This window comes from Rhodococcus sp. 06-156-4 (assembly GCF_002259345.1).
Classification (GTDB): Bacteria; Actinomycetota; Actinomycetes; order Mycobacteriales; family Mycobacteriaceae; genus Rhodococcoides; species Rhodococcoides fascians_E.
The window spans coordinates 57,672-115,342 of the sequence record NZ_NPGB01000012.1; the positions used below are offsets into that span (position 1 = coordinate 57,672).

The 57,671-nt window shown below is 64.2% G+C and carries 52 protein-coding genes and 1 tRNA gene (2 of these 53 cut by a window edge); 26 read left to right on the top strand and 27 right to left on the bottom strand.

The window, feature by feature from the left end:
- From CH290_RS07240 to CH290_RS07260, 5 genes are all read right to left on the bottom strand, one after another.
- A protein-coding gene (locus CH290_RS07240; RefSeq protein WP_033188889.1) for a methyltransferase domain-containing protein crosses the window boundary here: on the bottom strand, window positions 1-437 show its 5' portion. 238 nt of this gene lie to the left of the window's left edge; only the first 437 of its 675 coding nucleotides appear in the window; the start codon lies at window positions 435-437; its stop codon lies off the left edge, out of view.
- Window positions 434-913, bottom strand: a complete 480-nt coding sequence (locus tag CH290_RS07245; protein WP_033188890.1) for a hypothetical protein — start codon at window positions 911-913, stop codon at window positions 434-436. The genes CH290_RS07240 and CH290_RS07245 overlap by 4 nt, the downstream gene beginning before the upstream one ends.
- Complete coding sequence (locus tag CH290_RS07250) at window positions 910-2,205, bottom strand: molybdopterin-dependent oxidoreductase (RefSeq protein WP_094620625.1); 1,296 nt, start codon at window positions 2,203-2,205, stop codon at window positions 910-912. The genes CH290_RS07245 and CH290_RS07250 overlap by 4 nt, the downstream gene beginning before the upstream one ends.
- On the bottom strand, window positions 2,205-2,891 hold the full coding sequence (locus tag CH290_RS07255; RefSeq protein WP_033188891.1) for a hypothetical protein: 687 nt from the start codon (window positions 2,889-2,891) through the stop codon (window positions 2,205-2,207). Before CH290_RS07255 ends, CH290_RS07250 begins: the two co-directional genes overlap by 1 nt.
- Before the next feature lie 356 nt (window positions 2,892-3,247).
- On the bottom strand, window positions 3,248-4,813 hold the full coding sequence (locus CH290_RS07260; protein ID WP_033188892.1) for a GMC family oxidoreductase: 1,566 nt from the start codon (window positions 4,811-4,813) through the stop codon (window positions 3,248-3,250).
- A gap of 132 nt (window positions 4,814-4,945) precedes the next feature.
- Here CH290_RS07260 and CH290_RS07265 point away from each other — a divergent pair, with 132 nt between their 5' ends.
- The gene (locus tag CH290_RS07265; protein ID WP_019665609.1) at window positions 4,946-5,158 is read left to right on the top strand and encodes a hypervirulence associated TUDOR domain-containing protein; all 213 of its coding nucleotides are present in this window, start codon (window positions 4,946-4,948) and stop codon (window positions 5,156-5,158) included.
- 11 nt (window positions 5,159-5,169) lie between these two features.
- Window positions 5,170-5,967: an aminoglycoside 3-N-acetyltransferase gene (gene aac(3) / locus CH290_RS07270; protein ID WP_033188893.1), complete on the top strand. Its 798-nt coding sequence runs from the start codon at window positions 5,170-5,172 to the stop codon at window positions 5,965-5,967.
- A 24-nt stretch (window positions 5,968-5,991) separates the two neighbouring features.
- On the opposite strand, the gene CH290_RS07275 is transcribed toward aac(3), so the two are convergent.
- The 3 genes from CH290_RS07275 to CH290_RS07285 form a co-directional block, all read right to left on the bottom strand.
- Entirely contained in the window at window positions 5,992-6,969 is a 978-nt protein-coding gene (locus tag CH290_RS07275) for an esterase/lipase family protein (protein ID WP_033188894.1), read from the bottom strand.
- Window positions 6,970-7,067: 98 nt separating this feature from the next.
- Entirely contained in the window at window positions 7,068-7,988 is a 921-nt protein-coding gene (locus CH290_RS07280; protein ID WP_230594010.1) for a glycoside hydrolase family 16 protein, read from the bottom strand.
- Window positions 7,989-8,192: 204 nt separating this feature from the next.
- A tRNA-Gly gene (locus CH290_RS07285) sits at window positions 8,193-8,263 on the bottom strand.
- A gap of 102 nt (window positions 8,264-8,365) precedes the next feature.
- Between CH290_RS07285 and dcd the strand changes: the two genes are divergently transcribed.
- The 10 genes from dcd to CH290_RS07335 all read left to right on the top strand — a co-directional run bounded on the left by dcd (window position 8,366) and on the right by CH290_RS07335 (window position 18,832).
- Window positions 8,366-8,944 (top strand): dCTP deaminase, encoded by a 579-nt coding sequence (gene dcd, locus CH290_RS07290; protein ID WP_019665613.1) that lies wholly within the window; start codon window positions 8,366-8,368, stop codon window positions 8,942-8,944.
- A 104-nt stretch (window positions 8,945-9,048) separates the two neighbouring features.
- The gene (locus CH290_RS07295) at window positions 9,049-10,488 is read left to right on the top strand and encodes an Hsp70 family protein (protein WP_033188895.1); all 1,440 of its coding nucleotides are present in this window, start codon (window positions 9,049-9,051) and stop codon (window positions 10,486-10,488) included.
- A gap of 73 nt (window positions 10,489-10,561) precedes the next feature.
- Window positions 10,562-12,010, top strand: a complete 1,449-nt coding sequence (locus tag CH290_RS07300) for a CYTH and CHAD domain-containing protein (protein WP_020110512.1) — start codon at window positions 10,562-10,564, stop codon at window positions 12,008-12,010.
- Window positions 12,011-12,121: 111 nt separating this feature from the next.
- Window positions 12,122-13,072 (top strand): hypothetical protein, encoded by a 951-nt coding sequence (locus CH290_RS07305; RefSeq protein ID WP_020110513.1) that lies wholly within the window; start codon window positions 12,122-12,124, stop codon window positions 13,070-13,072.
- 307 nt (window positions 13,073-13,379) lie between these two features.
- Window positions 13,380-13,622, top strand: coding sequence for an ANTAR domain-containing protein (locus CH290_RS07310; protein ID WP_020110514.1), 243 nt, complete (start codon window positions 13,380-13,382; stop codon window positions 13,620-13,622).
- A 147-nt stretch (window positions 13,623-13,769) separates the two neighbouring features.
- Complete coding sequence (locus CH290_RS07315; RefSeq protein ID WP_033188896.1) at window positions 13,770-14,798, top strand: Hsp70 family protein; 1,029 nt, start codon at window positions 13,770-13,772, stop codon at window positions 14,796-14,798.
- 105 nt (window positions 14,799-14,903) lie between these two features.
- Complete coding sequence (locus CH290_RS07320) at window positions 14,904-15,980, top strand: fused (3R)-hydroxyacyl-ACP dehydratase subunits HadA/HadB (RefSeq protein WP_020110516.1); 1,077 nt, start codon at window positions 14,904-14,906, stop codon at window positions 15,978-15,980.
- A gap of 104 nt (window positions 15,981-16,084) precedes the next feature.
- Window positions 16,085-16,696 (top strand): TetR/AcrR family transcriptional regulator, encoded by a 612-nt coding sequence (locus CH290_RS07325; RefSeq protein WP_020110517.1) that lies wholly within the window; start codon window positions 16,085-16,087, stop codon window positions 16,694-16,696.
- A 104-nt stretch (window positions 16,697-16,800) separates the two neighbouring features.
- Window positions 16,801-18,006, top strand: a complete 1,206-nt coding sequence (locus CH290_RS07330) for an MFS transporter (protein WP_033188897.1) — start codon at window positions 16,801-16,803, stop codon at window positions 18,004-18,006.
- Window positions 18,007-18,079: 73 nt separating this feature from the next.
- Window positions 18,080-18,832, top strand: coding sequence for a TspO-related membrane protein (locus CH290_RS07335; RefSeq protein ID WP_033188898.1), 753 nt, complete (start codon window positions 18,080-18,082; stop codon window positions 18,830-18,832).
- Here CH290_RS07335 and CH290_RS07340 read toward each other — a convergent pair.
- The 10 genes from CH290_RS07340 to CH290_RS07385 all read right to left on the bottom strand — a co-directional run bounded on the left by CH290_RS07340 (window position 18,792) and on the right by CH290_RS07385 (window position 30,677).
- Window positions 18,792-19,820: a beta-galactosidase gene (locus CH290_RS07340; protein WP_033188899.1), complete on the bottom strand. Its 1,029-nt coding sequence runs from the start codon at window positions 19,818-19,820 to the stop codon at window positions 18,792-18,794. The genes CH290_RS07335 and CH290_RS07340 overlap by 41 nt on opposite strands.
- A complete protein-coding gene (locus CH290_RS07345) occupies window positions 19,817-20,947 on the bottom strand; it encodes a glycosyltransferase (RefSeq protein ID WP_020110521.1) in 1,131 nt (376 codons plus the stop codon). The genes CH290_RS07340 and CH290_RS07345 overlap by 4 nt, the downstream gene beginning before the upstream one ends.
- Window positions 20,944-22,089, bottom strand: a complete 1,146-nt coding sequence (locus tag CH290_RS07350) for an MATE family efflux transporter (protein ID WP_020110522.1) — start codon at window positions 22,087-22,089, stop codon at window positions 20,944-20,946. Before CH290_RS07350 ends, CH290_RS07345 begins: the two co-directional genes overlap by 4 nt.
- Complete coding sequence (locus CH290_RS07355) at window positions 22,086-23,183, bottom strand: glycosyltransferase (protein WP_033188900.1); 1,098 nt, start codon at window positions 23,181-23,183, stop codon at window positions 22,086-22,088. Before CH290_RS07355 ends, CH290_RS07350 begins: the two co-directional genes overlap by 4 nt.
- A 77-nt stretch (window positions 23,184-23,260) precedes the next feature.
- On the bottom strand, window positions 23,261-23,884 hold the full coding sequence (locus tag CH290_RS07360; protein ID WP_020110524.1) for an acyltransferase: 624 nt from the start codon (window positions 23,882-23,884) through the stop codon (window positions 23,261-23,263).
- Window positions 23,881-24,915, bottom strand: a complete 1,035-nt coding sequence (locus CH290_RS07365) for a GDP-mannose 4,6-dehydratase (RefSeq protein WP_033188901.1) — start codon at window positions 24,913-24,915, stop codon at window positions 23,881-23,883. Before CH290_RS07365 ends, CH290_RS07360 begins: the two co-directional genes overlap by 4 nt.
- Window positions 24,912-25,907 carry a GDP-mannose 4,6-dehydratase gene (locus tag CH290_RS07370; protein ID WP_019665629.1) on the bottom strand — a complete coding sequence of 332 codons (996 nt, stop codon included), beginning with the start codon at window positions 25,905-25,907 and terminating at the stop codon, window positions 24,912-24,914. The genes CH290_RS07365 and CH290_RS07370 overlap by 4 nt, the downstream gene beginning before the upstream one ends.
- Window positions 25,904-27,046 carry a glycosyltransferase gene (locus CH290_RS07375; RefSeq protein ID WP_033188902.1) on the bottom strand — a complete coding sequence of 381 codons (1,143 nt, stop codon included), beginning with the start codon at window positions 27,044-27,046 and terminating at the stop codon, window positions 25,904-25,906. The genes CH290_RS07370 and CH290_RS07375 overlap by 4 nt, the downstream gene beginning before the upstream one ends.
- A 582-nt stretch (window positions 27,047-27,628) precedes the next feature.
- Window positions 27,629-29,146 (bottom strand): cellulase family glycosylhydrolase, encoded by a 1,518-nt coding sequence (locus tag CH290_RS07380; protein ID WP_033188903.1) that lies wholly within the window; start codon window positions 29,144-29,146, stop codon window positions 27,629-27,631.
- A gap of 127 nt (window positions 29,147-29,273) precedes the next feature.
- A complete protein-coding gene (locus tag CH290_RS07385) occupies window positions 29,274-30,677 on the bottom strand; it encodes an O-antigen ligase family protein (RefSeq protein WP_020110528.1) in 1,404 nt (467 codons plus the stop codon).
- Between the two features lie 110 nt (window positions 30,678-30,787).
- On the opposite strand from CH290_RS07385, the gene CH290_RS07390 reads away from it, so the two are divergent.
- The 9 genes from CH290_RS07390 to CH290_RS07430 all read left to right on the top strand — a co-directional run bounded on the left by CH290_RS07390 (window position 30,788) and on the right by CH290_RS07430 (window position 40,790).
- Window positions 30,788-32,182 carry a tyrosine-protein kinase domain-containing protein gene (locus CH290_RS07390; RefSeq protein WP_033188904.1) on the top strand — a complete coding sequence of 465 codons (1,395 nt, stop codon included), beginning with the start codon at window positions 30,788-30,790 and terminating at the stop codon, window positions 32,180-32,182.
- A 2-nt stretch (window positions 32,183-32,184) separates the two neighbouring features.
- Window positions 32,185-33,462, top strand: a complete 1,278-nt coding sequence (locus CH290_RS07395; RefSeq protein ID WP_230620930.1) for a lipase family protein — start codon at window positions 32,185-32,187, stop codon at window positions 33,460-33,462.
- Entirely contained in the window at window positions 33,459-34,157 is a 699-nt protein-coding gene (locus CH290_RS07400) for a YveK family protein (protein WP_020110531.1), read from the top strand. Before CH290_RS07395 ends, CH290_RS07400 begins: the two co-directional genes overlap by 4 nt.
- Window positions 34,154-35,365, top strand: a complete 1,212-nt coding sequence (locus CH290_RS07405; protein WP_033188906.1) for a lipase family protein — start codon at window positions 34,154-34,156, stop codon at window positions 35,363-35,365. Before CH290_RS07400 ends, CH290_RS07405 begins: the two co-directional genes overlap by 4 nt.
- 14 nt (window positions 35,366-35,379) lie before the next feature.
- A complete protein-coding gene (locus CH290_RS07410) occupies window positions 35,380-36,645 on the top strand; it encodes an acyltransferase family protein (protein ID WP_020110533.1) in 1,266 nt (421 codons plus the stop codon).
- Window positions 36,645-38,204: a cellulase family glycosylhydrolase gene (locus CH290_RS07415; protein WP_033188907.1), complete on the top strand. Its 1,560-nt coding sequence runs from the start codon at window positions 36,645-36,647 to the stop codon at window positions 38,202-38,204. Before CH290_RS07410 ends, CH290_RS07415 begins: the two co-directional genes overlap by 1 nt.
- A complete protein-coding gene (locus CH290_RS07420; RefSeq protein WP_230620931.1) occupies window positions 38,201-39,424 on the top strand; it encodes a lipase family protein in 1,224 nt (407 codons plus the stop codon). The genes CH290_RS07415 and CH290_RS07420 overlap by 4 nt, the downstream gene beginning before the upstream one ends.
- Window positions 39,425-39,434: 10 nt before the next feature.
- Window positions 39,435-40,253 (top strand): sialate O-acetylesterase, encoded by an 819-nt coding sequence (locus tag CH290_RS07425; protein ID WP_033188909.1) that lies wholly within the window; start codon window positions 39,435-39,437, stop codon window positions 40,251-40,253.
- 63 nt (window positions 40,254-40,316) lie between these two features.
- Window positions 40,317-40,790, top strand: coding sequence for a GNAT family N-acetyltransferase (locus CH290_RS07430; protein WP_033188910.1), 474 nt, complete (start codon window positions 40,317-40,319; stop codon window positions 40,788-40,790).
- Here the strand turns inward: CH290_RS07430 and CH290_RS31105 are convergent.
- The 6 genes from CH290_RS31105 to CH290_RS07460 form a co-directional block, all read right to left on the bottom strand.
- Window positions 40,724-41,197, bottom strand: a complete 474-nt coding sequence (locus CH290_RS31105; RefSeq protein WP_371828579.1) for an FAD-dependent oxidoreductase — start codon at window positions 41,195-41,197, stop codon at window positions 40,724-40,726. The two genes, CH290_RS07430 and CH290_RS31105, sit on opposite strands and share 67 nt — an antisense overlap.
- Window positions 41,091-42,230, bottom strand: coding sequence for an FAD-dependent oxidoreductase (locus tag CH290_RS07440; RefSeq protein ID WP_033188911.1), 1,140 nt, complete (start codon window positions 42,228-42,230; stop codon window positions 41,091-41,093). Before CH290_RS07440 ends, CH290_RS31105 begins: the two co-directional genes overlap by 107 nt.
- A complete protein-coding gene (locus CH290_RS07445; RefSeq protein ID WP_033188912.1) occupies window positions 42,227-42,868 on the bottom strand; it encodes a TetR/AcrR family transcriptional regulator in 642 nt (213 codons plus the stop codon). The genes CH290_RS07440 and CH290_RS07445 overlap by 4 nt, the downstream gene beginning before the upstream one ends.
- 644 nt (window positions 42,869-43,512) lie before the next feature.
- Complete coding sequence (locus tag CH290_RS07450) at window positions 43,513-45,051, bottom strand: ABC transporter substrate-binding protein (RefSeq protein ID WP_033188913.1); 1,539 nt, start codon at window positions 45,049-45,051, stop codon at window positions 43,513-43,515.
- 31 nt (window positions 45,052-45,082) lie between these two features.
- Window positions 45,083-47,362, bottom strand: coding sequence for an arylsulfatase (locus CH290_RS07455; RefSeq protein WP_094620719.1), 2,280 nt, complete (start codon window positions 47,360-47,362; stop codon window positions 45,083-45,085).
- Window positions 47,362-48,297, bottom strand: a complete 936-nt coding sequence (locus CH290_RS07460) for a TauD/TfdA dioxygenase family protein (protein WP_027498595.1) — start codon at window positions 48,295-48,297, stop codon at window positions 47,362-47,364. The genes CH290_RS07455 and CH290_RS07460 overlap by 1 nt, the downstream gene beginning before the upstream one ends.
- Window positions 48,298-48,507: 210 nt before the next feature.
- Here CH290_RS07460 and CH290_RS07465 point away from each other — a divergent pair, with 210 nt between their 5' ends.
- Genes CH290_RS07465 through CH290_RS07480 form a run of 4 tightly spaced genes read left to right on the top strand, consistent with a single transcriptional unit; the run spans window position 48,508 to window position 53,448 of the window.
- Complete coding sequence (locus tag CH290_RS07465; protein WP_019665653.1) at window positions 48,508-50,073, top strand: ABC transporter substrate-binding protein; 1,566 nt, start codon at window positions 48,508-48,510, stop codon at window positions 50,071-50,073.
- Window positions 50,070-51,029, top strand: coding sequence for an ABC transporter permease (locus CH290_RS07470; RefSeq protein ID WP_019665654.1), 960 nt, complete (start codon window positions 50,070-50,072; stop codon window positions 51,027-51,029). Before CH290_RS07465 ends, CH290_RS07470 begins: the two co-directional genes overlap by 4 nt.
- Window positions 51,026-51,865, top strand: a complete 840-nt coding sequence (locus CH290_RS07475) for an ABC transporter permease (RefSeq protein WP_033188915.1) — start codon at window positions 51,026-51,028, stop codon at window positions 51,863-51,865. The genes CH290_RS07470 and CH290_RS07475 overlap by 4 nt, the downstream gene beginning before the upstream one ends.
- A complete protein-coding gene (locus tag CH290_RS07480; protein ID WP_033188916.1) occupies window positions 51,862-53,448 on the top strand; it encodes a dipeptide ABC transporter ATP-binding protein in 1,587 nt (528 codons plus the stop codon). Before CH290_RS07475 ends, CH290_RS07480 begins: the two co-directional genes overlap by 4 nt.
- A gap of 30 nt (window positions 53,449-53,478) precedes the next feature.
- Here the strand turns inward: CH290_RS07480 and CH290_RS07485 are convergent, their stop codons facing one another.
- Complete coding sequence (locus CH290_RS07485) at window positions 53,479-54,534, bottom strand: ABC transporter substrate-binding protein (RefSeq protein WP_020110542.1); 1,056 nt, start codon at window positions 54,532-54,534, stop codon at window positions 53,479-53,481.
- A 211-nt stretch (window positions 54,535-54,745) separates the two neighbouring features.
- Here CH290_RS07485 and CH290_RS07490 point away from each other — a divergent pair, with 211 nt between their 5' ends.
- Window positions 54,746-54,934 carry a three-helix bundle dimerization domain-containing protein gene (locus tag CH290_RS07490; protein WP_033188998.1) on the top strand — a complete coding sequence of 63 codons (189 nt, stop codon included), beginning with the start codon at window positions 54,746-54,748 and terminating at the stop codon, window positions 54,932-54,934.
- Window positions 54,935-54,938: 4 nt separating this feature from the next.
- Here the strand turns inward: CH290_RS07490 and CH290_RS07495 are convergent, their stop codons facing one another.
- Together CH290_RS07495 and CH290_RS07500 are read right to left on the bottom strand one after the other, a co-directional pair.
- Window positions 54,939-55,742: a DNA-formamidopyrimidine glycosylase family protein gene (locus tag CH290_RS07495; RefSeq protein WP_020110544.1), complete on the bottom strand. Its 804-nt coding sequence runs from the start codon at window positions 55,740-55,742 to the stop codon at window positions 54,939-54,941.
- A 9-nt stretch (window positions 55,743-55,751) separates the two neighbouring features.
- Window positions 55,752-57,671: the 3' portion of a putative bifunctional diguanylate cyclase/phosphodiesterase gene (locus CH290_RS07500; protein ID WP_020110545.1), read on the bottom strand. Its footprint extends 273 nt past the window's final position; 1,920 of the gene's 2,193 nt are visible here — the last part of the coding sequence; its start codon lies beyond the right edge, outside the window; the stop codon is at window positions 55,752-55,754.

Here is a 57,671-nt window from a genome sequence, read left to right on the forward strand (position 1 = left end):
TCGGGTCGGATCAGTTCGGCGGCGCGGCGCAGCAGGCGCACCGGGTCTCCGCCGATGCCGATGTTTCCGTCGGCGAGAAGTACGGACGCCCATCGGCCCGCGTCGGGGAGTGCGTCGAACAGGTCACGTAGAACGGCGCGCCCACCACGTCCCACGGTGAGGTCGACGGCTTTCCGTGATGTGTCGACCCCGAGGGACGAGACGCCGCGACGTACGAGGCTTTCGGTGAGGCGGCCTGGGCCGCAGCCGAGATCGAGCGTCGGTCCGACGCAGTGCCGCAGCATCTCGTGATCGGCGGCGAGGTCTTCCTGGCTCGCCGAGGCGCCGCCCATCCATCGTGCGGTCGGCAGCGCCGCACGTGAACCGTCGGAGTACCCCATCCAACAGGGGAGACCCGATGCGGCGCGGCCGAACATCTCGTCCGCGGTGAGTGTCATGATTCTCTCCTGTTTCGTGCACGATGCGATGTTGCGATTCGAACGGTGTAGAGGACCGCGCTGGCGCCGAACAGGGCGGCGGTCAGCAACAACCAGCGGACGAGGTACGGCTCCTGGGTGAGGCCCGTCGCGGTTCGGTAGGTGTCGGAGCCTTGCTCGATGATTCCGGGGAAGAACAGCGCGAAGGTGAGGGCTGCGCCGAGCGCGGGTATCCGGATGTGGTTCAGCACAGGGACACTCGGGCGTAGTAGACGCGAAGAAGCGCGCAGTGCCCGGTCGACGATCGAGTACAGGGGCACCAGCACGAGGTCGTGGAGCACGACGGCGCCCGCGAACCACACCGCGATGGATTGCCACCACACATCGCGGTTCCAGAAGGTTGCGATGCCGGCCACGTGGACGACATAACCGATGAGGGCGAACACGAAACCCATGAGCAGCAGGTGCAGCGGACCCGCGCCGTAGAGACGTCTCATGATGCGGACCTGAATTCGATGCTCGCCACCCATTTGGTGTTGTGCACGCCCGGCATGGCGGGGACGATGATGCGTGCCGGATAACCGTGATCCAGGGAGAGGTCGGCACCGTTCACCTTCAGCGCCAGGAGCGAGTCGGGGTGAAGCGACTGGTTGGATTGCAAGGTGGCCTGACGGAACGGCCCGTTGGTCTCGACCGAGGTGACCAGAGTCGAGGCGATGTTCTCCGCGCCCGCAGCGGCGGCGAGGTCGCGGAGGCGGACCCCGGTCCAGGTCTGCACTGTCGACCACCCTTCCACGCAGGCGATCGGTAGTTCGGCGGTGTGTTGCTCCATGTTCAGGAGTTGCTCTCGGCTCAACGTCAGCGGCGTGCTGCCGCCGGAGATGGCGAGGCGCCAGTCGGAGCCGGTGTTCTCGGCGCCGATTCCTGCAGCGGCGGCCGTGCGATTGATCTGGAAGTCGTTCGGTCCATCACCGTAGGATCGGCCGCGCGGTAGGAGAATTGCGGCAGTGCGGAGGACGCCGCCGGTGGTTTGACCTACCGTGAGCACGGCGATGAACAGTGCGCCTCCGCCGACGAGTGCAAGTGCCCCGCGGCGGCTGATCGTCGGTTCGTCGGGGTCCTCGGCGATCAGTTCGGACTCGCCGGTCTCCTGTTGTGTCTGTTTGTCTTGGAGCACCTGCATCAGGGATCGGGAGCGCAGCGCCGTCACCATCGTCGGGATCTTGATGACGGCGTGGCTGACGAATCCGGCGATGAACACCCATGCGCCCCAGTAATGCGCAGTATAGAAGCTGAAGCCGAAGATGTAGTCGTACTGGATGTTGAGGACGCCCGTGGCCGTCTCGAAGATGATGCCGCCGACGAGTGCGATCAGCGAAAGTCGTTCCAAGGCAGAGGCTACCGAGCGAACCGGAGGTACGGTGAACAGTTTCGGGATGACAGACCACAGTTTGGCGAGGACGACGGGTACGAGAATCAGACCGAGGCCGACGTGCAGTCCCTGCGTGAGTTGGTACAGCCAGGCCGGGTCGGTGGGCCAATCGAAGTGGGGGAGACGAAGAAAGCCGACGTCGGCCGGCATCGCTTGACCGAACTGCGGGCCGTACGCCATGTAGGACAGCAGTCCCGTGATCATGACGATGGGCAGGCCGAGCAGCAGTACGGCGCCGAAGACGGACGTCAGCCACGGCCCCCGCAGGGGGCTACGGAACGTGGGAGGGGTGGGGCGACGACGCCGAACGCGCGAGGCCACCTGGAGCGGTGATCTCGCGCGTTCGGGTTCGGTCATTACGCCGTGGCGATGGTGATGGTGGCAACGCCCACGAGCAGGCCGGGGGTGACAGCATCGGTCTGGAAGGTGTCGTTGAGCAGGCCGGCAGCGGTCTCCGAGATCTTGACCTGCGTGCCCTGCAGGATCGCGGTGTTGTCGGGGCCGGTCGCCAACGGGTTCAGGGTGCGGCCGTCGAGGTCGAAGATGACTGCGTCTTCTGCAGCGACTTCACCGTTGACGGACACGTTGCCGGTGAGCAGCGAGGTGCCCGGGTCGATGTCGAAGTCGGTCAGCTCGACGACGGTGTCCCCTGCGGTGAGCGACAGACCGCTTCCGTCGTGCATGATTTCACCCTGAACGTAGGGATCGACCGTGCCGGGCTCCCAGTACTTCACGTCTCCGCCGGTGATCGGGAAGCTGATGGAACCGTCTGCGAGAGTGGCGGTTCCGATGACGCCCGGGGTGAGTCCGAGGGTGGTGAGAGCGCCGGTGAAGCCGGGGTCCAGCAGGACTGCGGTGCTGACGCCGTTCGAGAGGTCGTCGACCTCTGCCACGGGCTCGGGTGTCGACTCGGTGGTCTCGGCAGCGGCCGACGACGTGGATTCCGTGGTGGACGAGGAATCGTCGGACGAGCATGCGGCGAGAGGTACGAGTGTGAGTGCGCCAATTGCGGTGGCGGCCATGACTTTACGGATGGAGGTCATTGTATGTCTACCTTTCGTGCTCATGTCTTGAGCGTTGTCTGTAATTCGCCACCGGGTCGGTACCGGATGGGTGAGGTCTTCGACCATTTGTGAAACAGAGGCGATTTGGGCGCAAAAGATCGACTGAACCCACACGCTTTTGCTCTGTCCGCCGCTGCCGAACCGTTCATATGGCTTTGGTACACAAAGACTCTCACGTCCGAGACGTCTCGTGTGCCCAGAATGTCCGATTCGACCACTCGTAGTGGTGCCGTGTCCTGTTCGACACCGTGGCGTTACCGATCCGTTATGCAAGGCCTTCGAAATGGGCCCTATCCAACGGTCCGGTTTCTTTACGGCACGCTCGAGCGAGCAGGTCAGCCCCGCAGGATCATGTCCGACGCTTTTTCGCCGATCACGACGCTGGGTGCGTGTGTGTGGCCACGGATGATGGTCGGCATGATCGACGCGTCCGCCACCCGGAGGTTGGCGACGCCGCGCACTCTGAGGTCGGGCGTGACGACGCTGGAGGTGTCGTTGCCCATCCGGCAGGTGCTGGTGGGGTGGTAGAGCGTGTGCGCATTCTGCTCGAGCGCCTCGGACAGAAGATCGCCGGCGTCGCGAGGGCGGACTATGTCGCCGAGCAGACCTGTCAGCGCAGGCTGGGACGCGATCTCGTTGCACACGCGCAGTCCCTCCAGCATGGCTGCGCGGTCGGCGCCGTCACCGTCGCTGAGGTATCGCGGATCGATGATCGGCTTCGCTAACGGATCGGCAGTGCGCAGCGTGATCTCCCCACGGCTGCGCGGACGGAGCAGGACGGAGCCGATGACGGCGGCGTGGGCGTCGGGTGCGATCAGCCCCTCGTCGAAGAACGGGGCGGGGGCATAGATCAGTTCGACGTCGGGCAGAGCGAGGTCGTCTCTGCTCTTGATGAAACCGTAGGCCTCGGCGACGTTCGACGTCAGCATTCCGCGCCTGCGAATCAGGTAGTTCAGAAGTTCGGGGATCTTCTCGGCGAAGAACAAGGAATCGCTGTCGACGCTCCAGCCGATGAGCGCTGCGAGGTGGTCGGTGAGGTTACGGCCCACCTCGGGCGCGTGATGCTGGACGGTGATGCCGAGGTTCTGCAGAACCGTACGGTCGCCGATTCCAGAGAGCATCAGCAGGTGCGGGCTGTTGATCGCGCCACCGGCGAGCACCACCTCGCGGGCCGCTCGCACCGTCTGGGTGTGGCCACCGGACACGTACTCGACGCCGACCGCGGCCGAACCGTCGAACACGATCCTGGTGGCCTGCGCCTCGGTCAGGACGGTCAGATTCTTCCGTTTGCGAATGGGCGCCAGGTAGGCGTCCGCTGTGCTCCAGCGGGCTCCGCGCTTCTGGTTGACCATGGTCTGCGAGAAACCCTTGGGCTCGGGCAGGTTCGGCGGTTCCACCGGATAACCTGCCTGTTCGACGGCCTCGAGGAACTTGGCGGTGAGTGCGCGCGGGCTTCGCTGGTGCGAGACGATCAACGGCCCGGTCGTGCCGGCGTCGAGTGCCGTCGTTCCTTCGATGGACTCGATCTTGCGGAAGTACGGGACGATTTTCTCGAAGGACCACGACGAGTCCGACAGCGATGCCCACTCGTCGTAGTCGGCCGCGAAACCGCGAACCCACATCATGGCGTTCATCGACGAGGATCCACCGAGCATCTTGCCTCGTGGCCAGAAGATACTGCGGCCCTTGAGCTCCGGTTGCGGCTCGGAGTCGTAGTCCCAGTCGACCTCGCTGCGGAACAGCTTGGAGAAGGCTGCGGGGATGTGCGCGAACTTGTTCTTGTCCTCCGGCCCTGCTTCGAGCAGGACGACAGTGTTCCGCGGGTCTGCGCTGAGCCGGTTCGCGAGCACCGCGCCCGAGGAACCTGCGCCGACCACGACGTAATCTGCAACCAGTGACATTCGTTTCCCCTCTTCGCAGCGCTCGAGGGAAAGGTAGCAGTCGTGACGCCCGCTGCGACCGTTTTTCGGTCGGGTAGAGGGCGGCCGGGTGGGTGATGCATCGAATTCCCCCGGATGGGGTAGTCCGGCGGCATGACGCACCGAAAAGGCACGACCGTGCAGTGGAACTGGGGACAGGGCACTGCCGAGGGCAAGATCGTCGAGGTCCACACCGACAAGGTGACCAGAAAGATCTCGGGTAGCGAGATCACCAGGAACGGGACCGAGAAGACGCCCGCCTACCTGATCGAACAGTCCGACGGGCAGCGGGTGCTCAAGCTCGACAGTGAGGTCGACACACCCTAGGGTCGTCGTCCATGATCGCTACGCGAGCGAGCCTCGGCGCGGACGTCCGCGCCCTGGGTATTCGAGGCGGCGACGCCGTGATGGTGCATGCCGCGTGCGGAAGCGTCGGGACGATCCTCGGTGGCCCCGACGCACTGGTCGATGCGATTCTGGACGTCGTCGGGCCGTCGGGAACCGTTCTCTCGTATCAGGACTGGGAGTTGGGCCTCGACATCTGGGGTCCCGACGGCACCGTTGCGGCCGACATTCGGCCCCATGTTCCGCCGTTCGATCCTTCGACCGCGCGGGCGGCGCGAGACCACGGGATACTCGCGTCGACGATCGGTACCAGGCCGGGAGTCCTCCGGAGCGCAAACCCGGGCGCCTCGGTCGCTGCGCTGGGTGCGAGGGCCGACGAGTTCACGCGTGATCACCCGTTGGACAACGGTTACGGCCCGGATTCGCCGTTCGCCCGTCTGGTCCGGGCCGGCGGCAGAGTGTTGATGGTCGGTGCGCCGCTGGACACGATGACGGTGCTGCATCACGCGGAGGCGTTGGCCGATGTTCCGGCCAAGCGCCGGGTGAGGCGTGAGTACCCGTTTCGAGGTCCGGACGGCGAGACCGTCTGGCGTTGGTCCGAGGAGTTCGACACGTCCGATCCCGTGGTGGCCGGCCTGGACGACGATTACTTCGCGACGGTGGTCCGGGAGTTTCTCGCGACCGGAGCCGGAGCTCGTGGGCTGGTGGGGCTCGCGGAGAGCGTGGTCGTCGACGCCGGACCCATCACGGCGTTCGGGATCGACTGGTTGGAACGTCACGCGGCGCGGTGAGTGCGCGATCGGCGTCGCCGCCGATCATCCGGCGGGCGGCGGCGCGTTGCTGGCGATCACCACGTCCAGAACGCCGGCACCGATCGGAACCGGTGTGCACGGTGGGACGATTCCAGCGTCGGGGTCGAGGGCGCCGAGAACGAGAGCGATGGTCGTCGGGTCGTAGGTGAACGTGAAGTGCGCGACGTTGTTCTGAGGGCACACGTCCTGCACCACGATGTTGCGGGCGTCCGGATCACGAAGCAGCGCATTGGTGTACGGCTGGATGACCTCGTCGACGTCGGTGGCGATACTGGTGTATTCGACGCCGGGGACGGTGTCACCGCCTGCGTTGAGATCCTGGAGGAATGTCGAGCCCTCGATCAGTTGGACCAGGGCGGGGCCGAACTCGCTGGACACCAGTCGCGTGGCGCTCGGCACGGCCTGGATAGCCGGTGACACTCCGTAGGCGGTTCCGCCGTAGGCGGGGGACGCGATGCCGATCCACTTGTCGACGACGTCCGCTCCGCCGAGGCGGTTGGTGAAGTATCGGGTGACGGCCGCGCCCTGCGAGTATCCGACCAGATCGACCTGCTCGGCGCCGGTTGCGGACAGAACACCGTCGGCGAAGTCCTTCAGCTGCGCGGCACTACCGCGAATGTCGGTGTAGCCGAAGCTGGTTCCGTCCGGCGAGGCGCCGTAGTTCAGTCCGTAGACGCAGTAGCCGGCCGACGCCAGCGCGGGCGACAGTGCGGCCCAGTCCGCGTAGACCGACGCGTCGGTGCCGTGGACCAGGATGACCGGATTCGGATGCTCTGCCGACGGGACGCAGTCCGTCGGGTTCATGCCGGGAGGCGCCGAATCGGGGTGGTTCGCCGCGTACGCGATCGCATCGGCATGAGTGCTCTGGGCGGGCCCCGGTACGTCCGGAGCGTTCGGCGGCGCAGCATGAGCGATGCCGCCGAACGCGGCGAACAGGAGCAGAACGGTGGCGGTCGACGTCGTCGAGAATCGGTAGCTCACACAGCACCTCGATTTGTGGGTTCCTCTCGACCCTATGCCGATGCGCTGTGCGATGTACCAATGAAACGAGTTTGTTTTACTGACGTATCACAGTCGAATCAATTGATACGACTTGCCTTGACCCAGTCGATGCTCATGGTTTGCGGAAACGGAGTCGATGCAGGGGCTTTGCCGACCCAGTCGTTGCCGACTGCCACGTTGAACAGGACGTAGTGAGGCCATGCGCCGGAGAACGGCTTCCAGTTGCCCCCTTTGGCTTCGTAGTCGCTCTTCGTCACGGTGAACTTCTGGACACCGTCCACGAACCAGGTGATTCGGTCAGGGAACCAGTCGACCCGATAGGTGTGAAAGCCGTCGGAAATCGGGCTCATTCCGCTGCCGGTCTTGACGTCGGTGCTGGAGTTGTTACGCGCCGGACCGTGCAGATTGAAAGAGGGACCATTTGTGCCGGGAATTTCCACGACGTCGATTTCACCCTGACGCGGCCAATTGTATTCATTGCCCGGTTCGAGGCCGAGTAACCAGAAAGCGGGTAGTAATCCGGCCGCACGAGGCATCTTTATGGACGCTTCCAGTCGCACTGGCGGGGTTACGGACTGTTTTCCGAAGCTCACGACACGAGCGCTGGTGAAGTTGTTCGGCGCGGGCTTGCGGTCCGGAGTCGTTTCCCTCCTGGCCGTGATGTTCAGCGAGCCACCCGCGACCGACGCGTTGTTGGTCGAGTTGGTGTAGTACTGCTGCTCCCCCGAAGTTGCGCCCCACCTGCCGGTTTGGAAACCCCACTTTCCAGGATCGACGGCGCCCGACCCGTTGAACTGGTCCTCCCAGAGCACGGTCGTCTGCCCGCCGCTCGGCGGTGGAGTGGCCGTGGTGACGGGAGGAGGGGCTGTCGTCGTGGGCGGTGGCGCCGTGGTGGTCGGAGGTTTGGGAAACACCGTCGGTCGCGGGTAGGTGGGAAACGGATATGTATAAGGCGCCGCAATCAGGATCGGGGCCATTACGAGAGCGAACCACTTCATTTCGGGTCCTTCGTATCAATTGTCGAGGGGTAACAAAAGCACGAGGGATGTCTAACACAATGCAGCCTGCTTACTGCACTGGAAAGCGAAATGTGAATATTTGTTCTCGATGCGAGGGTCGATTCCGCCGAATTAACGGTCGAGTTCTCGAATTCGACACTCGAGGACCGTGTTTTGGTTTGTTACCGCCGAAAGGAGAAAGAGAGCCGGTGACGGGAATCGAACCCGCCTCTCAACCTTGGGAAGGTCGCGTTCTACCAATGAACTACACCGGCGCGGCGGACGGTCGAGGCTGTCCGCGCCGAGCAACTCTAGCAGTCGGGTGTCGTGTGGGTGGTCAGCGGGAACGGTGTGCTGCCGGAGCGATAGCCTGCACTGTGCTGCTTTCCGATCGCGACATCCGCGCTGAAGTGTCCACCGGCAACCTCGGTATCGAGCCTTTCGATTCTGCGATGGTGCAGCCGTCGAGCGTCGACGTTCGGTTGGACAAGCTGTTTCGGGTGTTCAACAACACTCGCTACACGCACATCGATCCGTCGAAGCAGCAGGACGAGTTGACGACGCTCGTCGAGCCTGCGGACGGCGAGCCGTTCGTACTGCATCCAGGCGAGTTCGTCCTCGGGTCGACGCTCGAACTGACGACGCTGCCGGATTACCTGGCGGGTCGGCTCGAGGGAAAGAGCTCGCTGGGCAGGTTGGGTTTGCTGACGCATTCGACCGCGGGGTTCATCGATCCCGGGTTCAGCGGGCACATCACGTTGGAACTGTCCAACGTGGCGAATCTCCCGATCACGTTGTGGCCGGGGATGAAGATCGGGCAACTGTGCCTGTTCCGGTTGTCGAGCCCGTCGGAGAATCCTTACGGTAGCGCGGCGGTCGGATCGAAGTATCAGGGTCAACGGGGCCCGACACCGTCGAAAGCGTACCTGAACTTCGTTCAATCGCCGGTCGACTGAACTTCAGGTCTGTTTACAGCGTATTTTCAATACGGACATACGGTTTTTCGGGTAGTCTCGACCCTTGCCGAAGTGGGTTGGGGCTTACCGGAGCGAGGTTTTCGATGACAGCCGTACTCGGCGCATCGCTCGGTGTGAGCGGAATACGCGCAGCATGCAGCGACGTGCGCGCAGATCCCCAGCTCAGCACCGAGACCGTCATTGCCGTACCCGAAGGTTCGCAGGATCCGTGGGGCTCGGTGACCTGGGCCGTCCACAAGTTCGCGCGCGAGAACGGCGCCACGGGCACGGTCCCCGTCCTGGCTCTTCGTGACAAGAACCCCAGCGAGGTCTACGGGGTGGAGCATGCCGACGGCCTTGCGCTCGTATCGGACATCGGTGCGCAGATCGGCGCGCTGCAGGAGTCCGGGGATCTCACGGCAGATCAGACTGTCGCGTTGTTCGACGTCGGTGCGGGCGGGGTCACCGTGTCGATCGTGGAATGCGACTCCGGCCGCGTCCTCGGTTCACGGCGCAGCACCGTGTTGTCCGGAGACGGGTGCGACGCCAGGTTGTCCCAGCATCTTCTCGGGTTGCAGGTCCTGGACCCGGAATCTCGCGACGTGTTCGTCGAGACCGTGTGCGAGGCCAAGGAGAGACTGTCGTCCGTCACGGCGGTGGAGGTGATGAGCCCGGCCGGCGTCGCCACCCTTCATCGATCCGTCATGGAGGATCTGGTTCGGGACAGCGTGTACGACGCGGTCGCTCTGGCGTCGTCGATGATCACCGATGCGCCCCATGTCGACGCCCTGTTCGCGGTCGGCGGAGGCGCGAACATGCAGATAGTGCGACAGAGCTTGATCGACGGTTTGTCGGTGCCCGTCTTCGTCCCGCGCGAGCCGGAAGCTCTGGCTGCGCGAGGTGCGATGGGGATGGCTCGGCGACTCGTCGTCGCCCAGCATGCGACCGACGACGCCGGGGGGACCGCGGGAGGGGACGGCCCCGCGTCCGTCGTCACCGGGAGTAGGGCACGTCCCCGTCACAGCGACACGTCGTCGCGGCGTCTGACGCGCCTACGCGCTTCGCGGTACCTGGGAGGCGGAGCCGTTGCGTTGATCGCAGGCGGTGTGGTCGTGTCGATTGCGGCGGCGTCGAGCGATCGCGGAGTCGAGCCCCCGGCCCTGGACTACACGCCGGTGATCACGTCCTCTTCCTCCGTTGCCACCACCGTGGCTCCCAGCCTGCCGCCTGGCCCACCGGATGCGTCCGTGGTTCCGGACACGACCTCCGCGGCCGTGACCACCACCCCGGAGGCGTCTACAGGTGACGCGGACACGACCGACGAAGTGGAGTCGACCGACGACGAGAAGGTCACCACGACTCGACGCCGGGAGACCACCACTAGCAGCGCACCCACCCCGACCCCCACGGCGACGACTCGGCAGCGGGACGACCAACCGCGGAACGACCCACCGCAGACCACTCGTCCGACCGCGACGACGCGGCCACCGACCCAATCGCCCGTGCGGTCGTCGGCTCCTCCGCGAACGTCATCGCGCCGGTAGAACTCCGCCGGTAGAGACCCTGCCCGGCGATGTTTGCCTCCGTTTGTTCACCTGTGTACGGCAGACTCGTTCCATGGCTTCGATACACACCGAACGTGAGGACAAGTTCGACGTCGACCCGGACTTCGTCCTTCCCGATGCGGACAAGCTGATTCCTGCGGGCGGTTCCGCGACGGAGTCGGAGGTCTCGCTCGTCAGCACGTACTTCGACACCGCGGATCTCGACCTGCTGCAGCGCGGAATCACGGTGCGTCGCCGACGCGGTGACGCCGACACCGGATGGCACGCAAAGGTTCCGGCCGACAAGGCGCGGACCGAGATCAGGTTGCCGCTCGGTAGCGGTGAGGACGCGACAGTCCCGGGTGAACTCGCGGAGCTTCTGATCGGTGCCACGCTCGGCAAGCCGTTGTCCCCTGTGGCTACGTTGACGTCGCTGCGCAGGCTTCACGTTCTGTCCGATCGGAAAGGTCGCGTGGTTGCCGAACTCGCCGACGACACCGTCACGGTCGATCTGTCCGGCGCCGACGGGCACGGTTGGCGGGAGGTGGAGGTCGAGCTCGGTCCCGAGGGGGCGGAGTCGGATCTGAAGCAGGTGGGCAAGAAGCTGAAGGCGGCAGGGGCACGCGTCGGCGCGCATCCGTCGAAATTCCATCGTGCGGTTCGCTCGTCGGCCGAGCCGGTCCACACGGGAACCGTCGGCGTCGTCGCGGACTACCTGAATCAGCAGGCCCAGGCGATCTTCGCGGGCGACGTGTACCTGCGTCGCGGTATGGATCCGATTCATTCGACGAGAGTCGCGATTCGCCGTTACCGCAGCACGCTTCGCGTGTTCGCCGAACTGTTCGACGACGACAGGGCGCTGTTCCTGGAAACGGAATTATCCTGGTATGCCGGACTTCTCGGTGAGGTTCGCGACCGTCAGGTGCAGCGTGCTCGCTTTGCAGAATCCCTGGGCGAGCTACCGGATCACCTGGTGCTCGGTCCCGTCGCCGCGCGAATCGAGAACGATCTGCTCGCCGAGCAGCTTCGTTTCCGTGCCGTGGTGACCGCCGAACTGGACGGCGAGCGGTATCTCGCCCTACTGACCGAACTGGCGCAGTGGACCCGCGGCTTACCGCTGGCGAAAAGCGCGCACAAGCTCGACGACGACGATCTCGACGTTCTCGCACGCAAGGCAGGCAAGAAAGCATCCAAGCGGGTGGCTGCGGCGACAGTCGCCGGCGACGACGAGGCACTGCACCGAGCCCGGAAGGCAGGCAAACGGGCACGCTACGCCGCAGAGTTGGTCGAGCCGATCGTCGGGAAGAAGGAGTCGAAAGCCAGGATCGCCCGGTACAAGAACGTCCAGGAGATCCTCGGAGAGCACCAGGATGCCGTCGTGGCCGCGGCGACCCTGCTCGAGTTGGGCCGCAAAGCGGGTGTCACGCCAGGAGAGAACGGGTTCACGTTCGGGTTGCTGTACGCGCAGGAACTCGCCGCCGCTGCCGCGTCCCGCGCGGAGATAACCGAGTCCGGAATCTGAATGCGACGATTGTCCGGTACCCGGGTAGTCTGATTGCCGATCAAACCAACCGATCGCCCGGATTGGCGTCGGGTACTCGGTTCACGGCACTACACGGGGGGTACGAGCGGCATGCACATCGCGCTTGGCGTGCACGTCAGCACGTACGAGGTCACGGCGTCGCTGGTGGACACCACCCTCCCGGAGCTCGGCCCTGTCGCGACCCGCACGGTCACCGTCGCCGCAACTCCCGGCGGAATAGGCGGAGCCGTGTCGACCGCGCTCGGCTTCATGCGCGTCCAGGCCATGCAACACGACCTGAACGTCGCTGGTGCAGCGGTGGTGTGCGAGAACGCTCTTCAACGGGAAATCGTCGCCGACGCCCTGGCTGCCACCGAATCCGAGCCGACTCCCGTCGTCGACATCTTCGACGATCGCCTGTCCGACGCCTACACCCCGGACATCGCTGCCGCCCTTCTCGTGGGCTCGCTCGCGCCGGCAATCGCAGCACCCAGTTCAGCGCGAGAGCCGCACCGCGGGGTCTGGCCGATTGCCGCCGTCGGCGCCTGCGTTCTCGCCGCCCTGGGCGGCGTCACAGCATGGGCGATGACGGCAGATCCGTCGCAGGCCGGCGGTTCGGTCCCGTCGGAGATGGTCTATCCGTCGGATGTCCCGGCCTCGGATGCGTCGCCGACGCGCCCTGCATCCATCCCGGTCGGTGCGTCGACGACCGCTGCTCCGGAGCCGCCGATCGACGGCGTGCCAGGCGCCGACGCGCTTCCGGTCGATCCCGGCGCTGTCGTCGTCGTGCCCCTCGCACCCGTCGGAGAAGCTGCGCCGCAGCCGGAAGCCGGGCAACCCGAGTCCGCCGACCCGGGCGCAGCAGCACCGCCGGTCCGTCCGGTCCCGACCGAACCAGGCCCGACGCGGCCGGGTTCGACCAAACCGAGCAACGGTGGGGTGACGACGACCTCGACAATCCCCGAGACACCCGTTACGACGCCGACTACAACTGAGACCACGTCTTCGCCGTCAATCAGCAGCACTACCGACGCGCCGATCATGGAGAACGACGTCCCCTAGATCCGGCATGCCTGCGTTCGGTACTGCTCCCGAAGCCTCATGAGTACATGACGATTCGGTCGTGTGAACCGCGTGTGAATTATCCGCGGAGTAGTGAATTGTCATCGAACATCGGTGGCAGTCGGCGGGAATTCCGGGCTACCATCGGTCCATGATTTCCAGCGGCCGTTCGCTTCGGCTACAAGCCGGCTCGCGGCCGCGTGTGTGTTGTATGCGCTGTCCGTAACTCGTGCATCGTTGTCTGGCGCATTCTCGAAGTTGTTGTTACCGACGCATATTCACATCTCACGGATTGTAGGTTGGCTCGATGGACGATTCTCGGACCAGTATCGATTGGGCTGTCGGAGTTCTCATTGCCTTGCGGGGATATTCCCCGGAACAGGCATTCGAAGAATTGGTGACGCACAGTTTCACGTTCGATGTCAGCTTGTTGCAATCCGCTCGTTCGCTCGTTGCGGCAGCGCGTGAGACAGCTACGGACGCAGCGCCTGTCGGTGCCGCCACGCAGGAGTGGGGCGACTTGCTGGCGCAGCGTCGACGGGTCGCGTGAGCCCCTGCGGCACTGTGTGCGGTCACTACATCACAGTGAAAACAAACTGAAAGATTGAAAAAGGCTCCCTGGGCCTACCCAACGAAGGATTTCCTGGCTACCATCTGTGCAGGAGTCGGACGTGACGGGGCAGAAGTCGAGGGAACCATGAGAACGGTGCTCGGAGTGTCGGTGGGCTCTGCCACGGCTCGCGCGACGGCGCTGGACTCGGCCGACGACTCGGTGCGGTCTGCCAACGTCGTTCGGTCGTTCGAGGCGAAGGGTCACGTCGCCGCAGCGCTGGAGCTGCTCGAGTCCATGGCGACGGTGCAGCAGGTCGATCGCGAGGACGCCGTTCTCGCTGTTCCGGATGACCCGGCGTCGCGCACCCGCAATTCCGCGTACTCGGTGCACCGGTCGGACAGGTACAACATCGTGTCGGAACTCGGCGCGCAGCTGCGCTATCTTCGCGGCTCCGGTCAGCTGGACGGGCTGCGCACCGTCGCGGTGTGCGACGTCGGTGCATCCGGCACGACGGTGTCCGTCGTCGATCCGGCGAGTGGCCGCGTGTACTGCGCCGAGCGAACCAGTGCGTTCGGTGGAACCGTGTGCGACGAGGCCGTGCGGGATTACCTGCTCGCCACGTACGGTGCGGACGAACTGATCACCAGTTCCGGGATCGACAGTCTGATGGTGGCCATTGCGTACGCGCGTGAGCAGCTGTCCAGCCTCCGCGTCGCGGAGGTGCCAGGTCCGTTCGTTGCAGGCCCGATCCGGCTGTGGCGCAGCTCTTTCGACGAGATCGTCAAGCGGGCCGTGTATTCCATCGAGGACTGGACCGCCAGTGTGATCGTCGAGTCCCCGCGGGCGGTGAACGCACTCGTCATGGTCGGAGGGTGTGCGCACCTACCGTTGCTCCGTCGGGTCTTCAGACGGGATCTACGTCTACCGGTGTTCGTGCCGTCGGCGCCGGAATCGTTGACCGCTCATGGTGCCGCTCTTCTCGCTGCCGACGAGGTTCGGCAGCGCACCAGGCGTCCGCTGGCGGCGGTCACGACCATCAGGGCACAGGAGTTCACGACCATCACGGCACAGGAGTTCACGACCAGCACGGCACAGGAGTTCACGACCATCACGGCACAGGAGGCATTCGGTTCCACGGCGTATCCGGCGATGCCGAGGCATCGGTCGGCGTGAGGATGTTCGTGTGGTGAACGGCGGTAGGTGCGATGGGCCTATGACGTGCCACAAGCTGCGCGCCGCGCGTGGTCTGGCGGCGCGGTTGCAGGTATGTTGCGTCGAATGAGTGAGAATGCGACAGTCGCCGAGACCTTCGACCCTGCCGAGACCTTCGACCCTGCCGAACATGTGCGAGCGATGGTAGGGCGGCATTACCGCACTGCCGACTACTACGACGTCGGACGCGAGAAGGTTCGCGAATACTCACGTGCAGTCCAGGACTTCAACCCGGTCCACTGGGAGGGTGACGCGGCCGAGGCTCTCGGTTATTCGAGTGTCGTCGCGCCGTTGACGTTCATGTCGCTGGTCGGCACGCTGGCCCAGAAGCGTCTGCTGCAGAAGATCGCCGTCGGGTTCGACTTGAGTCAGATGCTTCAGACCGATCAGGTCCTCCAGTTCCATCAGCCGATCGTTGCCGGCGATCACCTGTACTGCGACGTCTCGCTCGACTCCTACAAGGAGGTCATGGGCAAGGACATGATGGTCACCAAGAACATCGTCTCCAATCAGCGGGGTGAGCTGGTGCAGACCACGTACACGACGCTGCTCATCGGGCGCGACGGTGACGTGGACAAGGGGATCGTCGAGGCTGCGGAGAATCTCGTCATGCAGGGCGCGACGACTCTCGCGGCGCGCGCGGGTGCAGCTGATCACGACGAGGACGAGGATCAGGTGGAGCACCCGCCGCTGACCGTCGTCGACGTGCCGTCGTCGGCGTCGGTGAAGTTCGACGACGTCTCTGTCGGAGACGAGTTGCCCGGAAAGTCGTTTCGTCTCACTCGGGGCGATCTGGTCAACTATGCCGGAGTTGCGGGCGATGCCAACCCGATTCACTGGAGCGAGGGTTTCGCCAAGCTCATCGACCTCGAGAACGTGCTGGCCCACGGCATGCTCACCATGGGCCTCGGCGGTGGCTACCTCACCGAGTGGATCGGTGACCCGGGTGCGGTGAAGGACTACACCGTTCGTTTCACCGCGCCGATTCCCGTGGACAGTCACCGCGCCGCCGAGATTCAGTTCGGTGGAAAGATCAAGTCCCTCGACCCGGAGGCTCGTACCGCGGTCGTGGCACTCAACGCCACCTTCGAGGGCAAGCGAATCTTCGGCCACCGCGCTACGGCGACGGTCCGGCTCGCCTGACACGTGAGTGGAAATGTAGGCCCTGGAGCGACCCGATGGCCCTACATTTCCACTCACGTAGGGGGAGTCGCTTTCTATGGACAGATCGATACACTATTGCTAGCGTGTCCGTCGTGGGTAGGAACGCCAAGTTCGACCGAGGTGCAGTCGTCGAGGCTGCGCTGGGTGAGTTCTGGACTCATGGGTACAACGGCACCAGTACGGAAACGCTGTGCCGTGCAACCGGCCTGGGCCGCAGCAGCTTGTATCACGCTTTCACCAGCAAGGTCGGTCTGTACGAGGAGTGCATGGCCTCGTATCTGAGCAAGGCGGACGAGTCCGTGGACGCCGTTCTTCATCGAGAGTCGTTGTCCGTTCTCGAGCGTGTGTCGATCTTGTTCGAGGATCTGATCGACGACGAGATCGCCCGACGTCGTCGCGGTGGTCCGTCTGGCTGTTTCTCCGTCAACACCGCGTTGGAAGCTGCGGACGATCCGGAACTCGCAGTGCCGCATCAGCAGATGTCGACCAACTTGCGTCGCCGCCTGTCCGTGATGAGTGACTACCTTCGCGCCGGCCAGGCCGTCGGCGACATCGCCTGTACCATGGCCCCGGCCGCCCAGGCAGAGGTGATCAACGGGGCCGTTGTTGGAATTCGTGTTGCCGCCCGAGTGGGATCGGGTCGAAAGTCCATGCGCGCCATTGCAGATGGCGCTCTGATGGTATTGACGCCGTAGAAATCTGACTTGCAGTCTACGTCGTCGCCGAACGGCGAAATTGTGAACTGATCTGTACAGAATCAGACCAGTCCGATGCCCGTCACGCGGAACGAAGGACATACGTGAGCTACGCCGAATCGATCGACGAGACCGAAGAATCCGGTCAGGTGACCAGTGTCCCTTTCCCGGTCTACGTTCTGGCGTTCACCATTCTCGCGTTCACGACGAGCGAATTCATGGTGTCCGGGTTGATGAACGATCTTGCTCGCGACCTTCCGGCGAGCATCCCGAGCGTCGGGTACCTCATTGCCATCTACGCGTTGTCGATGGTGATCGTTGCGCCGCCCGCATCGATTCTGCTGGCTCGGGACCCACCGAAGAAGGCGCTTGTCGCAATCTCGATCGCGTTCATCGTCGGCGAGTTGATCGCAGCTGCAGCACCGAATTACGCCGTCATCGTCGTCGGCCGAATCATTACCGGTGCGGCGGCGGGTACGGCCTACGGCGTCACATTGTCGATTGCCGCCCAGTCCGTTCCGGAGAAGATCCGTGGCCGTGCGATAGGCATCGTCATGGGCGGCAACACGATCGGAACCGTGTTCGGTCTTCCTCTCGCGAGTTTCCTCGGCAACGCCTTCGGGTGGCGGCTCGCGTTCGCCTTCGTGGCGGTGCTCGCCGGCGTTGCCCTCGTTGCGAGTGTGAAGTTCGTGCCTACCGTGGATGCGGGTGCGCCACCGAAGATCCGGGCGCAGTTGTCCGAGTTGAGGAACGGGGGATTGTGGCTGGCCTACGCGACCAGCGGGCTGCTCATCGGCGCGGTGTTCGCGATCTTCAGCTACTTCTCACCGATTCTGACCGACCGTGCGGGCTTCGATCAGAGCTTGGTGCCTGTCATTCTCGCTGCGTACGGTGTCGCCTGCGTCGTCGGAATCACCGTGGTGAGCCGGTTGTCCGACAATTTCCCACTGGTCGTCTCGATCGTCGGCGCAGTGGTGATCTTCACGTCGGGACTGTTGTTTCTGCTGGCGGACAGCAACAAGATCGTGGTGTTGGTCGGCGTAGCCGCCCTGGGACTCGCCGGGGTGAGCCTCAACCCCGCCTTCGCAGTGCGGGTGATGCGCGTCGGCGGCGTGTCGTTCGTGGTCAACACCGTGCATACATCGATCATCTGCTTCGGCATCTTTCTCGGCGCATCACTGGGTGGTGTGATCATCGATGCCTCCGGTTGGGTGCACTCCGTCTACTACCTGACGCTGGCCTTTGCCGCCGCGGGAATTCTGGTGCTCCTGCCCATGACGAGGCGTGCGAGAAACGAGATTTCCGGATGATTGCTCGTTCGAGGGTCGGGAGAACCACGACCCACCCGTTTGTCGACGTCCTGAACGGGGCATTCTCCGGCCCATGAAAGTCGGGATACTCGTCAGTGCGATCGTGGCCGTGGTGGGCTCGTTCATCGGTTCGGGGGCGTGGGTGGGCACGCCCATCGCGGAGGCTGCGGGCGGTGCGCTCAGTGCGACGTCGACGCTGGTGGCGCCGTCGGGACCAGCGTTTTCGATCTGGTCGGTCATTTATGTGGGGTTCGTGGCGTATGCGATCTGGCAATTCTTCGCGGGACCGAGGCAGGAGACCCTTCGCGGGCCGATCGCCCTGTCGATGATTCTGAACGCGGTGTGGATTCTGTCGATCCAGCTCGATCAGCTGTGGCTGAGTGTGCCGATCATCGTGCTACTGCTCGTGGTGCTCGTTCGTGTGTTCGTCTCGACGCAGGCGATCAGGCCGGAGAGCAGGCTCGACGCAGTCGTCACCGACGGCACGATGGGCTTGTATCTCGGGTGGGTGTGCGTCGCGACGATCGCGAATGTGACTGCTTTCCTCGTCGACCTCGGCATCGAGGGCTGGGCGACGGTGTGGGCCGTTGTCGTTCTCGTCGTTGCCACCGTGGTGGGCGTCGGGCTGGCGACCTACTCCCGGGGCGCGATTGCCCCGGCGCTCGGCATCGTGTGGGGCCTGATGTGGATCGCGCAGGGCAGGCTGGCGGGCGACCTGGACAACGCGACGGTGGGGTGGACGGCTGTCGCCGCTGCGTTGGTGGTCGGGGTGTACACCGCGGTCGTCAGGACCCCTGCACGACGGCGAACGACGGTTTCCGGCTGAAGTCGGCTCGCAGCAGTCCGTAGTTCTGCTCGGAGTCGAAGGCGTCGGCTCCGGCGTCGCGCAACGCATGTACGAACACCGGTCCGACGTAGGGCAGCCGTGACGCCTGCGCCAGGCTGCTGCCGATGATCGCGGCTTGGGCTTCCTCGGTGACGGCCATCGGGCCGTTGCCGGTGGGGGCACCCAATTCGGTGATCCAGATCTTCTTGCCACCGTCACCGTTGGCTGCCATCGTTCCGTACGCCTGATCGACCTGTGCCCACTGTCCGTTGGGGTCGTTCTCCACGGTGAAGGGGAACGTGTAGGGGTGCAGCGCAACGGCATCCATGAACCCGCCGGCTCCGGCAGCGTACATCTGCTGCAGGAACGTCACGGGCGCGACGGTCCACGCACCGGTGTCGATCGTCGTCGCGAGGCCCGCGCTCAGCACCGTCGCGCCGGGGTCCGCGTTGTGAATGGCGGGGTAGGCGGCACGCAACAGCCCGACGTAGCGTGCCGCGTCGACGGGTGCGAAGAACGACGGGATGTTGGGTTCGTTCCAGACCTCGTAGGAGTCGACCCGGTTGCCCAGATGCGCCGCCGCAGCGCCCGCGAAGGCGCCGTAGGTGTTGGGGTCGACCGGAACTGCTCCGGGAAGCAGGCTGGGAATGGGTCCCTGTGCCCATGCGGGAGTTCCGGCCAGAACCGCGAGCACCGAGTAACCCTGCGCGCGTGCGGCATCGACGACACGATCGGTGTTGCCCCAGTCGAACACGCCTGGCGCCGTCTCGATCTGAGCCCAGTTGACCACGACGCGCACCCAGGATGCCCCGACTTCCCGTCCGGCCACGAGCTCGTTGCTCAGAGTCGCGTCGTCGAGGAGCAGGAACGGTGCACCGCTGGAGAAACCGAGTCCCGACGGCGGGGCGGCCTGCGCGGCCGGTGCCGTCACGCCCAGTGCGAGCGCCACAGCGGCGGCGACGGTGATCAGGCGGGTTCTGAGCGTCATGACGATGATCCTAAGGTGCCGGGGAGGGACGCGCCCACCAGTGATGCGACCGAGGTGTGCGGTGCGCGTTGTTCCCACCGTTCGGCGTTGAGGTCGTACAGTCGCTCTCCGGCTTTGACGGCCGTGTTGCGGTCCAGCAGGTACCGCCTGCATTCTGCGACGAACTGTTCCGGGTCGTCGAACGTGGGCAGTTCGAAGATCGAGCCGAGAGATCCGACGGCGGCCGATGTTCCGACGACGGGCAGTCCCTTGCTGGCGGCGTCGAGGATTTTCACGCGCACGCCACCGCCGGTGGCGACCGGCGCGATGAGTGCGCGGCAGGTGCCCAGAAATTCCTGGAGGTCGTCGACGAAGCCCAGATCGCGGACACCGTCGGGATAGTCGGGGTCGGTGGCGCCGTCGGCTTTGGCGCCGATGATGCACAGTTCGGCGCCCTCGATACCGTCGGAGATCTGCGGCCAGTACTGCAGGGCGAGCTTGAAGGCCTCCTGGTTGGGCGGCCAGCCGCGGGTTCCCATGAACACCAGTCGCTTTGCGGTGTCGCTCAGATCGAGCCTCGGTGCGGGCTCGAGGGTCAGATCGATCCAGCGAGCGTCACCGACTCCGTTGGCGCGGTACATCTCGGCTTCCTCGGCGTCGTAGGTGCCGACGGCGTCGGCTTTCCTGGCCACCCTGATCTCGTCGCGCAGGATGCGTGGCGCTTCGATCCGTCCGGTGAGCCCGCGCGTCACCTTCCACACCTGCGACTCGGTGTTGACGGTGTTGATGACGAACGGCGATCCGAACTTCGCCGACCGAATGAACGGTTCGGCCATGTAACTGTGTTCTGCCACATAGACATCGGACTCGGACGCGTCGATGGCGTCGACGAATGCGTCGACGTCGTAGCGTCCGTGCACCACACTTCGATTGGGGCGCAGCGATTTCAGCAGAAGTCGCGCATCGACGGCCGGCTTGGCTACCCGCGTGACGTCGGGGTCCGGCGACGGTTCGGACTCCTGGGACAGGCACAGCGACCTGACCTCGAACGCTTCACGAGCGAGCTGCATCATCAAACGCGACAACGCGATGTCGCCACCGTGTTCGGTGACAGGGTCCTTGGACAGCAGGAATGTCGCTCGTCTCACGACAGCACCTCTTCTTCGACGGGTACGCGGTAGAGCGCTCGGGTGAACCACAGAAGCAGCACTGCGTCGGTGATCACCGACGCGACCGCCGCGCCGACGGCGCCGAGCGGGAACAGGCACAGGATCAGCACCATCTTCAACGGTGCCAGCGTGGCGGCGGCGAGGACGCGGGTCCGATCGCGGTGTTGCAGATAGAGCACCGTCGTGAACACGTAGTTCACGACGCGCATGACGACGAAGACGCTCATGACGGCCAGGGCGCCGGCGACTTCGGGCGGAGCGGGGGTGAAGAACAGCACGACACCTGCGACGAGGAGCAAGGAACCGGCCGCGGAGGCAAGCAGGACCGTATGCTTCAGCGCCGGTCCCGCGGAGACGAGTCCACCTGCTTCACGCAGTCTTTCGTGGAAGGTGTGGCCGAACGACTGGCCGACGAAGGCTACGGCCCACGCCGTCACCGACGCGACCGAGTAGTACCCGGCGATGGTGCTGTCGGTGAGGTACCCGAGCAGCAGGACATCGCCTTGGATGTAGACGGCGTTGGCCAGGTTCTCCGAGAACAGCAGCGACATCTCACGGCGCGACCCGGGAACTCGTGGCCGAGAGGTTCTGGACTGTGCGAGTGCAAGAACGGAGATGAGAAGGTACGGGCTGACGTAGAGCAGGCTGGCGACGAACAGGGTCGGCTCGGCGACGAGGAACAGGTACGCGGTCGCGAGTGCGATACTCGCAGCTTGACGCGCGGTGTCCATCCGCTGGGTGATGTTCGGATGCCCGTCCCGCAGCGCCCGGCTCTTGTACGCGTTGAACGTCATCTCGCCGCCGGCGACGACGAGCGCGAACCAGGCGATGTAGTCGACCTCGATCAGGCACAGACCGACAACGACGAGTCCGACGCCGATCAAGGAGCGAGTGGTGCGCTCACCCAGATAGTCGTCCTCGGCTACGCGGATGGAGCGGACACCGAACGGGTGATCGAGGGGTGCGGCGACGATCGCGGCGAGCGCGAAGGCCATTGCGTAGTGGCCGTAGTCCGCGATTCCGAGCTGGGCGATCAGCGCTACCGTCCACAACAGACCGATCCCACGCCCGCCGTACGTCCACAGTGCCGCGACGCCTGCTTTGACCAGATTGCTGTTCACTGCGCACCCGACCTGGTCGCGGCGGCGCCGACGGCCTTGTTCCACTCCGCCAGGAAGTCCTGGACGACGAACTCCGGTGTGTTGGCCCGGCGCAGTGCCTCGACTTCGCGTCGCAGTGCGGCGAGGGCAATCTCGTCGGCGACGAGTCCCGCGGCGGCGTCGGCGACGTCGGTGATGTCACCGTCGACCACCACTGCGCCGCCGTCGGATTCGGCCAGTGCTCCGTACTTCATGCACACGATCGGTGTCTGGTAGGCGATTGCCCTGGTCACGACGGACGAGGCGGGGAAGGCGTCGCCGTAGATGGTCCGTCGGCCGTACGGAACCACGAGCGCGCGGATGGAGGCGAAGAAGGCATCCTCGTCGGGACCGTTCACCTCGCCGACGATCTCGACACCGTCGACCGGGGGAAGCTGCTCGGTGCCGCGACCGGCGACGCGGATGGCGATCTCGCGAGGAAGTCGATCGCGCAGCTGTTGGATCTGATCGAAGCCCTTGCCGCGGTACACGAGACCGAACAATCCCACGGCGAGGGGGCGCTCCTCGGCGGGGGTGAGGTCGGCGCGTTCGGGGACGAACAGCGTGCTCGCTGCGGCGGTGGCCCTGGGGTATTCGCGTGCCAGCGAGTCCGCGCCTGCCGCGGTGAGAGCGAAGAACGTGCGCTCGCCCGCCGCCGCTGTCTCGAGCCTTCGCCACAACGCACGCAGCGGGTAGTGCAACCCGTGGTTGAGCACCTTCTGTCCGGCGAGGAACTTGGTGCGCGCAGGCCACCAGACCAAACCGGGAGGATCGTGCACCGTCGCCGTCGCGACCGGATCACCGTCGAGCTTCCACGTCGCCCAGAAGGGCACCACGGATCCCCCGCTCAGTTCGCAGTGCACGATGGTGCGTTCCGGGTCGTCGACGAGTTCGTCGATTGCTCTGCGGTGACGGAGGATGTCGCGTACCGAGTCGTGTCCTGGACCTTCGTGGCGATGCTCCACGACATCCCGGAAGTGAGGACGCACGGCGTCGACGAAGTCGTCGGCGTAGTCGCCCACACCGCCCACCCCGGACCGGGGGGCGACGTAGACGAGGCGGTAGTCGCTCAGCATCAACGGTGGGTGCTCCTTCGGAGCCTCGTGAGTGGAAATGTGGTTCCTGGCCTACATTTGCACTCACAAGGGAGGGGTCAGTAGAAGAGTGGACGATACTTCGGGCGGTACTGCAGAGCATCGGGATCGCGGGCGCCGCGGACCTGCGCGGGAACCCCGGCGACGACCTCGAGCTCCCCGACGTCCTTGCGTACCATCGAGCAGCCACCGACGACAGCGCCTCGGCCGATGGTCACACCGCTGAGCACCGTGCTGCGGCTGGCGATCCACACGTAATCGCCGATCACACACGGTTCCAGAATCGGCTTGAACGTGGGATCGTTGTGATCGTGGTAGCCGCCGATGATGTGGGTGTCGCTGGCGATGACGACGTTGTCGCCGATGGTGATTCCGCCGCGAGCGTCGAACATGCACCGGAAGCCGATGGAGCACGCCTCACCGATGACAAGGTTCTCGATGTCGAGGATGGTCGTTCCACGAAAGATCGAGGTGTCCTTGCCGATCGTCGCGCCGAAGGCCCGAAGGAAGTTCTGGCGAACGAAGTGCGACGGAATGTAGGTCACGATCATGTTGAAACCCAACGTGCCGATCCGATTTCGGATCTTGCGCGTCAGCGAGATGTCCTGCATCTTGTAGTCCGAGACATGGTGAACCTCACCCTGCACCTCACCGTGGACCTCGGGCTTCTCTACCGCTGTCATGCTGCCAACTCCTCGCTCATGTCGAATTGGACCATGGCTTCGACGATCTGCTCGAAGTTCATGGTCGGCCCCCACCCCAGAATCTCGCGCGCCTTGGACGCGTCGCCGACCATTCTCGCCGAATCGGCCGGTCTCAGCATGTCGGGATCTCCGCGTACGTAGCTCTGCCAGTCCGTGATTCCGACGGTCGACAGCGCGGCGGCGACGAAGTCCGCGACGGAGTGAGCTCGACCCGTCGCCACGACGAAGTCGTCGCCCTTGCCGTATTCCGCCATCTTGACCAGGGCTGCCACGTAATCCGGCGCCCAACCCCAGTCGCGCTGTGCGGACGTGCTGCCGAGTTCGATGACACTCTGCGTTCCTCGAGCGATCGCTGCGGCTGCTTTGGTGATCTTGCGGGTGACGAACGTTTCCGGCCGACGCGGCGACTCGTGGTTGTACAGAATTGCGTTGGTCGCTTCCAGCCCGCGCGCTCGATAGACCTGGACCATGTTGTGACTCAGAGCTTTCGATGCGCCGTACGGCGAGGTGGGAGCGATCGGTGTTTCCTCGTTCTGCATCGCGATACCCGAGCCCGCGAAGATCTCCGCGCTGGACGCGTTGATCACCATCACACGCTTGCCCGACGCCTCCTGATGCGAGAAGCAGGCATCCAGGAGCGACGCCGCCGAGACACCGTTGACCCGGGTGGTGAGCACAGGATCGTTCCACGACCTCCATACCGAGGAGATACCCGCCAGGTGGAAGACGTAGTCCGGGTCCACCGCACGTACGAGCGTCGAGGCCGCTCCCGGCTCACCGAGGTCGGTCGCGTGCATCGTGACATCGTCGACGACCTCCGTCGACCCCGGCTTGGCCACACCGTGTACGGCCCAGCCCATCTCGACGAGAGCCTCCGACAGGTAACTGCCGTCCTGTCCCGCGACCCCAGTGACCAGAGCCGTCGGTGTCCCTGTCCGGAATCGTTCCTGCAGGCTTCTCTCCTGCCTGTCCGGTCGTTCCTGCAGGCTTCTCTCCTGCCCCTCGGTCACGCGATCTTGATGGCGTGAGGCGACTGCTCCGCCAGGTCGTTCTGCACCATCATCTTCACGAGCTCTTCGAACGTGACCTTGGGCTTCCAACCGAGCTGTGCGTGCGCTTTGGTGGAATCGCCGACGAGTAAATCGACCTCGGCGGGGCGGAAGAACCGCGGGTCGATGCGGACGTACTGCGACCAGTCCTTGATGTCGACGGCCGCGAACGCGTGATCGAGCAGTTCGCGAATCGAGTGGGTTTCGCCGGTGGAGATGACGTAGTCGTCGGCTTCGTCCTGCTGGAGCATCGCGTACATCGCTTCGACGTAGTCACCGGCGAATCCCCAGTCTCGCTTGGCGTCGAGGTTGCCGAGTGCGATCTCGCTCTGCAAGCCCAGGGCGATCCTGGCGACGGACTGGGTGACCTTGCGGGTGACGAATTCGATTCCGCGACGAGGGGATTCGTGGTTGAACAGGATGCCGGAGCTGGCGTGCATACCGTAGGACTCGCGGTAGTTGATGGTCATGTAGTGGCCGTAGACCTTGGCGACGCCGTACGGCGACCGGGGCCACAGCAGGGTCTCCTCGCGCTGCGGGACCTCCTGGACCTTGCCGAACATCTCCGAGCTCGAGGCCTGGTAGAAGCGGACCTGCTTGCCTGCGACATCCTGGTAGAGGCGGGTGGACTCGAGCATGTTCAGCACGCCGCCGCCGGTGACATCGGTGGTCAGGCGTGCGTTCTCCCACGAGTATGCGACGAAGGAGACTGCGCCGAGGTTGTAGACCTCGTCCGGGTCGGCGACTGCGAAGGCACGCATCAGGCTGGAGAGGTCGAGCAGGTCACCGGTGAGGACCTCTACCTGGGGGAGGACTCGGTCCAGCATTGCTGCCTTCGGATTGTTCTGTCCACGAAGCAGTCCGAAAACTTTGTATCCCTTGCTCAGTAGCAGTTCGGCAAGGTAGAGGCCGTCTTGTCCGGTGATTCCTGTGATCAATGCCCGCTTCGTCATCGCGACAAAGTCCTCTCGATTGTGTGTTCGTGTATGTCGGTGACTGCCGAAATCAGTTCTGCCGCGAAGCGTTCCTCGCTGAACTGCTCCACGTGAGCCTGAATCTTGGGTGGCACCCAGGTTGTTGCCTCGAGTGCGTGTACTGCGGCTCGAATCGATTCGGGATCGGGCTGGTCGAAATAGACTCCGGTGACACCTTCCTCGACGGTGTCGAGGAATCCGCCCCAGCGAAGAACGACCGACGGTTTGCCGTGATAGCCGGCTTCGATGGGAGTGAGTCCGTAATCTTCATAGCTCGCGGCGACGACGGCGTTACAGCGACGGTAGAGCCAGGTCATCTGGCCCGCGGACAGGTCGCTGAGCATGAGAACGTTGTCGGACTTGATCTTTCGTAGTCGTTCGGCCTCCGGCCCTCGTCCGACGACGACGAGCTTACGAGATCCGTCGGCGAAGGCAGCGATCACCTTGTCCACGTTCTTGTACGGAAGCAGACGCGAGATGCACAGGTAGAAAGAATCCTCGCCGAGCCAGGCTTGCGCGTCGGCGATCGGTTCCTCGGGTGCACTGTCGACGGTGAACGGCGCAGGAAGGACGGTGGACGAGAACCCGTATGCGTCGGTGATCCGCTTCTGCACGACGGTGGAGATGGCGAGATATCGGTCTGCCGACTTCGCTGCCCGTCTGTCCCAGCGTCGCAGCGGAGATGTGAGAACTTTCAACATGATTCGCTTCGCGAGGCTGCTGGACTCGCCCAGGTACATCTCGGCCTCGTAGAGCCAACGTGCAGGTGAATAGCAGTAGACGAGTTTGCGACCCGGCGTCCTGAAGCCGTGTGCCCACCCGCTGGTGCTGGTGAGCACGACGTCGGCGTCGATGGTGATGGACTCCGATGCGAACGGGAGGAGCGGAAGGGCAGCGCGGTGGTTCTTGCGCAGGAATCCGATGTTGTTGAGCCGCGACGGTCGCACATCCAGGTCGGCGAACTCAGGGAACGTCGTCGACGGCTCGAACAGTGTGGTGTAGATGGGGCTGTCCGGAAACGCGCGGGCCATGGCCAGCACGACTTTCTCGGCACCGCCTCGCTGCGTCAGGTAGTCATGGGCGATCGCGACGCGAATCGTGGGCTCTGCCTCGGTCATTCGCGCTCCTTCTCGGTATCCGCGAAATGGGCGGAGCAATGCCGTGGAGCGATTGTTGCTAATTGCATCTTCAACCCGTCGTGTCGAACCGTGCACTGAACAGTGGTCGAGCCCCCAGAAGAACGTGAATCAGTCAGCGGTGCTTGAACTTTGCAGTGCTGGTTAATCCAGAAACGCCACACCAACATTGGTGCGGCGATCCTTCGTGCATCCCCCGACTGGGATGGAACTGTAGTCGACGGAAGATATTCCGTGTCATTCGTTCGCTCTATAAGTATCCGTCAAGTGCCGTAATTGGTAGCGCTAAGTGAGGTGGTTCACAGTGCGAATTCGGCACGAGGCATGTATGGATACTCGTCATTCGTCCAGATTTAACATCGGCGAAATATTTGCTCCGAGCGGGCCGGTTCACGGTGCTTTACACGGGCGATGTGAATGGAAACCGACCGGCATCGATGGAATTTCATGTCCGAAGACGAATGGGTGGGCAGCCCGATGAAAAGCGTACCGAGTATCAGTCTTTCGGTCGAGTATTAAGACGGAGAAACATTCACTGAGAATGTTTTCTTGAAGCGATAAAAATCAGCGGGTGACTGTTGTTCCCGAGCCGGGAATCCAGGTGATGTTGCCGTACTGGAAGTTCACGCGAACGCCCCCGCCGGGGAGTGGTGTTTCGTCGGAGGTGGCAGGGCCGAGCGTGGGATCCCAAGCGGCGACGATGCCGCCGCCGATGAGCCTTGTTCCACCGAGCTGCGTCGAGAAGACGCGGAGCCCGAAGGGGCTGTCGAAGTCCTGGTAGGTGCCGTTGAAGCCGGTGGTGGGGAGAAATCCGCTGTAGCGCACGGCGTCGGCGACGGCTCTCGGGGAGGTGACGAATCCGCCGGGCATCTCGAAGACGACGGCGTTCTGACGTATCTGTGCCCAGGTGTCGCGGACGAGGAACACCGGTGAGAGGGCGGCGCCCGACGAGGCGGGGACGGTCTGGAAGCGGGTGTGTTCGGCCGACGTCGGGAAGCCGCTCATGATCTGCGACATCACGGCCCACAGTGCCGGCTTGCCGCTCCAGTCGGTACGCAGGAGGCCGAACGTCATTTCCGGGTCACTGCTGCCCGTCTGCTGGTCGCGGAGCTGGTACAGGTGAATCGGCCCTGCGTAGGGCAGCTCTCGCCACTTCGTGATGAAGTTCGCGATCATGTCGCTCTGGGCGGTCTCCGACGCGTACGCCGTCGGGACGCCGTACTCGGTGGCCCAGATCTTCTTGTTGCCGTCGCCGTTCGCGACCATGGCCGCGTGGATGTCCATGGCCTGACGGGCAGGTGAGTGGTCGACGTACACGCCGTCGCCGAACTTCAACGAGTACTGGTACGGGTGGTAGGAGAAGGCGTCGAAGTAGCCGGCCGCGCCCGCCGTGTACATCTGGTTCACGAATCCGACGGGGTTGACCATCCCCGGCCCGTCCTCGACCGCTCCCAGCACACCGCCGATGACTGTCGCCGACGCGTCGGCCGCCTTGATCGCCGGGTAGGCGGCTTTGAGGAGTTGGGTGTAGCCGGCGGCGTCGGGTGACGGTCCGTAGAACATGGCCCCGTTGGGCTCGTTCCAGATCTCGTAGGCACTGATCTTTCCGGCGTATCGCGCGGCGACCTTACCGGCGAACTGCCCGAACGTCGCAGGTGACGCCGGTCGGGTGTTGAGCGGCTGACCAGCGGGTGAGGTTGCCCACGGCGGTGTGTAGGCGATGATTCCGAGGATCGAGACACCGCGTGCGTGGACGGCGTTCACGACGCGATCGACGGAGGACCAGTCCAGCTGATTTCGGGTGTACTCGACGTTGAACCAGGGGATGGACAGTCGAATCGAGCTGATTCCGGCTGCGGAGAGCATGGACAGGGTGGTGTTCAGTTCGGCATCGGACGACCAGAGAAGCGCGCCGCTGTCGGAGACCCCGAGTGGAGGCTGCGTTGTCTGCGCGTGCGCGAGACCAGGCCCGACGGATCCATCGGACGACGCGATCAGCGACGGTCCACTCCACGTCAGAGCGGCAGTGACCAGAACGACGGTCGCGGCAGAAATCAGCGAGCCGATTCGAGTCCTTTTCATGATGGTGAATCTCTCCGCAAGGGGCTCGTCGGAGGGGAGTCGCGAGCCGATTGTGGGAAATCATTACACCCGACAGGGAGTTTTGTACAAACGAAAACAATCATGCTTGACGGGACGAAACTGCTGGTCAAGCTGTCTTTGCTGTATCCAGTCTCGGAGATGAGAATGCGGGTGATTCCCCGTCGTCGGGCAGGTTATCCGTTGCCTTTTCGCGCGCCAGGACGAGAAAAACGATCAGTACGGAAAATGCCATCGTCGTGGCCGGAATGGTGACGACGGGGAAATCCAACTGCAGCGCGACGACGGAGAATCCGATGAATCCGCCGCCGATGAATCCATGTTCCCAGTTGCGCGATCGCAGGCAGCGGTAACCCAGGTACGCCCCGACGACGATGATGGCCAGGAATGCGAGTCCGGTGAAGATTCCGCCGCGGTAGACCGACAGCAGGGGAGCATTCGCGACGTAGTTGACGTCGAACGCGGTGCCGGGATCCTTGAATTCCTCGCGCCCCCAGCCGAGCCCGAAGAGCCAGTGTCCTGCCATGTGACCTGGGAAATCGACGAGCGCGTCACCGCGAGCCGAGGACCCGGCGTCGCCGCTGCCGAAGGACGAGAACACGCGGTTCCGGACGGTGGGAACGGCAAGGGCGCCGACGAACGCCAGGGCGAAACCGCCGATGATGGCCACGCGTTCCCGGGTGCGCAGGTTCTGGAACAGCAGCATCAGAAGCACGCCGAAGACCACGGAGAAGAGCGCCGCACGGGACAGCGTCAGCACGATCGACCCGAAGAGCAGCAGTGACAGGGCGATCCGTAGACGCCCGCGGATGAGCAGAACGCACAGCATGAGGGCCACGAACAGGCCGATACCTGCGGCGTTCGGGTCGATGTAGGTACCGGCGAGTCGGACCGTGGCGGCGCCGTCGGTGTAGACGAAGCGGGTGCTTTCCTCCTCGGTGCCGTATCCGAACGGCGACAGATACCGAATCAATCTGCCCGACGGGTCGGCGACGAGGATGACGAGTGCGAACGCGGCCGCTGCCGACGCGGAATAGACGTAGATCCGCCCGAACAGTTCCAATTCTTCGCGTGGGAGTCGGAGAAGTGACACCGCAACTAGTGTCGAAACGAGCCATTTACCGAATTCTGCATAATCCACTGTCGTGCCGGCCGTAGCGAAGACGGAAATCGCCGAAGTGACGATCAAGGCGATGACGGCCATTTCACCGACTGTGACGCGAGTCACGGCTGTGCGGTGAATCACCGACGCGAGGATGACTGCTGCGCCCAAGGTGAACACGAGGGGAGCGTGCACCCCCGGAACGTAACCGAATGGCAATGCGCCCAACGAAAATGCAAGAGCACGAGTCAAATAGAGTGGGTGGCGCAGGCCGATGTAGGCTCCAACGGTCAGTCCGACGAGTGCGAACGCGCCCAGTTTTCCGGGTGTTCCGCCGAGAATCATCAACAATGTAACGATTATCGGGACGACGACGATGACCGCCGCGTCGACTCGTTTCGAGATGCTCATGGGCACTGATGTTGTCACGCTTTCACACCTCTGCAACTGCTAAGTGATGCCGAATCGATGACGGCACTTTATTCTCATCGGCGAACCAGGATTTTTCGATTGGAGCATTCGTGGAGATTCGAGAGTACGGACGGATTCTCCGTGCGGGTTGGTGGATCGTCGCGGTGGTGACGGTGCTCGGCATCGTCGGGGGGTGGGCCTACTCGTTCTTCTCGACGCCTCAGTATCAGGCATGCGCTCGGTTGTTCGTGACCACCGAAGGTGGCAGTTCCGTGGGTGAGGCCTATCAGAACAACCTGTTCTCGCAGGAACGCGTCACGTCCTACGCGGGGCTGGCCACCAGTACTCAGGTGGCACAGCGGGCTGTCGATCAGCTTCAATTGCCGTTGTCCGCGAACGACTTGCGTGCCAAGATCACCGCAACACCGATCGAGAGCACGGTTCTGCTCGACCTGTGCGGCACCGATTCCGATCCCGACGTCGCACGAGCGCTGACCAATGCGGTCGCCGGACAGCTGACGCAGTTGGTTCAGGAACTCGAGACGTCGCAGCGGGGCGGTAGCCCGGCTGCCGGAGCAACCATCGTGGATCAGGCCGACGTGCCGACGTCTCCGCTCGGCGCGGGCCTGGTGACTCTTCTCGGGCTGGGCGCGGTGGCAGGTCTTGCTCTCGGTGTCGTGATCGCTCTCGCTCGCGGGCTCGTCGACCGTTCGATTCGTGACCGCCCCAAGGCAGAGGAGATCTCCGGCAACGCAGTCCTGGGCGGGCTCCCGATCGACGCCGAGCGGCCGAAGACTCCGGTGGCGTCGTTTTCCAAGATGGGTGAGCCGCTCCGCACCTTGCGGACCAACATTCGCTTCCTCGGCGGCGGATCACCGCCGCGAGTGCTCACCGTCACCAGCGCCGAGCCGGGTGAAGGCCGCACCTCCACGGCCATCGACCTGGCAGCCGTCCTCGCCGAGGCCGGTCACAAGGTTCTGCTCGTCGACGGTGACATCAGAACGGCCGCCTTGGCCGAGCGTTTGGACATCACGCAGGAACACGGACTCAGCACGGTTCTGTCCGGTGAACACCGACTGGGCGACGCGGTTCAGCCCGACGTCATCGACGGGGTCGACGTTCTGCCCGCCGGTCCCGTGCCGCCGAACCCGAGTGAGCTCCTCGGTTCCGATCGCGCTCAGATCCTGCTGGAAGCAGTGCGCGGCGACTACCGCTACGTCGTCGTCGACACGCCGCCACTCCTGTCGGTCTCCGACGGAGCAATCCTCACCGCTCTCGCCGACGGCAGTCTCGTGCTCGCCCGTGTCGGCAGCACCACGCGGGATCAACTGCGCAAGGCGATCAAGACTCTGGGCGGAGTCGGCGGGAAGGTTCTGGGTGTCGTCACGACGTTCGAACCCCATCGTCGCCGACGGACCAAGCCGGGTTCTACTGGGCCGGTGGCGAAGCCGAAGATCGAGGTCGAGGGGCGAGAGTCCTCGGCGGCCACAGTCGGTAGAGGCTAGTGGTGGGAGTGGAGCCTGCGGGACGACTGGGTTCGGGGCTTCGGACGTGGTCGGTGCGGGTGGGTGCAGTGTGCGCGGCTGCAGTGATGCTCGTCGGCTGCGCCCGGGATCAGGAACTGGTGCTCGCTCCTGACGCGCCGACGACGCCTGTGACGGCGTCGGCGATACCTCCGGAGCCGAGCCCGGCTCCGACACTCGGTGGGACGGCGCCCGGCTCGTTGATATCGGCCGAGCCGATCGAGGACATCGCGGTGGACATCACCGAACTGGGAGCTGCCGCAACACGTGTGGTGTATCGGTCGACGTCGGGTGTCACGGGTGAGCCGACGGATGTGTCGGGCACTGTCGTGATTCCGGGCGGTGTCGCCCCGGAGGGTGGATGGCCGGTCGTGTCCTTCGGTCACGGTACGACGGGGGTTCTGAACAACTGCGGTCCGTCGGAGTACGTCAACCTGCTCGGGAGTGCTCCTATCGTCGCGGCTCTGGTGTTGAACGGTTACGCCGTGACGATGACGGACTATCAGGGTCTCGGCCTGGACGGCAACTACCACCCGTATCTGGATTCGAAGACGTTCGGCTACAACATGATCGATGCTGTACGTGCTGCCCGTAATTTCCTCCCCACGCTGAGTACCCGGTGGGCTGCGTACGGCGTCTCGCTCGGCGGGATGGCCGCGTGGGCAGCCAGCGATCGCAACGCCGAGTACGGCGGTGGCCTCGAATTGGTGGGGACGGCGGCCATCGTGCCGGTGTCGGACATGGCCGGGCTGGCCGACGCGGCGGCGTCGGGAACCCTGACGCGCGCCCAGTATCCGTTGCTGATGTACGCGCTGCACGGACTGGCGATCACGCACCCGGAGATGAACCTGGACGACTACCGTTCCGGTCTGGCGCGGGAACGCTGGGACGATTTCATGCAGTGCGTTCCGCCTGGGTCGGATCAGGTTCCCGAGCTCGTGGCTCGGCTGCAGGCGTCGGATCTGCGTCCGGTCGATCAGCAGGCCACCGATCGGCTGCGAGGGTGGTTGGCGGACATGGCTCTTCCGGCGCAGAAGTCCACGTCACCGCTTCTCGTCATGTACGGGTCGGAGGACGACCTGATTCTCGAGTCGTGGACGGAGAAGGCACTCTCCCGAGCATGCGACGCGGGAGATGTGGTGGAGTACGAGCTGCACAGCGGCGAGGGGCACGGCGACCTCGACAGCAGCCGATCGGTGCCGTGGGTGAAGTCTCGGTTCGCCGGGCAGCGCGCGGTGAACACGTGTGAGCAGGTCGAATGATCACTCCTGTCGGTGTTCCCACGCTGCGCGACTACGGCAGGATGCTGGTCCGCGGGTGGGCCTTGATTCTCGCGGCCACCGTACTCTCGGTCGCTGCCGCGTGGATCGCCGATTCCGTTGTCGCAGAGAAGTACACGGCGACATCGCGCGTGTTCCTGACTGCGCCCGGTCCGTCGTCACCTCGTGCGGCGATGGAGGGAAACCGCAGTTCACTCGTACGGGTGGAGAGCTACGTAGGTCTGGCCACGTCCGAGCAAGTCCTGAGGCGCACCATCGTCGACGTGGGTCTGCCGGTCTCTCCCGACGACTTGAAAGCCGATCTACTCGTCGTGTCGACCCCCGGGTCCGCATTGATCGACATCAGTGCAACGCAGGACGATCCGACGCGTGCGCGTGACGTGGCCAATTCCGTTGCGCTGAACTTGATCCAGCTCGCCGAGGAGATCGACCTCGGTGCGAACGGGCCCGTGTCCGAGGTGACGCTCATCGACGCCGCGGGCGTGCCGTCGCCGCCGTCGACGTTGATGTCTGCTCTGGTGCTCGGTGGGGCGATGGGCGCTACTGTTGCCGCAGTGCTGGTCGTCGGAGCGGGGGTGCGACGCGATTCGATCGTCTCGCGGCGACAGGTCACCGACCTTCTCGCGGGCGAGGGTGTGACCGACAAGGTGCATTACACAGGGGGAGCGGTTCGATGAGGAAGACAGCGGGGACTGTTGCATTCGTGTCGATTCTCCTGGCCTCCGGGTGCGGGGGTCAGGACACGTCGCCGGAACCGAATTCGGTGGCCTTCGGCGGAACGATCGAGGCGGACTTCACCGACGCAGGTCCTGGCAGTCTGAAGAGTGCAGAGGAACTGCTCACCATCGACAGGCGAGTCAGCGCGATCTCCTCTCTGGCCGCCAGGGTCGTCTACACCTCGACGTCCGGTGTCGACGGATCCCCGACGGAGGTGTCCGGGACCGTCTTCGCGCCGCAGGGCCCCGCGCCGGAGGGCGGATGGCCGATCATCGCCTACGGCCACGGAACCACGGGAGTGTTGCCGGACTGCGGGCCGTCGACCGATCCCGAACTGCTGGGCAGTTCTCCCATCGTCACGGCGCTGGTGAGGTCCGGGTACGTGGTTGCGGTATCGGACTACCAGGGTCTGGGGATCGAAGGGAACTACCACCCGTACCTCGATGCGCGGACGGCAGGCAACAACCTGATCGACTCGGTGCGCGCTGCACAGAAGTTGGTTCCGGACACGTCGGATCGATGGGCGTCGTTCGGGGGTTCGCAGGGTGGACAGGCGGCCTGGGCCGCCAACGAACTCGCGAACACGTACGGTTCGGGGCTCGACATGGTCGGATCGGTGAGTCTCGTTCCTGCCGCGGATATCTCGGGTCTCGCCCGGGCAGCTGCGGCGGGCACGCTGACCGCCGATCAGAAGCCGCTGCTGCAGTGGGTGCTCGTCGGGCTCGCGCAGTCCCACCCGGAGATCGACCTGGCCGACTACCGGCGCGGCATCGTCGAGGAACGATGGGACGAACTGTCCGCCTGTGGCGGACCCCTGGCGGCCGACCGCACGGAGCTGGCCGCGCAGATCGGCGACGAGGATCTGAAGCCGTCGACTCCGGAAGCCGAACGCGCACTGGAAGGCTACCTGCGCGAGATGAGTCTTCCGCAGACACGCGCTGCCGCACCGATGCTGGTGCTCTACGGTGGCAAGGACACACTCGTATCGCAGGCGTGGACGGACGGCGCTGTCGCAGCCGGCTGCGCGAGCGGTGACTCCATCCAGTCGGTACTCCAGCCGGAGGCCGGCCACGCAGACATCGACGGTGCTGCTGCGTTTCCGTGGCTGAACGACAGATTCGCGGGCGAACCCGCCGTCAGCTACTGCCCTCCGCCCGCCGCACCCTGATGTGAAGGCTCACCATGACAGCAACCCCGGACAGCACCGCTGCCGCAGCGACTGCACCGAGTTCGACGGCCGGATCGAAGAGACCGGCGAGGATCCTCGGTCTGGACGGCCCGCGGGGCTTCGCGTGCCTGTGCGTCCTTGCCGTGCACGTGGGAGGGCACAACAGCCCCGTGACGGTGGCCGACTACAAGCTGGGACTGCTCGGCCAAGGGCTGATCTTCTTCTTCGCCCTGTCCGGCTTCCTCATCTTCCTGCCGATGGTCAGGCGCCTGTTCGCCGGTAAACCCATGCCGGACAACAAGAGCTACGCGGTCCACCGGATTCTGCGAGTTTTCCCCGCGTACATCGTGATCTTCCTGTTCGCGAACTTCGTGATGCGGGCGGTGTTCACCGAGAACGCGGCGGTGGCCGAGGAACACTTCACCGACGCCGGGCTCGGCATGATCACCGATCCGGTGACGTTGCTCGGCAACCTCACGTTGGTTCACTCCTATGTGCCGTCGATGCTGCAGACCGGTATCAATCCATCGTGGTCGCTGACGCTGGAGCTGATGTTCTACATCGCATTGCCACTGCTGGCGGGCATCGCGTTCTATCTCGCACGCCGGACGAGCATCAGCGCCTCGGTACTCGTGCTGATCCCCGTCGTGGTCATGTTCGCGATCGGTGTCGCAGGAAAGCTCTACACCGCGAGCCGGGTGGAGCCGTCGGGAATCACCGATCCGCTGCTGTTGGACTGGGGACCGAACGAGGTTGCCGTTCTGAGCCGAAGCTTCTTCTCCCTGGCGGACAACTTCACGTTCGGCATGGCGGCTGCTGTCATTTTCGTCGCCGTCGACACCGGAGTGTTGACAGGCTGGATCGCGAAGAACATGCGGTGGTGGACGGGCCTGGCGATGCTGCCCGTTGCGGCCATCTCGCTGAAGCTCGTCGACGACAACTCTCGGTGGCAGACCACGTTCGTTTCCCTCGGATCCGCATTGCTGATCCTGTTCATCATCGCTCCCCTTGCGCGAGGCGAGAGGTCGAAGCTCGCCGAGCGCGCGGACTGGAAGCCGCTCGAATATGTCGGCACCATCTCGTTGAGTGTCTATCTGTGGCACTTTCCGGTCCTGATCATGGTGGGACGCTTCGGCTGGATGGCCGGGGACAGTCCGGTGGGGATGCTGTGGAACTTCGTCGTCGTGACGGCGGTGAGCGTCCTGTTCGGCACCATCACCTACCGGCTCGTCGAGAAGCCTGCGTTGATGTTGGCGCGTAAGTACAAGTCCGGTAAGTAGTGCCCAGATCGTGGGCGGCGCTGTCCGTTGCGGCGCTACTGCTCACCGCCTGCGGTGCACCGGACGTGGCAGCGCCGCGGCCGGTGGACATCTCGCTCGTCGGCGGTTTCGTGCAGGGCCCGGATCCTGCGTCGCTCGATCCACTTCCGCTGCGTCCCATCGGTTTCACCGGCGGCGCGCCACTGCTGTGGGCGACCGACGACGACCTCGCGCGTAGCCTCGACGCCGTCGCTGCCTCCGGTTCGACGCGCCTACGGCTCGATGTGGCGTGGCCACTACTGGAACCCGAACGGGGACTCGAAGTCTGGGCACCGACGGATCGGGTGGTGAACGCTGCGCTCGACCGGGGTATCGACGTGCTGGCCATTCTCGATTATTCACCGGACTGGGCCGCAGCGGACCCGGCCCTCGGGTTGACGAGCAAGCCGGCGTCGGCGGAGGAATACGGTCGATACGCCGGCAGTGTCGCCGCCCACTTCGCCGGTCGGGTCTCGGCGTACGAGATCTGGAACGAGCCGAACGGATCGGTGTTCTTCGGTCCGTGGGCCGATCCGGAGCTGTACGCGGAGATGCTTCGTGAGGCGTTCGGCGCAATTCGTGCCGCCGATCCCGATGCGTTGGTGATCGGGGGTGCGATCGGTGCCGTGGGCGACAACCACAACACCATGAACGGGCTCACGTTTCTGAAGCGCATGTACGACGCAGGGGCTCATGGGTATTTCGACGCGTTGTCGGTGCATCCGTACTCGTACCCGGGGACGCTCGTCGGGACCGAGCAGTTTCCGGATGGTGCCCTGCACATGATCGCGGACATGCGGCGGGAGATGATTGCGCGGGGCGACGACGACAAGGACCTGTGGGCAACGGAATTCGGATCGCCGACCGACGAGGGGGCCGGAATCGACGAGGCCCGCCAGGGAGAGTTGCTGACGACGTTCGTGCACGAGTGGAGTCAGCTGCCGTTCGCCGGTCCGATGTACGTGCACGAGATTCGTGATCGGCTGGCGGGTTCGTCGAATCCGGAGGACAATTTCGGGGTGCTGCACCGAGATTTCACTGCGAAGCCCGCATACGAGGCAGTGGTGGCAGCCATGAAGGCGGGGTTCAGTTGGGACCCGGAACATCTTGTCATGCATGCGGTGTCGAAGGAGTTCGGCTTCCTCGGTGAAGCGCTGACGCCGGTGTATCCGGCACACGACGGCATCGGACGAAAGTACCTCGCGCAGGAGTTCGCCGGTGGCGTTCTCTTCGGCACCCATCGGGGCTACGTCGCATCGCCCTCGAACGTGTCCGGCGCGGTACTCGCATCCGGGTATCTCCCTGCGGGCCCGTACGTGCAAGGGATGCAGCAACTGGACGTCGACGGCGGGGCACGAGTGTTCCACAGCGACCGAACCGGAACGTTCGTCGTACGCGGAGCCATTCTGGAGGCGTGGACTGCCGAGTTCGGTTTCCCGGTGAGCGACGAATACCAGGACGGCGGATTGCTCGTATCGGATTTCGAATTCGGCAGTATCCGTTGGTCTCCCGAGTCCGGTACGACGGTGGAGTCGAGATGAGGCTTGTGCGTTTTCGCTCGGCGTGGACAGTGGGGGTACTCGGGACCGTCCTGCTGACGGGTTGTTCGTCGGCGGTACCGCTGGTGACGAGCATGCCCGCGATCTTCGCGGAATCGCAGAAGCTTCGGCCCGCAGAGCCGATCGACGTTGCCGATCCCGGTACCGGTGCCGGGTCGGTGATCAGTGCGGAGACCATGCCCAATCTGCCGTCGGCGGTGCAGCGTGGTTCCGAGGCAGCCCGCGTGGTGTACCGGTCCACCCAATCCGGTGACGGCGGCGCCACCGAGGTCTCGGCGAGCGTATTCGTGCCCGACGGGGATGCACCCGAGGGCGGTTGGCCCGTCATCTCGTTCGGTCACGGCACCACGGGAATCGAGAACGCGTGCGGGCCGTCGCTCTCACGGGATCTGCTCGGAAGTGCGGCATTGGCAGCTGGATTCACCTCGGCGGGGTTCGCCGTGGCCATCACCGACTACCAGGGTCTCGGCTATGAGGGTGTCCACCACTATCTGGACAACCCGACTGCCGGTTACAACATGATCGATGCCGTTCGGGCACTGAGGCATACGTTCCCCGACGTGTCCGCCCGGTGGGTTGCTTTCGGTGGATCCCAGGGCGGCGGTGCAGCGTGGGCAGCGAACGAACAATCCGGATACGCACCGGAACTCGAACTGCTGGGATCGGTCAGCCTGGCACCGGCAGCGAACATGGTGGGCCTGGTGGACAAGGCTATACAGGGCACTCTGACTGCCGACCAAGCCCCGTTGATGCAGTGGGTGATCGAATCTCTGGCCAGGAGGTTCACCGGCTTCGATCGTGATCAGTACCGTAGCGGATCGGCGGCCGAGGACTGGGCCGCGCTGAGCGGCTGCACCCCGGCGCAGGCGTCGGCACGTGCGGACGCGGCGGAACGGATCGGTGCTCGTGACTTCGCGCCGAGGACGCCCGACGCGGAATTCCTGTTGCGCTACTACCTCGAGCAGATGGCGGTACCGCAGCAGAAGGCGTCGGCGCCCATGCTGGTGGTGTACGGAGACGCGGACACCTACATCGACGCCGAATGGACGGATGCGGCGATCGCCGAGGCATGTTCCATGGGGGATGTGATCACCATCGACCGTCAACCAGGCAAAGGGCACGGGGACGTCGACGGCGGTGCAGTGAACGACTGGATAGGTGAACGGTTCGCCGGCACTCCCGCCGTCGACGATTGCAACTGAAGGTGGGGCCATGGGACGTCTGAAGAACCTCGAAGTGCGTGCCAAGGACGTGATCAAGCGGCGCCTGGGAACGGGTCTGCCCGTCACGGTGTTCGACGAGCCGTACCTGCTCGTCGCGGTCCTGGGGCAGTCCAACGCGCACGGCGCCGGGATGGGATTGGACATGAGCGGACTCGACGCGCCGCATCCGAGAGTCCACCAGTGGGCTGCGTCGGGGAAGTCGAAGAACACCATCGTCGCAGGATGTGACCCCCTGTTCCACGAAGTGCCCTCCAAAGCAGTCGGATTCGCACCTGTCTTCGCCAGGGAGCTCGCGGACTCGACGGGCCGGCCCGTGCTGTTGGTCCCGTACGCACGGGGCGACTCGGCATTCGCGCGCGTCAACGGAGTGACCTGGGACCCCGCCGACCGCGCCGCCCGACTCAACCTGTTCTGGAACGGGATGGAGCGCATCCGATCCGCCCTCGCCCTGCACCCCGCCAACGAACTGGCCGCAGTCCTGTGGCACCAAGGCGAATCCGACGTACCGCTGACACCAGGGCCCGTGTACGCACAGAAACTGGACAGCGTGATCGACACCATCCGCGAAGAATTCGGCGACATACCCTTCGTCATCGGCCAGATGGTTCCCGACGAAATAGCGTCGGGACACCAGGACTATCCCGTCATCGACGCCGTGCACCGAGACACCCCCGATCGTCGGCCCCGCGTCGTCTTCGTCCCCGGCCCGGAGGGCCTCTACAACACCGAAACCGAGAAAATCCACTACAACGCCGCGGGGCAGCGTGACCTGGGCTCACGCATGTGGACGGCATTCAGCTCCATCTGAAGCCGGCGTCGCTCGGCCGGATCTTCGAAGCCATCTCATCGGATGAAAGGTAACTTTCAAACGATGAGGACCTTTCGACGCATCGACCTCACCAGTGAGATCGCATCGAAATTGCTCGTCGAGTACATGACCGACATCGTGTCGCGTTGGTATCGCAGGCCCGCGACGTCATCGGAAATTGCCGACGCATCAGCGTCGGAACCGGCCGATGACCTGGCTGCGCCCTCCGGGTATCTCGCCGCGGTATTCGTCGACGATCGACCTGTGGGAATCGGAGGAATTCGTTTCCTCGATGACGGTTGCGCGGAGCTCACCAAGGTGTTCGTCCTTCCTGGTGCGCGTGGAACCGGCGTGGGGTCGGAGCTTCTCGATCACCTCGAGACTCTGGCAGCCCAGACGGGATGTACCTCGGTGCAACTCGACACCCGCTCGGACCTCGTCGAAGCGTGCCGGCTGTACGAGCGCCGCGGCTACCGACAAGTACCTCCATACGCACCGAGCGCGTACTCCGACCGTTGGTACCGGTTGACCCTGTGAGTAAAGAGGTGGAGTCGGCAGTTCGAGGCCGCTAGGGTCACCGACGTGGAACCTCGTCTACGCATCTTGGTGACAGGTAGTTTCCCTCGGTGAAGTGCAACTGATCCGGGTAGTACCGACTGCAAAGAATGCACGGCCCTGTGATTGCCGACTACGAATTGGTGCAATCTTGTTCGTTCGACGAATTCCGGGCGCGGATTGACGATCGTCACCGCGGTGTCTGCGCGAGCAAGTCGCCGGGCAGCACTCACTCCTGCGTACCCTGCTCCTAGTATCACGACCTTGGGGACCATGGGATGCTCATTTCCCTCTGGTGATCGATTGTGCGGCGAACAGAGCGCTGTTGACAGCGATCTCACCACGCATTCCTGGTGCGGCCACCATGTCGCCGACCAGGTAGACGCCATCACCTCGGTGGATGGACGGTCGGTCCCTCCAGGTGTATCCGGGTAAGTCGACCGCGCCCGTGCGAGTTCTGGCCGATCCGTTTCGCGTGAACGTCGTTCGGTGCGTATACCCCGGTGCCACCGAATCGGCGAACCGTTCCAGCCGGTTTCTGGCCTCCGACGGCGGTTCGCCGGACCGGACGGGCATCTGCATCTGATAAAGGCTTTGACCACTGGGTGCTACGGAATCGTCGTACATGGAATAGGATTCGTGAAATCCGCCTTCGTCGAGGTCGAATACAGTTGTGCCGTCGGACCTGCTGGACTCGACGGCGAGGTCCAATAGGACACAGTGCCCGCTTGTCCAGGAGAGAGACTGGTCACCGAGTAATGTGCGTGCAGAGGCCAATTCCGTGGCGACGATGGTTGGTCCGGGTGGCAATTCCACCATGCGGCTTCTCGTTTCGAGTCGAACTCCCAGTTCCGAGGCGCGGCTTACCATGCGATCGATTACCTTCTGCCAGCCGCCACGCACCCACCGAATCGTGGGTATTCGTGGTCCGAGAACTCGTTGGAGCAGATTCCACACGAAAGCGGCCGACAACCGACCGGTATCGGCGTCGTACGTAGTGACTGCAATCGCGTTGGCCATCTGACGCGCAGTTGTCGAGCCCCATCTACGGGACGCCCAGGTGTCGAAATCCTCGTCGACCGGTGCAGTGAGCCATCTGTGGGAGAGCGCGCGCAGCATCGAAGCCGGCGGAGTGCGACGAAGAGTTCCATCGATACGAAACCCCACGTGCGACAGATCGGATAAAGATGGCCAGCCGAGATTCGTGACGAATCCCCTGCTACGTAACCAACGGTAGTCGTTGCCGCCGGTGTAGAAGACGTGTCCGCCGTTGTGGAAGGTGTACGGACCGTCCGTTGCCCTACCTCGACCTCCGCGCGTGCTGTGGGCCTCGTACAACGTCACCCGCCATCCGGCTTCGGCACAGGATACGGCTGCGGTGAGTCCCGCGATACCCCCGCCTATCACGCTTACGTCTTTCATTCTGTCCCCCTTGGTGTTCTGGTTGTTTCGATCCGCGCGGCGACCAGTTCGGCGGTAGCGCGCATGTACGAGTCTGCGTCGATGGCAAGGGGGTGCGTTCCGCCGAAGATGTCGGTGACCAGCCAGTAGTGCACGATGGCCCCGACAACTACCGCGGCTGCTGAACGCCAATCTTCCTGCGCGCCCGACGAGAGCTCTACCAGCGATTTCGTCACTACAGAGGTGATGAGCTCGTACTCGTCCCTCCGGAAGATCTCGAGAACGTCGGAGTCGACTGAGTTGTCCCGCAGCAGAAGGCGGTTGATGTCACGATCGTGATCCAGTCGAGCCATGCCGATGTGACACAGCGTCACGAGAGTGTCGGTGATCGATCCGTCAGGCGCCAGCGACTGCATCATGGCGGTGGTGGAGAATTCCGGAGCAAGGAACGCCTCCCACTCCGAGCGGTCCGTCAATCGTGCCCGAACCGATTCTGTGAGTAGTTCTTTTTTCGAGGAGAAGTGACGGTACAGTCCGCCGCTTCCCGCCGACAGGCCGGCCTCTCGCTCGATCTGGGAAATGCTCGTAGCTGCGAAGCCTCGTTCACCGAACAGCTTCAAGGCTGCCTCGATGATCCGCTCGCGTGTGTCCGAACCCATAGTGACCCCGTAAGTAAGTGGTTACTTATGTCAGTCAAGCACACAGGAGCGCGGTTGACAACGAGTGGAGCCGATGTCTTGGACCACCGCGTCCGGTTACGGTGCCGAGCCGGTGGCGTATCCCGTCGACATTCCGTGGTGATGGCGTCCTGTTCGCGGGGGGGGGGGGCGTTCCGACGCACCGGACGGAAGGCGCTGGACCCTGAATGACTGTGGTCGGGCGTGGTGTGACAGTTGCGTCGATATCAGCCGGGAAACCGTCTGTAATCGACGCAATTGTTACATCACTCCCGCGTCCGAAGCCTGGAGGCAAGTCGACGAGCCTAGTCGGGCTCGGTACCCCAGCACGTAGCGACTTCCCACGCCAGTGCTGCCCGCTTGTCGAACGGGCCTGAGGGTAGGTCGAAGAATGTGTGGTCCATACACGCCTCGGTTCGTGATCCGCCTGCGAGGCGGGAATCGAGAGTGATTCCCGGCCAGCTGGTATCGAGGGATGTCACGGCCTCAGGCGGCGGACGAGCAGGGTCGAAACGCCGAGGACAAGCGCGGAGAGAGTCAGCAACAGTGCAGCCTCCGTCGCCTGGAATCTCCCAGAACTGGCTGTCGAGGTGGTATTCGACCTCGAATCGGTCAGCGCCGAGTTCCTAGACCGTTGCGCGGTTCAGAATCAGATTCTTGTATCGATTCCATTCGATGCCCGAGACACCGGCGGAGTAGACGTTGGTGTTCGTGGTGATGGCGAGGTCGATGACGAACTGCTCGTCGAGCAGAAGATCCGAGAACTCCGTGTACGACGCTGTGGCCGTGTCGCTTTCCGGGTCGGCCTGCGTCCAGAGGCGGTCGACGATGGCGGTGTATTCGGGTGAGGTGTAGCCCGACAGGTTCTTTGCAGGCTTGAACGGTGCAGCGCCGGTGGCGAGGGTCGACGGGTTGAGTTGGGCGAATCCGTGTGGGTTGATCCACAGTTGGTGTTGGCCGCTGTTCAGGAACGGTGACAGTGTCGCTTGTTCGCGTGGGTCGAGGGTGACGGTGAATCCGATGTCGGCGAGATTGTTCTCGATGATCGCGGCGATGTTCCGTGCCGGTGCGAGACCGGTTCCGTAGGAAAGCAATACGGGTTGTGACGGTGGGCCTCCTGCGTCGGCGAGCAGCTGGCGTGCCTTGTCGAGGTCGCGGGAGTAGAAGTCGCGGGCGGCCTCGTCGTAGGCAGGCGAGGACTCCGGCCAGGGGGCGCTGGAGGCGATGCCGACGCCGCCGAGGACCTCGTCGAGGATTCGTTCGCGGTCGACTGCGTAGGAGATTGCTTGTCGGATTCGTTTGTCGGCCAATGCTGGGTCCGCGACGTTCGCCCCGACGTAGTACGCCACGTCGAACACGTCTTCGTTCTCGACCTGGTATCCGTCGCCCGAGAAGGGCCTGGCGTCCTGGGCGGAGACACCGATGACGGCGTTGGTCTGCCCGGAGCGCACCGAGGACAGGAGTGCGGAGTTGTCGGGTACCACTCGGATGGTGACCTTGTCCAGCAATGCGGGGGTGTCCCAGTAGCTCCCGTTGCGACTCCAATCCGACTGCCGGCCACGCTGCCAGGAATCGAAGACGAAGGGGCCGGTGCCCACGAACTGTTCGCCCGCGAGCAGTGCTGCTTCGGTGTCGGAGTCGGTGAGGAGGGTGAACTCGAGGAGGTCGTGGAGGTTGACCAGGGGATGCGTCAAGGTCAGTACGGCGACGTGGTCGTCGGAGGTGTCCACCGCCTCGATCGTGCGCGCGGCTGCCTGCAATTGCGAACCGGCTGTGTCCTTCGCGAGGTTCGTGAACGCGTACTCGACGTCCTTGGACGTGAAGGGTCGACCCGAATGGAATGTGACGTCGTCGCGGAGCTGCAGGGTCACGGTGAGGCCGTCGTCGGAAACCTCCCATGAGGTGGCGACGCGCGGAGTCGGTTCGAGCGTATCGGGGTCGAGGCGGACGAGTGTGTCGAAGACGAGTCCGCCGATGGTCATGGAGGTCAGTGACTGGGAGAAGATGGTCGCGGGGTTGAGGTCGCTGAGTGATCCGATCACCAGTGTGCCGCCTGCCTCTCCCGATCCGCTCTTCGCTTCCTCGACCGCCGACGAGCACGCGGCGAGGAGCAGTGCCGTTGCTCCCCCCGTTGCGCCGGTGAGGAATCCTCTGCGGGAAATCATGTGAGCCTTTCTGTTCGAAGTCGTGAATGTCCTAGTCCGCGAGAATCTCTGCCTCGGTCTCGATGCGGTCGACTGTCACCGGGGGAACCCGTACCGGTCCTGGGCGGTAGGTGACCGACTTCAGTGCACCGGTGTATCGGAAGACTCCTCGGCGTTCGCGCAGGTCCCAGGACACCGGTCCTCTCGAGTCGACTCCGACGGAGATGCCGGTCCACGGTGCCATCGCGACCAGTTGGACTTGGTTCGGGAGTGCTGCTACGTGCACAGCGTCGACCGATACGGCGAAGTCCCATCGCAATCCCGGTGCCACTGCGGCGTCGAGGGTGATGAGGGAGGCATCCGGCGGCAGTGATGCACTCACCGATCTGTAGCGTCCAAAACTGTTGAAGCCGAGCACGATCTGTCCATCCTCCACGTAGAGGATGTACCCGCCCTGCGGATCGCCGTGCGCCACGAGTACCCCGTCGGCGACACTTCCGAGAGCAACGTCGATCGAGAAGTCTCGGTAGGCGATCAGCCTCGACGACCGGTAGCGCTCCAGGGTGGGCGTTCCAGGAAGGAGCGTGACAGGGTGGGACAGCTGCGCTTCTTCGGGCCTGCGCCGTGCGAGGTCGGCGCGCGTGACCAACGGGAATACCGTGTTCTCCCACGCAGCGCGCTCCCAAGCAGTTGCGAGTTCGGCGACCTTGTCCGGGAAGTCCGTGGATACGTCCTGTAGTTCGGTCGGGTCGGTATGCACGTCGAACAGTTGCCACTGCGGGGCGCCGACGTCCTCTCCCGCGAGGGCGAGCAGCTTCCAGCCGTCTCGGTAGAAGCCGCGATGTCCAGTGATCTCGGAATACTGTTCGAGGTGTCGCGACGGACCGTTGGAATGTAGTACTTCGGCGAACGACACACCGTCGAACGTCAGGGCAGGACGACCTTGCCGTTCGGCGGGCACGTTCAGTCCTGCGAGGTCGAGTAGCGTCGGCGCCAGGTCGGTCACGTACGCGTACTGATGGCGGATTTCTCCGCGCGCGGGTAGCCCTGCCGGCCACGACAGCACGAAGGGCACGCGCACACCGCCGGCGAATGTCTGACCCTTGTAGAACCGGAACGGCGTATTGGACGTCTGGCCCCACCCACGCGGATAGTGCACTCCCAACCGTGCTGTCCCGATGAGATCTTCGTCGTGGGGCACGTCACCGACCCAGTCCGGATCCTTCACACCTGCGAACTCCGCGAAGTAACTCCGTGTCCCTTCCGGCCCGCCTTCCGCTGTCCCTCCGTTGTCCGAGGTGAACACCACGATGGTGTTGTCGAGTTCACCGAGGTCCTCGATGACCTGCAGTACACGTCCGATGCTCTGGTCGATGCTGTCGACCATGCCTGCATAGACTTCCATGTAGCGCGCGAAGCGTCGTTGCTGGTCCTCGGTGAGCGAGTCCCATGGTTCGACGTCGTATCCGGGTTCGCTGTTGCGCGGTGCTTGCCGTGTTCCCTCGGGGAAGAGCCCGTCCGCGAGTTGCCGGGCGAATCGACTTTCGCGCAGCCTGTCCCACCCGGCGGCGTACTTGCCCCGATACTTCGCGCGATCTGCTTGCTTGGCCTGCAGTGGGCCGTGCATCGCCACGTGCGCGAAGTACAGAAAGAACGGCTTCGGCGAGTGTGCTCGTAGATCCTTGATGTAGCCGACGGCGCGATCGGTCAGATCGTCCGTGAGGTAATAGTTCTCGGGGTACTCCTCGGTTTCGACCGCGCCGTTGTCGGAGGTCAACTGATTGGGGTGGAAGAACGAGTTCAGCCCTTCGAGCGACCCGTAGTAGCGATCGAATCCGCGCTGCGTCGGCCACGAATCCTTGGTTCGGCCAGGGGCCATGTTCGCATCGCGCACGAGGTGCCATTTTCCGACGGCATATGTTGCATACCCGTTGTCACGCAACATCTCCGGTAGTGTCAGAGCGTCGTCCGCGAGCTCGAGACGTAGACCCGGAAAACCGGGGTCGGCGTTGGATACGTAGCCGTAGCCCGCGCGGTGAGCGTTGATGCCGGTCAGAAGTGACGCGCGGGACGGTGAACACAGCGGAGTCGTATGGTAATTGGTGAAACGCACACCCGACGCGGCCAGCCGGTCGAGGTGAGGAGTGTCGATCTCCGAGCCGTAAGGACCGGTGTCACTGAAGCCCATGTCGTCGATCAGAATGACGACGATGTTGGGGGCACCGGGGGGTGCGGACGGAGGATAGGTCCAGGCCGGGGTCGAGTCGGCAGCCGTTCTGCCGACTCGACCCTCGAATCCGTCGTACCCCCGCGCGTAGGGCGGAATCGACATCAGAGAGAGATGAGGACTGGCTCGTCGATGACCGAGTAGTGCTCTGCGTCGCCGGCGACGACGCGGCTCTTCTGCCCGTTCGGGTGGACCGGGACATCACCGGCGAGGGTGATGCGCTCGAGTCGTCGGTACTGGTCGTCCCAGTCGGCCACGGCGTAGTGCTGGGTGGCGCGGTTGTCCCAGATCGCAACGTCGCCGAGGGACCACGTCCACCGAACGGTGTTCTCCAGTTTGGTCACCCGGTCCTGGAGAAGGTTGAACAGCACCTGTGATTCCTTGGTCGGCAGGCCGATGAATCCCTTGATGAAGTGGCCGAGAACGAGGGTCTTCTCACCGGTTTCAGGGTGGACGCGCACCACAGGGTGCTCGGTCTCGAAGTACGTGGACTGGAATTCCTTTCGATACTCCGCCGACTTCTCGTTCTGGATCTTCTCTGCGGACGTCGCGGAATAGTCGTAGGCGTTCGAGTGCGTCGCCCACAGATTGTCGACAAGAGCCTTCAGCGAGTCCGGGAGGCTCTCGTAGGCTGCGACCTGCGATGCCCAGGTGGTGTTTCCGCCGTATTCCGGGAGCTGCACGGCGCGAAGAATCGATGCCTTGGGGATGCGGTCGACGAACGTGACGTCCGAGTGCCAGCTGTTGGCCTTGCCGTACTCGGAGTCGATGGCAAGAGTCTTCGTGCCCCGCGATGTCACGGTGGGGTGCGGCGTCGTCGGAGAACCGAGAAGCTCGGCGAACGCGTACTGACTTTCGTCGTCGAGGTGGTCCTGTCCGCTGAAGAAGATGACCTTGTGTTCGAGCAGTGCGCGCCGGATGAAGTCGACGGTCTCCGTGTCCAGGTCACCGCCCAGGCGGACACCCTCGATACGCGCGCCGATCTTGCCGCCGACCTTCACTGCCCGAAGGGATGTCGCGGTAACGGTGTCTACTGACATGGAGCGAGCCTTTCCGTCGGAGGTGCACTGCACGAAAAATAGAGGCGCAGTGCGGGATTGCATCACCGCACCATAGAACCGTCGAGCAATCCACAGTTTGGATCACGAAGATTGCAAGTGCCTCGAAACGTTGTGGTTCCGCAGGTGCCGGTGCTAGCTTCGCTGCACACTTGCGTCTCTCCTTGAAAGCGAATCGTCTTGAGTACAAACATGTCTTTCGACCGGCGCACTCTGCTGCGCGGTGCGGGCCTGAGCGCGCTGGCCATCTTCGGTGCGGCCGCGTGCTCGTCCGCGGTGGGTGAGCAGCAGGACGCAGGCTCGTCCGACGCGACCCCGGTGCGCGGCGGAACGCTGAAAACTGCGGTGACGCAGGACGTGGTGCCGGCGAACTTCCTGACCAACACTGCGGGTGCGACAACGGTCATCGGCCTCGTCTACGAAAGCTTGATCCGGTATCCGCACGACGAGGTATCGCCGACGCCTTTGCTTGCAGAGTCGTGGACACTCGCCGACGACGGCCTGTCGCTCACGCTCGAACTGCGAGACGATGTCACGTTCCATTCCGGGAGGCCGTTCACCTCGACGGATGCCGAGTTCTCGATTCGCACCTATGCGGACCCCACGTGGACGGCGCAGTTGCGCAGTACCGCGGCGGCGATCACGGCCTTCGACACCACCGATCCGCACCGGCTCGTACTGACGTTCGCGCACCCCCTGGGCAACATCTTCGATCTCCTCGACACCGTCCCGATCCTGGACAGCGAATCGATCGACCAGCTGAGGACGGGTGAGAAGTTCGTCGGTACCGGTCCTTTCGTTCTCACCGAACGCACGCCGAACCAGTCGCTCACCTTCGTCCGCAACGACAGTTACCGGGTGCCGGAGCGCCCGTATCTGGATCGCGTGGAAGTGTCGATCATCCCCGACGCCCAGGCGTTGACGAACGCCATCAGGTCGGGTCAGGTGCAGGCGGTCACCAACATCAACTACCGCGACGCGGAGACGCTCGCGAACGGCGGGGCACACACGAGCAACAACCTCGAAGGTGCCGAACTGCAGATCTACGTCGGCACCAACGTGCAGAACCCGGCACTGTCCGACGTCCGGCTGCGTCGGGCGATCGCGTTCGCGCTGGACCGGGACCGGATCATCGCCGAGGTATTCCGGGGTGCCGGATACCCGATCAATGTCCCGTGGCCGAAAACGTCACCCGCGTACGACGAGGACCTCAACGCGACCTTCACCCTCGATACGGACCGCGCGAAAGCGTTGGTCGCCGAGGTCGGAAACATTCCCGCCCTGCCGCTGACCTATCAGGCGGGAAACCCGTACTACGAGGCGACCGCGCAGATCGTGCAGGCGAACCTGGCCGAGATCGGCGTCACGGTCGAACTCGATCCGGTCGAGAGTGCCGCATTCGTGAAACAGCTGATCGGGCAACAGTTCCCCGCGCTGTGGGTGACGTTCCATTCCTGGGCGCAGTACACGCCGTCGACGCTGACGGTCAGCGCGTATCCGTTCAATGCACTGAAGAACGCGTCACGGTACGAGTCGCCCTCGTATCAGGCTGCTGCCGACGCGGCGTGGCAAGTGGCCGACGGCACCGGCGACGAGGCGAAGGAGAAGTACTCGGCGGTCAGCCAGGAGCTGCTCGAAAGCTTGTTCCTGATCGAGATCGGCGTGACGTTCAACCAGGTTGTCACCGCCAACAGCGTGCACGGTCTCGATTGGACGAAGCGATCGGAAGTCCTGCTGACGGATGTCTTTCTGTCATGACGCGCTACCTGCTGCACAAGATTCCGTCGGCACTGCTCGTACTGTTCCTCGCGTCCGTCGTCATCTTCCTGGTGCTCCGCCTGGTACCGGGTGACGCCGCGACGACGTTGGCCGGGCCCGACGCGTCCGAGGAATCCATCGCCGCGATCAGAGCGCAACTGGGGCTGGACAAATCGATCCCGGTTCAGTACTCGACCTGGCTCTGGGGCGTGGTCACGTTCGACCTCGGGCGCTCGTACGTCATCGGCGGAACCATTGCGGACCTGGTGTTCGACGGCCTGCTCAACACCGTCGTGCTGTCGGTGACGGCGCTGCTGCTGGCGGTCGTGGTGTCGGTCGGGCTTTCGGTTGCGTCCGTGGCGTGGCCGAGACGCTGGCTCACCGCGCTGGTCAACGGTGCCAACACCGTTGCCGTGGCGTTGCCGCCGTTCGTGTCCGGTGTGCTGCTCGTTCTGTTCTTCGCTGTGTTGCTGCCGGTACTGCCGGCGGGCGGGGTACCGCCCGACGGGTTCCTCGCTCGTCCCGACATCACCGTGCAGTATCTGCTTCTCCCCGCCGTGTGCCTGGCATTACCGGTGGCGGCCGCTCTGACGCGGTTTCTGACGGAGTCCCTGCGCACCGAACTGAAACAGCCCTACATCACCACAGCTCGGTCCCTGGGAGTGTCGCAGTGGAATCTGGTGTCGCGCTCGGCGCTGCGAAACGCACTGCCTACGATGGTCACCGCGTTGGGTCTGCAGACCGGGCAGTTGCTCGGGGGTGCTGTTCTGGTCGAGGCGATCTTCGCGTGGCCAGGTATCGGTCAGTTGATCGAGCAGGGCATCAGCCGGCGTGATTACCCCGTCGTGCAGGTCTTGCTGCTGTTGTCCGTGACGGTGTTCGTCGCAGTCCAGCTCCTGACCGATGTGGTGCACGCCTACCTCGACCCCCGGATTCGCATCGGAGCACCGTCATGACCGTCCTCGACGAACCAGTAAGGACGCGGACCAGGTGGAGTGGCCTGACGAGTGGTCAGGGGCTGGTGGGAGTGATCATCGTCGGTGTCATTGCGCTGGCCGGTATCTTCGCTCCGCTGTTGGCTCCGTACGATCCGCTGGAACAGATCTCCAGCGCAAACTTGCTGGCGCCCAACGCGGATCATTGGCTGGGAACCGACCAGGTCAACCGCGACGTGCTCTCGCGAGTGCTGTACGGCATCAGAATCGATCTCGAGATCGCATTTCTCGCGGTGCCGATCGGTGCGATCATCGGTGGTCTCGTCGGGTTGGTGTCGACGCTGCATCCGGCGGCCGACACTGCCGCACAACGAATCTTCGACGTCGTGCTGGCCTTCCCCGCCTTGATCCTCGCCATCACGCTCGCCGCCATCATCGGTCCTGGTGCGTTCACCGTCGGCGTGGTGATCGTCCTGGCCGAGCTGCCGATTTTCGGTCGGTTGATCAGAACATCGGTGCTGAAGGTGCGGGAACAACCGTACGTCGAAGCGGCCGAGGTCATCGGAGCGGGCAAGCTGTTCGTCCTGCGCACGCACGTGCTGCCGAACTCGCTGGAGCCCATCGGAGTTCAGGTAGCGCTGTCGCTCTCCCTCGCTGTGTTCGTCGAGAGTGCGATGAGTTTCATCGGTATCGGCGTCCGGCCGCCGGAACCGTCGCTCGGGTCGATCATCTCCGACTCCATCCCGAATCTGGACATCAACGCGGCGTTCGCTGTCGGACCGCTCGTCGTCGTCGCACTGCTCGTCCTCGGCTTTCTCCTCATCGCCCAGGGCATCGGACGGGAGCGTCGGTCATGACCTTGTTGAAGATCGAAGATCTCACCATCGCGTTCGGGACGGCTGCACCGGTCGTCGACGGAGTGAGCATCGGCGTCGACGACGGTGAGATAGTCGCACTGGTGGGTGAGTCCGGTTCCGGTAAGTCGCTCACGGCCCGAACGATTCTCGGGTTGCTACCCGACGGTGCCGACGCGACCGGCTCGGTGACTCTCGGAGACACACAGTTGATCGGCGCGAACGAGGCTCTGCTCGGGTCCGTCCGAGGCGTCCGAGCAGCGATGATCTTCCAGGAGCCGCAGACCGCTCTCAACCCGGTCCAGAAGATCGGGTGGCAGATCACGCAAGCTCTGCAGGCACACGGCAGGATATCCAAGTCCGAGGCTCGCTCCCGGGCGATCGAACTGCTGGAACTGGTGGAGATTCCCGACGCCGCATCCCGGGTCGATTGGTATCCGCATCAGCTGTCCGGGGGCCAGAAGCAGCGTGTCGTCATCGCCCTCGCACTGTCCGGTGAACCTGACCTTCTGATCGCCGACGAGCCGACCACAGCGCTGGACGTCACCGTGCAGGCCGAGATACTCGACCTGTTGCAGCGGCTGCGTAAGACTCGTGGCACAGCCATTCTGTTGATCACCCACAACATGGGGGTCGTCGCGGAGATCGCCGATTCGGTCGTGGTGATGCGCGAGGGCCGAGTGCTCGAGAGGCAGCCGGTGGACCGGTTGTTCTCCGATCCGTCGCACCAGTACACCCGCGATCTACTCGACGCGGTTCCACGACTGCACGAGGTCCGTGATCGGCTGCACGAGAAAGGATCCACCGAGGTCCTGCGCCTGAGCGACGTCTCCGTCGTGTATCCGGGTCGCTTCGGTGCGGCGTCCTTCACCGCGATCGAGGGCGTCGACCTGACGCTCTCGGCCGGCGAAGTGGTCGGATTGGTCGGTGAATCCGGTTCGGGAAAAACGACTCTCGGCCGACTCGCGCTGGGGCTGGTGCCTGCGACCACCGGCAGAGTCGAGCTACTCGGGGCGACGGTCGGACACTTGCGTGCGTCGGAACTGCGGGCGCTTCGGCGAGGCGTCGCGCTGGTGCATCAGGATCCTGCGGCCTCGCTGGACCCGCGCCGCAGCGTCGGGCAGAGCATCGGTGAGCCTTTGGTGGTGCACAAAGTGGCCACCGGCGCCGAGGTGCGCTCGAGGACGAAGCAACTGCTCGAATCGGTCCGTTTACCAGCGGACTTCGTGAACCGCAGACCGTCGGAGCTCTCGGGTGGGCAGCGTCAGCGCGTCGCACTGGCTCGGGCTCTCGCGCTGTCGCCGAAGCTGCTGGTAGCGGACGAGCCGACGAGTGCGCTCGATGTGTCGGTGCAAGCTCACGTACTGGAGTTGTTCGCCGAGTTGCGGGAAGAATTCGGCTTCGCCTGCCTCTTCGTCAGCCATGACCTGGCTGTAGTGGACAGCGTCGCCGATCGGGTCGTCGTACTTCGGCGCGGGACAGTGGTGGAGGAGGGGCGCGCCGCTGAGGTGTTCCGGAACCCGCACCACGAGTACACCCGACATCTGATCGAGAGTGCACCCGCTGCACCCGTGCGGGCCGGATGAGGCGGTTCGGCGCGCACGGGTGACAGAGGGCTACTTCACGACATCGGCGAGCCAGATGTCGGAGATGGTTTCTGCGGCCCAGGGGAGGCTGAGGGCGCTGGCGCCGCGGCGGAGGACCCAGGTGGCCTGCGATCCCGAGTTCGGCTGGGCGTCGTTGACGGCGTGATAGCGGCCGTCGACGACGGGCGGGAGGCGCTGGAAGAGCCCGGAGGACTCCCGGGCCTGCTGGGTGGCGTCGTCGAAGTACGAGACGATCAGGATGTCGCCGTCCAGTTTCTCGAGTGCTTCGTCCCCGACGGCGGGATCGTCGGTGAATTCGGCGGCGATGGGGTTGGGTGTGAATCCCAGATCCGTCATGAAGGATTCGGCGGTGCCGCCTGCGACGGAGTAGTAGTCGATGCCGCTGTCGGCGCCGTAATCCGTTGCGATCGTGACGGTTTTGCCCTCGTACTCGGGATGTGCGGCGGCGACGTCGGCGATTCTGCGGTCGGCCTCGTCGATGACGGCCTCCGATGCAGCTCGAAGATCGAGGACCTCGCCGACGATGCGCTGGCCCTCGCGCCAGTCCGCCTTGTCACCCGGGAGGGTGGACAGGTCGACGTAGGGTGCGATGTCGGTGAGTCGATCCACGTCCGTCTGTTCGAGACCGTAGTTCAGCGAAATGATGACGTCGGGGTTCGTGTTGGCGATGTTCTCGAAGTTCACCGGGTCGCTGCGCGTCGCTCCGTCGACGAATTCGATCTGCGAGAAGTAGTCGGTGTCTCGCCATTCCCAGACCGGATCCTCGGTCAGCGCGTACACCGGCGTGACGTCGAGTGCTTGGAGGGCGTCGAGGCCGGTGTTGAAGCCGATCACTGCGACGCGTTCGGGACGCTCGGCGATGACGAAATCGCCCGCCCAAGTGTCCACTGTGAGGGGGTACTGCGTGGTGCCTTCGGCATCGGGCAGGAGTCCGGACGCCGGGGAGTCGGTACCGCTTCCCTCCGGGTTCTCGGACGACGAGCATCCGACGAGCGCCAGCGCGGCCGTGGCGGCGACAACGGGTATCAGGCGCGACCAGCGTCGCCTCGCAGTGGTGGAGTGCATGGACAGATCCCCTTCTAAGTAGACAATTCGGACAACAGGTTAGGCTACGCTACCCTCAAGTCTTGCTCAGTGTGGGACAGGCAGGATGTACGCGTCGAACGTGACGTTCGACGCATCGCTGCAGCGCACAGCGCCGCTGAGCTGAACGAATGTAAAGTTAGTGTCCGCCTGGCCGTTGAAAACCGAGCATCGCACGGGCATCATCTGTGGCATGCAGCAGACCATCACCACAGAAGAACAGCGCGCCCTCGACGAGATCCGTTCGAGGCTTGCTGTCCAATTCCCCGAGGCCGATGTCGACGCGGCCGTGGCGGAGGCGCATCGGAAGTTCGACGGCGGGTCGATTCGAGATTTCGTGCCGCTGTTCGTGGAGAAGGACGCGATCGCGCGTCTGTCCTGATGCGCTAACCCGTCGGCGCCGGCTGGCACGCTGGGCACCACCAGGTTCGGCGTCGCGCGGGATCGCCGGGGACTTCGGCGGTGACGGCGATGGTGGTCCCGCATCGAAGGCAGGGCTTGCCTGCACGGCCGGCGACCCAGTGCTGCCGTCCTTTTCGGCGGTCACCCGTGGTGACCTGGTGAGCTCCGTCGACTGTGGCGGAATGCGTCATCGCCCGGTGCAGCAACGCGACGAGCGCGGGTGCATCCACCGAATCGGCCGGTCGCTGCGGGTGCAGGCCACGCAGGAAGCAGAGTTCGTTGGCCCACAGGTTTCCGGGCCCGGCGACGACGCGTTGATCGAGCAATGCCGAGATGATGGGCACGCTGCCTTGCGCCCTGACGTTCGATGCGGCCAGCGCGGCATCGAAATCGTCGTGCAGTGGATCGGGCCCGAGGTGCGCGAGAAGTCGGTTCATGTCGGGGCGGGAGCCGTAGTCGACGACGGGGAGCGTCAGACCGTAGGCGGTGGGTCCGTCCGTGCAGGACAGCTGAACTCGGACATCGGGGTTCAACCGCGTGGGCAGTCGGCGGCCGGGACGCGTGACGGTCCAGGAACCGGTCATCTTCAGATGGGTGTGCAGCGTGGCCCCGTCGTCGAAGTCGGTGAACAGATGTTTACCATGGGTGCGGTGCCCGGTGATCACCCGCCCGGCGAGATCGACGGTCGCGTGCGCCGGGACGTTCAACCTGCCGAGGCGCAGTGTCTGCCCGTCCAGCGCCGCTCTCAGGCGTCGAGCGAGGCGGTAGACGGAGTCACCTTCGGGCACGCGGCGTTCTCACGCTTGTCGCAGTAGCGCGGTCGTGCGTTCCGCATCGACGGGGCGGCCCAGGTGGAATCCTTGTGCCAGATGGCATCCGGCGGCTGCGAGTGCGTCGTACTGCGCCTGGTTCTCGACTCCTTCGCCGACGACGGTGACGTCGAATGCGATGGCGAGCATGACGATCGCGGAGACGACTGCTTCGGCACGTTCCCCGGGCAGTTCGGCAATGTAGGACCTGTCGATCTTGAGGCACTCGAACGTCGGGTAGCGGTCGAGGTAGGCGATGGAACCGTAGCCTTTGCCGAGGTCGTCGAGCAGCAGTGCGACGCCCATCGCGCCGAGGGCTGCGAGGGTCGCGGAGACGCGGGCGGTGTCGGAGACCCATACGGTTTCGGTGATTTCGAGGCCGAGGGCCTCCGGCGGTAGCCCGGTCTCGCGTAGGACGGCGGCGACGTCGTCGGGAAAAGCGCTGTTGCGCAGTTGAAGAGCGCTGACGTTGACGCGGATGGTGATGTCGGAGAACGTTCTCCACTGCACTGCCTGCGCGCAGGCAGTGCGGAGCGCCCACGAGCCGAGGGCTGTGGCCAGGCCGGTTCTTTCCGCCACGGCGACGAACTCGGTCGGTTCGATCGGCCCTCGCTCCGGATGGTTCCAGCGTGCCAGTGCCTCGACTGCGACGATCTTGCCGGTCGAGATCTGTATCAGCGGTTGATAATGCAGCCTGAGATCCCCTGCGGCCAGTGCATTTCGAAGGTCGATGGACAACGAGCGGACGCGGTCCGCGTCGTACAGGTCGTCTCGGTCGAAGAGCGCGTACCCGCCGTCGCCGCTGTCCTTGGCGCGGTACATCGCCAGGTCGGCTCGGTGAATGAGATCGCGCCGGGACATCGACGGTTCCGACAGGGCGATGCCGATGCTGACGCTCATCGGGATCGGGCCGTCGCCCGGACGCAGCGGTGCGCTCAGCTTCGAAATGATGTGACGAGCATAGTCTTCTGCCTGGTCGGGTCCGTCGATGTTCTGGTACATGATGAGGAACTCGTCGCCGCCGAGCCGGGCCACGGTGCCGCGTTCTCCGACGGCGTCGGTGAGGCGCTCGCTGAACCGGACGAGTGCACGGTCGCCGCTCTCGTGTCCGAGGCTGTCGTTGATGATCTTGAAATCGTCGATGTCGAGCAGCAGGAGCGCAACGTGACTGCGTTCCGAATGGTTGCGCATGAGCGCGTCGTCGATGAACTCGTACGCCAGCGTCCGGTTGGGGAGCGACGTCAAAGCGTCGTGCATGCTCTTGAGCCACAGCTGTCGATCCAGCTCCACTCGTTTGAGTGCCGATGTCACGACGCTGGCGACGGCGGCGAGGAAGCTCATCTCGTCGGCGCTGTACATGCGCGGCTCGTACCCGTACACGGCCAGTGCTCCCCAGTGTTCGGACGAGGCGAAGGGCACCGGCACCGCTGCCCCGCTACGCATCTGGAGGCTTTCCATGGTCGAGGTGTCGAAGCGATCCTCGGTGGTGATGTCCGGGCAGATCACCGGGATGTTGTGCTGCAGTGCGTAACCGGCCATGGAGTGATTGCCGGCCGGAATGGACGCGCGAGTGGACAGGGTTCTGCTGGCAGCGAGAACGTTGAGGGTGCTGTCGCCGGTGTGCGCCTGGTGGACGACCGCTGCGGATTCGACGCCGAGAAGCGTCGCGGCGGCCAGCGCTGCGGCCGACATCAACTGTGCGAGGTCCGCATGTACGGCAAGGCGGCTGAGTTCGGCGAGCGCCTGCTGCTCGGCGGCATGCTGCCGGGCAGTCGCGGCCACGGCCTGAAGTTCCTCGTCGCGGTGATGCCCGGCCGTTCGGTCGCGGATGATCGTCGCGATTTTTCCGGGCACACCGTCGTGGTTCTCGAGGACGAAAGCCGACACGGCGACGGGGATCGCCACGTC

Excerpts from the sequence above, each read along its gene's own strand:
- CH290_RS07305 (WP_020110513.1), top strand. The coding sequence starts at position 12,122 with ATGCACATCGCGCTTGGCGTGCACGTCAGCACGTACGAGGTCACGGCG.
- CH290_RS07430 (WP_033188910.1), top strand. The coding sequence starts at position 40,317 with ATGAGGACCTTTCGACGCATCGACCTCACCAGTGAGATCGCATCGAAA.
- CH290_RS07450 (WP_033188913.1), bottom strand. The coding sequence starts at position 45,051 with ATGATTTCCCGCAGAGGATTCCTCACCGGCGCAACGGGGGGAGCAACG.
- CH290_RS07465 (WP_019665653.1), top strand. The coding sequence starts at position 48,508 with ATGTCTTTCGACCGGCGCACTCTGCTGCGCGGTGCGGGCCTGAGCGCG.
- CH290_RS07420 (WP_230620931.1), top strand. The coding sequence starts at position 38,201 with ATGAGGCTTGTGCGTTTTCGCTCGGCGTGGACAGTGGGGGTACTCGGG.
- CH290_RS07335 (WP_033188898.1), top strand. The coding sequence starts at position 18,080 with ATGAAAGTCGGGATACTCGTCAGTGCGATCGTGGCCGTGGTGGGCTCG.
- CH290_RS07485 (WP_020110542.1), bottom strand. The coding sequence starts at position 54,534 with ATGCACTCCACCACTGCGAGGCGACGCTGGTCGCGCCTGATACCCGTT.
- CH290_RS07460 (WP_027498595.1), bottom strand. The coding sequence starts at position 48,297 with ATGTCAGTAGACACCGTTACCGCGACATCCCTTCGGGCAGTGAAGGTC.
- CH290_RS07260 (WP_033188892.1), bottom strand. The coding sequence starts at position 4,813 with ATGTCACTGGTTGCAGATTACGTCGTGGTCGGCGCAGGTTCCTCGGGC.
- CH290_RS07480 (WP_033188916.1), top strand. The coding sequence starts at position 51,862 with ATGACCTTGTTGAAGATCGAAGATCTCACCATCGCGTTCGGGACGGCT.
- CH290_RS07445 (WP_033188912.1), bottom strand. The coding sequence starts at position 42,868 with ATGGGTTCGGACACACGCGAGCGGATCATCGAGGCAGCCTTGAAGCTG.
- CH290_RS07370 (WP_019665629.1), bottom strand. The coding sequence starts at position 25,907 with ATGACGAAGCGGGCATTGATCACAGGAATCACCGGACAAGACGGCCTC.
- CH290_RS07315 (WP_033188896.1), top strand. The coding sequence starts at position 13,770 with ATGAGAACGGTGCTCGGAGTGTCGGTGGGCTCTGCCACGGCTCGCGCG.
- CH290_RS07310 (WP_020110514.1), top strand. The coding sequence starts at position 13,380 with ATGGACGATTCTCGGACCAGTATCGATTGGGCTGTCGGAGTTCTCATT.
- CH290_RS07255 (WP_033188891.1), bottom strand. The coding sequence starts at position 2,891 with ATGACCTCCATCCGTAAAGTCATGGCCGCCACCGCAATTGGCGCACTC.
- CH290_RS07425 (WP_033188909.1), top strand. The coding sequence starts at position 39,435 with ATGGGACGTCTGAAGAACCTCGAAGTGCGTGCCAAGGACGTGATCAAG.
- CH290_RS07490 (WP_033188998.1), top strand. The coding sequence starts at position 54,746 with ATGCAGCAGACCATCACCACAGAAGAACAGCGCGCCCTCGACGAGATC.
- CH290_RS07295 (WP_033188895.1), top strand. The coding sequence starts at position 9,049 with ATGACAGCCGTACTCGGCGCATCGCTCGGTGTGAGCGGAATACGCGCA.
- CH290_RS07355 (WP_033188900.1), bottom strand. The coding sequence starts at position 23,183 with ATGCTGAGCGACTACCGCCTCGTCTACGTCGCCCCCCGGTCCGGGGTG.
- CH290_RS31105 (WP_371828579.1), bottom strand. The coding sequence starts at position 41,197 with ATGGCGTCTACCTGGTCGGCGACATGGTGGCCGCACCAGGAATGCGTG.
- CH290_RS07455 (WP_094620719.1), bottom strand. The coding sequence starts at position 47,362 with ATGTCGATTCCGCCCTACGCGCGGGGGTACGACGGATTCGAGGGTCGA.
- CH290_RS07360 (WP_020110524.1), bottom strand. The coding sequence starts at position 23,884 with ATGACAGCGGTAGAGAAGCCCGAGGTCCACGGTGAGGTGCAGGGTGAG.
- CH290_RS07280 (WP_230594010.1), bottom strand. The coding sequence starts at position 7,988 with ATGAAGTGGTTCGCTCTCGTAATGGCCCCGATCCTGATTGCGGCGCCT.
- CH290_RS07250 (WP_094620625.1), bottom strand. The coding sequence starts at position 2,205 with ATGACCGAACCCGAACGCGCGAGATCACCGCTCCAGGTGGCCTCGCGC.
- CH290_RS07300 (WP_020110512.1), top strand. The coding sequence starts at position 10,562 with ATGGCTTCGATACACACCGAACGTGAGGACAAGTTCGACGTCGACCCG.
- CH290_RS07385 (WP_020110528.1), bottom strand. The coding sequence starts at position 30,677 with ATGAGCATCTCGAAACGAGTCGACGCGGCGGTCATCGTCGTCGTCCCG.
- CH290_RS07380 (WP_033188903.1), bottom strand. The coding sequence starts at position 29,146 with ATGAAAAGGACTCGAATCGGCTCGCTGATTTCTGCCGCGACCGTCGTT.
- CH290_RS07265 (WP_019665609.1), top strand. The coding sequence starts at position 4,946 with ATGACGCACCGAAAAGGCACGACCGTGCAGTGGAACTGGGGACAGGGC.
- CH290_RS07245 (WP_033188890.1), bottom strand. The coding sequence starts at position 913 with ATGAGACGTCTCTACGGCGCGGGTCCGCTGCACCTGCTGCTCATGGGT.
- CH290_RS07340 (WP_033188899.1), bottom strand. The coding sequence starts at position 19,820 with ATGACGCTCAGAACCCGCCTGATCACCGTCGCCGCCGCTGTGGCGCTC.
- CH290_RS07440 (WP_033188911.1), bottom strand. The coding sequence starts at position 42,230 with ATGAAAGACGTAAGCGTGATAGGCGGGGGTATCGCGGGACTCACCGCA.
- CH290_RS07470 (WP_019665654.1), top strand. The coding sequence starts at position 50,070 with ATGACGCGCTACCTGCTGCACAAGATTCCGTCGGCACTGCTCGTACTG.
- CH290_RS07405 (WP_033188906.1), top strand. The coding sequence starts at position 34,154 with ATGAGGAAGACAGCGGGGACTGTTGCATTCGTGTCGATTCTCCTGGCC.
- CH290_RS07375 (WP_033188902.1), bottom strand. The coding sequence starts at position 27,046 with ATGACCGAGGCAGAGCCCACGATTCGCGTCGCGATCGCCCATGACTAC.
- CH290_RS07410 (WP_020110533.1), top strand. The coding sequence starts at position 35,380 with ATGACAGCAACCCCGGACAGCACCGCTGCCGCAGCGACTGCACCGAGT.
- CH290_RS07320 (WP_020110516.1), top strand. The coding sequence starts at position 14,904 with ATGAGTGAGAATGCGACAGTCGCCGAGACCTTCGACCCTGCCGAGACC.
- CH290_RS07475 (WP_033188915.1), top strand. The coding sequence starts at position 51,026 with ATGACCGTCCTCGACGAACCAGTAAGGACGCGGACCAGGTGGAGTGGC.
- CH290_RS07400 (WP_020110531.1), top strand. The coding sequence starts at position 33,459 with ATGATCACTCCTGTCGGTGTTCCCACGCTGCGCGACTACGGCAGGATG.